This is a genomic window from Pseudomonadota bacterium (assembly GCA_039196715.1).
Classification (GTDB): domain Bacteria; phylum Pseudomonadota; class Gammaproteobacteria; order CALCKW01; family CALCKW01; genus CALCKW01.
Genome location: JBCCUP010000012.1, coordinates 1 through 57,671 on the forward strand (window position 1 = coordinate 1; position 57,671 = coordinate 57,671).

At 65.8% G+C, this 57,671-nt stretch carries 44 protein-coding genes (1 of these 44 running past the window's edge); 34 read left to right on the forward strand and 10 right to left on the reverse strand.

Translation table 11 applies throughout. The features are described from left to right. The first annotated feature begins 112 nt into the window (after positions 1-112). From AAGA11_06435 to AAGA11_06445, 3 genes are read left to right on the forward strand one after another with little or no spacing between them, the layout of a single operon-like run. Positions 113-2,947, forward strand: coding sequence for a molybdopterin-dependent oxidoreductase (locus tag AAGA11_06435; protein MEM9602480.1), 2,835 nt, complete (start codon positions 113-115; stop codon positions 2,945-2,947). After that, positions 2,944-3,699, forward strand: coding sequence for a 4Fe-4S dicluster domain-containing protein (locus AAGA11_06440; GenBank protein ID MEM9602481.1), 756 nt, complete (start codon positions 2,944-2,946; stop codon positions 3,697-3,699). The genes AAGA11_06435 and AAGA11_06440 overlap by 4 nt, the downstream gene beginning before the upstream one ends. Before the next feature lie 4 nt (positions 3,700-3,703). Beyond that, positions 3,704-4,615 carry a DmsC/YnfH family molybdoenzyme membrane anchor subunit gene (locus tag AAGA11_06445; protein ID MEM9602482.1) on the forward strand — a complete coding sequence of 304 codons (912 nt, stop codon included), beginning with the start codon at positions 3,704-3,706 and terminating at the stop codon, positions 4,613-4,615. 137 nt (positions 4,616-4,752) lie between these two features. On the opposite strand, the gene AAGA11_06450 is transcribed toward AAGA11_06445, so the two are convergent. Together AAGA11_06450 and AAGA11_06455 are read right to left on the reverse strand one after the other, a co-directional pair. Then, positions 4,753-4,902 (reverse strand): hypothetical protein, encoded by a 150-nt coding sequence (locus AAGA11_06450; GenBank protein MEM9602483.1) that lies wholly within the window; start codon positions 4,900-4,902, stop codon positions 4,753-4,755. A 58-nt stretch (positions 4,903-4,960) separates the two neighbouring features. Next, positions 4,961-6,022 carry an ester cyclase gene (locus tag AAGA11_06455; GenBank protein MEM9602484.1) on the reverse strand — a complete coding sequence of 354 codons (1,062 nt, stop codon included), beginning with the start codon at positions 6,020-6,022 and terminating at the stop codon, positions 4,961-4,963. A 247-nt stretch (positions 6,023-6,269) separates the two neighbouring features. Here AAGA11_06455 and AAGA11_06460 point away from each other — a divergent pair, with 247 nt between their 5' ends. Both AAGA11_06460 and AAGA11_06465 read left to right on the forward strand, forming a co-directional pair. After that, on the forward strand, positions 6,270-7,550 hold the full coding sequence (locus AAGA11_06460) for an amidohydrolase family protein (protein ID MEM9602485.1): 1,281 nt from the start codon (positions 6,270-6,272) through the stop codon (positions 7,548-7,550). Between the two features lie 134 nt (positions 7,551-7,684). After that, the gene (locus tag AAGA11_06465; GenBank protein ID MEM9602486.1) at positions 7,685-8,506 is read left to right on the forward strand and encodes a cyclase family protein; all 822 of its coding nucleotides are present in this window, start codon (positions 7,685-7,687) and stop codon (positions 8,504-8,506) included. Between the two features lie 315 nt (positions 8,507-8,821). Here the strand turns inward: AAGA11_06465 and hisI are convergent, their stop codons facing one another. Beyond that, a complete protein-coding gene (gene hisI, locus AAGA11_06470) occupies positions 8,822-9,295 on the reverse strand; it encodes a phosphoribosyl-AMP cyclohydrolase (protein MEM9602487.1) in 474 nt (157 codons plus the stop codon). Between the two features lie 148 nt (positions 9,296-9,443). Here hisI and cysS point away from each other — a divergent pair, with 148 nt between their 5' ends. Then, positions 9,444-10,784 (forward strand): cysteine--tRNA ligase, encoded by a 1,341-nt coding sequence (gene cysS / locus AAGA11_06475; GenBank protein MEM9602488.1) that lies wholly within the window; start codon positions 9,444-9,446, stop codon positions 10,782-10,784. A gap of 118 nt (positions 10,785-10,902) precedes the next feature. On the opposite strand, the gene AAGA11_06480 is transcribed toward cysS, so the two are convergent. After that, positions 10,903-12,525, reverse strand: a complete 1,623-nt coding sequence (locus AAGA11_06480) for an amidohydrolase (protein ID MEM9602489.1) — start codon at positions 12,523-12,525, stop codon at positions 10,903-10,905. Between the two features lie 496 nt (positions 12,526-13,021). Between AAGA11_06480 and dusA the strand changes: the two genes are divergently transcribed. Beyond that, positions 13,022-14,002, forward strand: coding sequence for a tRNA dihydrouridine(20/20a) synthase DusA (gene dusA, locus AAGA11_06485; protein ID MEM9602490.1), 981 nt, complete (start codon positions 13,022-13,024; stop codon positions 14,000-14,002). A gap of 136 nt (positions 14,003-14,138) precedes the next feature. Continuing rightward, on the forward strand, positions 14,139-14,735 hold the full coding sequence (locus tag AAGA11_06490; GenBank protein ID MEM9602491.1) for a YjbE family putative metal transport protein: 597 nt from the start codon (positions 14,139-14,141) through the stop codon (positions 14,733-14,735). Between the two features lie 49 nt (positions 14,736-14,784). On the opposite strand, the gene AAGA11_06495 is transcribed toward AAGA11_06490, so the two are convergent. The 3 genes from AAGA11_06495 to AAGA11_06505 are packed head-to-tail and all read right to left on the reverse strand — an operon-like array spanning position 14,785 to position 17,554. Further along, positions 14,785-16,146: an aminotransferase class III-fold pyridoxal phosphate-dependent enzyme gene (locus tag AAGA11_06495; GenBank protein MEM9602492.1), complete on the reverse strand. Its 1,362-nt coding sequence runs from the start codon at positions 16,144-16,146 to the stop codon at positions 14,785-14,787. An 8-nt stretch (positions 16,147-16,154) separates the two neighbouring features. Next, positions 16,155-16,811: an HAD-IA family hydrolase gene (locus AAGA11_06500; GenBank protein MEM9602493.1), complete on the reverse strand. Its 657-nt coding sequence runs from the start codon at positions 16,809-16,811 to the stop codon at positions 16,155-16,157. After that, complete coding sequence (locus AAGA11_06505; protein MEM9602494.1) at positions 16,808-17,554, reverse strand: IclR family transcriptional regulator; 747 nt, start codon at positions 17,552-17,554, stop codon at positions 16,808-16,810. Before AAGA11_06505 ends, AAGA11_06500 begins: the two co-directional genes overlap by 4 nt. A 114-nt stretch (positions 17,555-17,668) precedes the next feature. Here AAGA11_06505 and AAGA11_06510 point away from each other — a divergent pair, with 114 nt between their 5' ends. Both AAGA11_06510 and AAGA11_06515 read left to right on the forward strand, forming a co-directional pair. After that, positions 17,669-18,628 (forward strand): tripartite tricarboxylate transporter substrate-binding protein, encoded by a 960-nt coding sequence (locus AAGA11_06510; protein ID MEM9602495.1) that lies wholly within the window; start codon positions 17,669-17,671, stop codon positions 18,626-18,628. 266 nt (positions 18,629-18,894) lie between these two features. Continuing rightward, on the forward strand, positions 18,895-19,875 hold the full coding sequence (locus tag AAGA11_06515) for a Gfo/Idh/MocA family oxidoreductase (protein MEM9602496.1): 981 nt from the start codon (positions 18,895-18,897) through the stop codon (positions 19,873-19,875). An 8-nt stretch (positions 19,876-19,883) separates the two neighbouring features. On the opposite strand, the gene AAGA11_06520 is transcribed toward AAGA11_06515, so the two are convergent. Further along, a complete protein-coding gene (locus tag AAGA11_06520; protein ID MEM9602497.1) occupies positions 19,884-20,912 on the reverse strand; it encodes an OmpA family protein in 1,029 nt (342 codons plus the stop codon). 25 nt (positions 20,913-20,937) lie between these two features. On the opposite strand from AAGA11_06520, the gene AAGA11_06525 reads away from it, so the two are divergent. Both AAGA11_06525 and AAGA11_06530 read left to right on the forward strand, forming a co-directional pair. Then, a complete protein-coding gene (locus AAGA11_06525; GenBank protein MEM9602498.1) occupies positions 20,938-21,315 on the forward strand; it encodes a PilZ domain-containing protein in 378 nt (125 codons plus the stop codon). A gap of 72 nt (positions 21,316-21,387) precedes the next feature. Beyond that, positions 21,388-23,178: an ABC transporter ATP-binding protein/permease gene (locus tag AAGA11_06530; GenBank protein MEM9602499.1), complete on the forward strand. Its 1,791-nt coding sequence runs from the start codon at positions 21,388-21,390 to the stop codon at positions 23,176-23,178. A 27-nt stretch (positions 23,179-23,205) separates the two neighbouring features. Here AAGA11_06530 and folE read toward each other — a convergent pair whose 3' ends face one another. After that, entirely contained in the window at positions 23,206-23,748 is a 543-nt protein-coding gene (folE, locus tag AAGA11_06535) for a GTP cyclohydrolase I FolE (protein MEM9602500.1), read from the reverse strand. A gap of 227 nt (positions 23,749-23,975) precedes the next feature. Here folE and AAGA11_06540 point away from each other — a divergent pair, with 227 nt between their 5' ends. The 8 genes from AAGA11_06540 to AAGA11_06575 all read left to right on the forward strand — a co-directional run bounded on the left by AAGA11_06540 (position 23,976) and on the right by AAGA11_06575 (position 41,298). Further along, positions 23,976-26,447 (forward strand): RICIN domain-containing protein, encoded by a 2,472-nt coding sequence (locus tag AAGA11_06540; protein MEM9602501.1) that lies wholly within the window; start codon positions 23,976-23,978, stop codon positions 26,445-26,447. A gap of 53 nt (positions 26,448-26,500) precedes the next feature. Beyond that, the gene (locus tag AAGA11_06545; protein ID MEM9602502.1) at positions 26,501-28,366 is read left to right on the forward strand and encodes an HlyD family efflux transporter periplasmic adaptor subunit; all 1,866 of its coding nucleotides are present in this window, start codon (positions 26,501-26,503) and stop codon (positions 28,364-28,366) included. Continuing rightward, positions 28,366-30,489, forward strand: a complete 2,124-nt coding sequence (locus tag AAGA11_06550) for a hypothetical protein (GenBank protein MEM9602503.1) — start codon at positions 28,366-28,368, stop codon at positions 30,487-30,489. Before AAGA11_06545 ends, AAGA11_06550 begins: the two co-directional genes overlap by 1 nt. A 3-nt stretch (positions 30,490-30,492) precedes the next feature. Then, on the forward strand, positions 30,493-31,326 hold the full coding sequence (locus tag AAGA11_06555; GenBank protein MEM9602504.1) for an efflux RND transporter periplasmic adaptor subunit: 834 nt from the start codon (positions 30,493-30,495) through the stop codon (positions 31,324-31,326). 13 nt (positions 31,327-31,339) lie between these two features. Then, positions 31,340-35,299 (forward strand): Ig-like domain-containing protein, encoded by a 3,960-nt coding sequence (locus AAGA11_06560; GenBank protein ID MEM9602505.1) that lies wholly within the window; start codon positions 31,340-31,342, stop codon positions 35,297-35,299. A gap of 3 nt (positions 35,300-35,302) precedes the next feature. Then, entirely contained in the window at positions 35,303-37,780 is a 2,478-nt protein-coding gene (locus AAGA11_06565; GenBank protein ID MEM9602506.1) for an ATP-binding protein, read from the forward strand. Continuing rightward, positions 37,777-39,597, forward strand: a complete 1,821-nt coding sequence (locus tag AAGA11_06570) for an EAL domain-containing protein (GenBank protein ID MEM9602507.1) — start codon at positions 37,777-37,779, stop codon at positions 39,595-39,597. The genes AAGA11_06565 and AAGA11_06570 overlap by 4 nt, the downstream gene beginning before the upstream one ends. Positions 39,598-39,924: 327 nt before the next feature. Continuing rightward, on the forward strand, positions 39,925-41,298 hold the full coding sequence (locus tag AAGA11_06575) for a hypothetical protein (protein ID MEM9602508.1): 1,374 nt from the start codon (positions 39,925-39,927) through the stop codon (positions 41,296-41,298). Between the two features lie 25 nt (positions 41,299-41,323). On the opposite strand, the gene pyk is transcribed toward AAGA11_06575, so the two are convergent. Beyond that, positions 41,324-42,739 carry a pyruvate kinase gene (gene pyk / locus AAGA11_06580; protein ID MEM9602509.1) on the reverse strand — a complete coding sequence of 472 codons (1,416 nt, stop codon included), beginning with the start codon at positions 42,737-42,739 and terminating at the stop codon, positions 41,324-41,326. A gap of 454 nt (positions 42,740-43,193) precedes the next feature. Here pyk and AAGA11_06585 point away from each other — a divergent pair, with 454 nt between their 5' ends. The 14 genes from AAGA11_06585 to AAGA11_06650 all read left to right on the forward strand — a co-directional run. Next, a complete protein-coding gene (locus AAGA11_06585; GenBank protein ID MEM9602510.1) occupies positions 43,194-43,922 on the forward strand; it encodes a response regulator in 729 nt (242 codons plus the stop codon). A 14-nt stretch (positions 43,923-43,936) separates the two neighbouring features. Next, on the forward strand, positions 43,937-44,968 hold the full coding sequence (locus AAGA11_06590; protein MEM9602511.1) for an AraC family transcriptional regulator ligand-binding domain-containing protein: 1,032 nt from the start codon (positions 43,937-43,939) through the stop codon (positions 44,966-44,968). Between the two features lie 224 nt (positions 44,969-45,192). Next, complete coding sequence (locus AAGA11_06595; protein ID MEM9602512.1) at positions 45,193-45,960, forward strand: hypothetical protein; 768 nt, start codon at positions 45,193-45,195, stop codon at positions 45,958-45,960. Between the two features lie 149 nt (positions 45,961-46,109). After that, the gene (locus AAGA11_06600) at positions 46,110-47,912 is read left to right on the forward strand and encodes an acyl-CoA dehydrogenase C-terminal domain-containing protein (protein MEM9602513.1); all 1,803 of its coding nucleotides are present in this window, start codon (positions 46,110-46,112) and stop codon (positions 47,910-47,912) included. 151 nt (positions 47,913-48,063) lie between these two features. Beyond that, positions 48,064-48,837 (forward strand): NAD(+) synthase, encoded by a 774-nt coding sequence (nadE, locus tag AAGA11_06605; protein ID MEM9602514.1) that lies wholly within the window; start codon positions 48,064-48,066, stop codon positions 48,835-48,837. Between the two features lie 155 nt (positions 48,838-48,992). Further along, positions 48,993-49,349 (forward strand): hypothetical protein, encoded by a 357-nt coding sequence (locus tag AAGA11_06610; GenBank protein ID MEM9602515.1) that lies wholly within the window; start codon positions 48,993-48,995, stop codon positions 49,347-49,349. Positions 49,350-49,425: 76 nt separating this feature from the next. Beyond that, a complete protein-coding gene (locus AAGA11_06615) occupies positions 49,426-49,896 on the forward strand; it encodes a copper chaperone PCu(A)C (protein MEM9602516.1) in 471 nt (156 codons plus the stop codon). 51 nt (positions 49,897-49,947) lie between these two features. Next, positions 49,948-50,640 carry an SCO family protein gene (locus AAGA11_06620; protein MEM9602517.1) on the forward strand — a complete coding sequence of 231 codons (693 nt, stop codon included), beginning with the start codon at positions 49,948-49,950 and terminating at the stop codon, positions 50,638-50,640. Between the two features lie 133 nt (positions 50,641-50,773). Further along, positions 50,774-51,346, forward strand: coding sequence for an ATP-dependent Clp protease proteolytic subunit (locus AAGA11_06625; GenBank protein ID MEM9602518.1), 573 nt, complete (start codon positions 50,774-50,776; stop codon positions 51,344-51,346). An 86-nt stretch (positions 51,347-51,432) separates the two neighbouring features. Then, on the forward strand, positions 51,433-52,035 hold the full coding sequence (locus AAGA11_06630) for a TetR/AcrR family transcriptional regulator (GenBank protein MEM9602519.1): 603 nt from the start codon (positions 51,433-51,435) through the stop codon (positions 52,033-52,035). 92 nt (positions 52,036-52,127) lie between these two features. Continuing rightward, positions 52,128-53,291 carry an isovaleryl-CoA dehydrogenase gene (locus AAGA11_06635; protein MEM9602520.1) on the forward strand — a complete coding sequence of 388 codons (1,164 nt, stop codon included), beginning with the start codon at positions 52,128-52,130 and terminating at the stop codon, positions 53,289-53,291. A 1-nt stretch (position 53,292) separates the two neighbouring features. After that, entirely contained in the window at positions 53,293-54,900 is a 1,608-nt protein-coding gene (locus tag AAGA11_06640; protein MEM9602521.1) for a carboxyl transferase domain-containing protein, read from the forward strand. A 2-nt stretch (positions 54,901-54,902) separates the two neighbouring features. Beyond that, on the forward strand, positions 54,903-56,855 hold the full coding sequence (locus AAGA11_06645; protein ID MEM9602522.1) for a biotin carboxylase N-terminal domain-containing protein: 1,953 nt from the start codon (positions 54,903-54,905) through the stop codon (positions 56,853-56,855). Positions 56,856-56,967: 112 nt separating this feature from the next. Continuing rightward, positions 56,968-57,671, forward strand: the 5' portion of a protein-coding gene (locus AAGA11_06650) for an SDR family NAD(P)-dependent oxidoreductase (GenBank protein ID MEM9602523.1). The gene runs 58 nt beyond the window's last position; 704 of the gene's 762 nt are visible here — the first part of the coding sequence; it begins with the start codon at positions 56,968-56,970; its stop codon lies off the right edge, out of view.

Genomic DNA, 57,671 nt, shown 5'->3' on the forward strand with positions numbered 1-57,671 from the left:
CAGCAACCCGTGTACGCTTCTGGCCGGACGCGGACCGGCGCAGGCCGGACCGCTTGACCCCGTGCTGCACGCTGCGGTGCGGGGTGCCTTCTCCCCCCGACTGGAGCGCGCAATGGCGGCGTCACCCGAGCACCCCATAGAACTGTCTCCGCATGTGTCCGACGAGGTGCGCAAGACCACGTGTTACATGTGCGCCTGTCGATGCGGCGTGGAAGTCCACCTGCGCGACGGCAAGGTCCGCTACCTCCAGGGCAACCGCGATCACCCGGTGAACCAGGGCGTGCTCTGCGCCAAGGGCTCAGCCGGCATCATGCAGCACTACTCACCTGCGCGGCTGAAGAAGCCGCTCAAGCGGGTGGGCGAGCGCGGCAGTGGCCAGTTCGTCGAAATCGAGTGGGAAGAAGCGCTGCAGACAGCTGTGGACTGGCTCGCGCCAGTGCGCCGCGACGACCCGTCTAAACTCGCCTTCTTCACCGGACGCGACCAGTCGCAGTCGTTGACGTCCTGGTGGGCGCAGCAGTTCGGCACGCCAAATTACGCCGCGCACGGCGGTTTCTGCTCGGTCAACATGGCTGCCGCCGGCATCTACACCATGGGCGGCGCGTTCTGGGAATTCGGCTCGCCGGACTGGGAGCTGACCGAATACTTCATGATCTTCGGCGTCGCCGAGGACCACGACTCGAACCCGATCAAGATCGGCCTCGGCAAGCTCAAGGCGCGCGGCGCCAAGATCGTCGCCGTCAACCCCGTGCGCACCGGCTACAACGCCGTGGCTGACGAGTGGGTCGGCATCACGCCCGGCACAGACGGGCTGTTCGTACTCGCACTGGTGCAGGAGCTGATCCGCGCCGGCAAGGTCGACCTGAACTACCTAATCCGCTACACCAACGCGCCGCACCTCGTGGTGCACAACCAGGGCGGTGCCGACCACGGCCTGTTCGCGCGCGACGCCGATGGCCAGTGCCTGGTCGCCGACCGCCGCACGGGCGCGGTGCACGCCGCCAACGACACCGACGCCAAGCCTGCGTTGACCGGCGAGTTCGACCTGCCCGACGGTGGCAAAGCCGTGCCGGTCTTCGCTCTGATGGCAGAGCAGTACGCGGACGCGCGCTACACGCCCGAAGCGGTCTCTGCGCAGTGTGGCGTGCCGGCGGAGACGATTCGCCGAATCGCGCGCGAGCTCGCCGAAGCGGCCTTCGAGCGTGAGGTGGTGATCGAACAACCCTGGACCGATCACCTCGGCCGGCAGCACGAGCGTATGATCGGGCGTCCGGTGAGCTGCCACGCCATGCGCGGCATCTCGGCGCACGCCAACGGCTTCCAGACCTGCCGCTCGATTCACCTGTTGCAGATCCTGCTGGGCTCGGTCGAAGTGCCCGGCGGGTTCCGCTTCAAACCACCGTACCCCAAGCCCGTCGAGGCGCACCCGACGCCGCACACGGATCACGCGCCGGGCACACCGCTCGGTGGTCCGCACCTCGGTTTCGTGCGCGGTCCGGAGAACCTGCAGATCAACGATGACGGCTCGCCGCGGCGAATCGACAAAGCGTTCAGTTGGGACGCACCGATGTCCGCGCACGGCCTGATGCACATGGTCATCAGCAACGCGGCTGCAGGTGACCCCTACCCGGTGGATGTGCTGTTCATGTACATGGCCAACATGGCCTGGAACTCGTCCATGAACACCACGGACGTCATCGACATGCTCACGCGCAAGCGCGCGGACGGCGAGTACCAGATTCCCAAGATCATCTACTCGGACAGTTACTCCTCCGAAATGGTGTCCTTTGCGGACCTGGTGCTGCCGGACACCACCTACCTCGAACGCCACGATTGCATCTCGCTGCTCGACCGGCCGATCAGCGAACCCGACTGCGCGGCCGACGCGATCCGCTGGCCCGTGGTTGAACCGGACCGCGACGTACGGGGTTTCCAATCGGTGATCATCGACCTCGGCGCGCGGCTGGGCCTGCCGGGCTTTGTCGACGGCGACGGCAAGGCCGTGTGGCAGGACTACGCCGACTACATGATCAACCACCAGCGTCGGCCGGGTGTCGGACCGCTGGCCGGCTGGCGTGGAGAAGACGAGTCGGGCGAGGGGCGCGGCGAGCCGAACCCCGAGCAGCTTGAGCGTTACATCGAAAACGGCGGTTTCTTCACCGCGCACATCCCGGATGCGGCTCGGTACTTCAAGCCCTGGAACCAGGCCTACCAGGACTGGGCCGTGAAGATCGGGCTGTTCGACAGCCCCCAGCCCTACACTTTTCAAATCTACGTCGAGCCGCTTCGGAAATTCCAGCTTGCCGCCGAGGGCCACGGCGAGCGGCAACCACCGGATCACCTGCGTGACCGGATCGCGTCGTGTTTCACACCGCTGCCGAGCTGGTATCCGCCGTTCGAAGGCGAACGCGTCGACGAGACCGCTTTCCCGTTACATGCGATCACGCAACGGCCCGCGGCGATGTACCACAGCTGGGGCTCACAGAACGCCTGGTTGCGGCAGATCCACGGTGACAACGCGCTCTACGTGCCAGCGGAAGTCTGTGACGAGGTCGGTCTGGAGAGTGGCGATTGGGCTTGGGTCAGCTCTCACCACGGGCGCATCAAGGCACCCGTGGTGCGCATGGAGGCGGTCAACGGCAAGACCCTCTGGACCTGGAACGCCATCGGCAAGCGCCGTGGGGCCTGGGCGCTCGCCGAGGGTGCGCCCGAGACCGAACGGGGTTTTTTGCTCAACCACCTCATCGATGAACTCCTGCCCGACCAGGGCGGCCACCGGGTGGCGAACTCCGACCCCATCACCGGGCAGGCGGCGTGGTTCGACTTGCGCGTGAACATCGAGAAAGCCGAGCCGGGCAATGAGGTCTCCGAGCCGCGCGCCGCCGCCCAGGTGTCGCCGGTCGGCATCGGGCAGGAGACGGTGCGCTACGGGGAGGAATGGACATGACGATGTTGCCCGAGACCCCGAGCGTCAAGCTCGGCCTGGTCATCGACCTCGACACCTGTGTCGGTTGTCACGCCTGCGCGGTGAACTGCAAGTCGTGGAACACCGGCGGCTACGGTGCACCGCTGTCGGATCTCGACGCCTACGGCTCGAATCCTGACGGCAGCTGGTTGAACCGCATCCACACCTTCGAAGTCACGCCGGACGAGGGCAAAGCCCAGCTGGTGCATTTCCCGAAGAGCTGTCTGCACTGCGACGACGCACCCTGCGTGACGGTGTGCCCGACCGGTGCGAGCTACAAACGCGCCGAAGACGGCATCGTGTTGGTCAATGAGGACCACTGCATGGGCTGTGGTCTCTGCGCCTGGGCCTGCCCCTACGGCGCACGCGAGCTCGACGGCGACGCCGGCGTGATGAAAAAGTGCACGCTCTGCGTGGACCGCATCTACAACGAGAACCTGCCCGAAGAGGACCGCGAACCGGCCTGTGTGCGCGCCTGTCCTGCGCGCGCGAGGCACTTCGGCGACCTTGCCGACCCGAACTCGGCCGTCTCCAAACTGGTGGCCGAGCGCGGTGGGATGGACCTGATGCCGGGGCAAGGCACCAAACCGGTCAACAAGTACCTGCCGCCGCGACCGCGACGGGAATCGAACACCGGAGCAACTGCAGCCGGCGCTGTCACCGCTGAGCGGCCACCCAACCCCGAGGGCGGTATCCTGGGGTGGCTCGATCGCGCGTTGGAATCCCTGGGGTAGCGCTATGCATCCAGCACCGTCTCTGATCGCTTTCACGACGCTGTCCGGCGTCGGCTTCGGCTTGCTCGCCCTTGTCGGCCTGGGTGCAGGTCCGAATGCCGTCGGCTTTGGTTGGGCCGCGTGCACCGTGGCGGGTGCGCTGTGCGTCACCGGTCTGCTGTGCTCGACGTTGCATCTCGGTCGTCCGGACCGTGCATGGCGGGCCTTGAGCCAGTGGCGCAGTTCGTGGCTCTCGCGTGAGGGTGTGCTGGCGATCGCGACCTTGGCGGTCTTTGCCCTCTATGCGCTGACGTGGCTGTTCGGGACGGGGCGCAGTGCAGTACTCGGTGTACTCATGTCTTCGCTGTCCGTGGCGACGGTCTACGCGACCGGCATGATCTACGGGCAACTCAAGACTGTCCCCACCTGGAGTTGCCCTTGGACACCCTGGAAGTTCCTCGCCCTCGGTTTGTCCAGCGGCAGCCTTGTGCTGCTGGCGCTGATCGGTTTCGCGGGTGAACGCGGCATCCTGTCGACCTTCCTCGCCACCGCCGCACTCGCGTTGGCGGCCGTGGTCGTGTTCAACTGGAAATCGTCTGCGGCCAAGGCGGATCTCGCGAGCGTGGGTGCCACGCCCGAGGAGGCGACCGGGTTGGGCCATATCGGCCGTGTTCGCCTGCTGGAATCGCCACACTCTTCGCCGAACTACCTGATGAAGGAGATGGTGTACAAGGTCGCCCGGCACCGCGCCAAGTCGCTTGCTCGGGTGGCGCTGATCGCCGGCCTGGTGGTGCCTGCCGTGCTCCTGGTGTTGGCCTTTCCGATCGGCGGCGGTTTCGTGGTGTTCGTCGCGGCGCTCTGCCATGTGGTGGGTATCCTGGCGCTGCGCTGGGCGTTCTTCGCCGAAGCCAAGCACGCGGTGTCGAGCTACTACTGACACCGCGCGGCGGCTGCGCCGCGCCCGGTCGCCTCAGGGCAGAAGCACGGTTGCCCCGAAGGGTGTGCCCGATGCGATCGCCTCGTGCGCGGCGACGGCGTCCAGCAACCGGTGCACGCGGTTCATGGCGGCGCCGATCAAGCCGTCGCCTGTCGCACGGCGTAGCCACCGACTGACGGGATGTTCGAGGCGACCCGGTCGCCCGTGTCAAAGCCGGTGAAACCGTCGTAGACGGTTTCGACAACACCGACCCCGTGATTCCCGATGACCACCGGCACGACGGGCACGGGCCAGTCCTGCTACCGCGTGCCCGACGCAGGACCGAGTGCGTGAGGCACCTGCGCTCTACGCATCGGACAGACCCTCAGCGGCGAGGCGCACCGGCCCGCACTGGCGCGCCTGGTTGAATTCACGCAGTCGGGCGAACACGTCGACACCCAGTTGCCGCCAGGCGTCGAGGATGTCGACCATGACCCAATTCTCCCGGATCAGGCCGTTCTCGACGCGCCAGAAGTCGAGCGAACACAGTGTGATGCGTTTACCCGCGGGCGCGATACCCATCCAGCCGTCGTGGGTGACGGTCTGAATCATGTCCGGCCAGCCGGTGACCGCTGCGTAGTTCCCGTCACCGAAGAAGTGGAAGGTGATGTCGTCGTTGGCGTGGCCTCGGTCGGGCATGGCATTGAGGAACGGGATCTGGTGCCAGTTGCGAAAACCGGCGATGCCGCGGGCGGTGCCGATGCCGGCAGGCCCGTACCAGTTCATGCGCGGGTGCCAGAAGCGCGGCATCTCCATGACCTCGGGCCCACCCTCGCTCGGGTGGCGTGTCATGTGCGCGAGCATGGTCACGATGTGGTCGCACGCTGTCGTGGCGGCGTCTCGGTTCCAGGGGCCCGGCACCAGGCCGTCCTGCGTTGCCGGGCCGGGCACGCAGAATTCCCGTCCGAGGCTCGGCGCCATCGGCCAGGCCTTGGCTTGCATCATCACCTCGGGGATATCCCACAGCGTCTGGCACTCGACCACCCGGTCGTTCTCGAAGCGGTAGAACTCGTGGAAGCGCATGTGGGTCAGGTGGCCCGTCGGCGGGATGCCGAGCCACGGAAGCACAAAGGTGCCGACGTAGTGACCGCCACACCCCACCCAGTGGCCACCGTGCTCGGTCTCGCCGGCCATGACAATCCAGTCGCGTCGCTCGAGGTCGGGCATGGCCTCGTGCAGCGGCCGGTAACACGTATCAAACAGGGCCTGCGGCCCGGTGAGGTCCCCGAAGGGGTGCGGCATGTGCACAGTGGCATCGTCCGTGAGCAGCTGCCGCAACGCCGCTTGCACGCCGTCGACGTCGCCGTCGTACAAGGTCTGACGCAAAGGCGCGAGTCGCGCCTTGTGTGTGGTATGTATGTCAGTCATGAGCGCTTCAGGTCGCCCTGTCGCGGGGCGGGTCGGTGGATTGGCGGCGCTATGATCGCACGCATGCCTGTGCGTCAGTACGATACGCGGAAGTCAACCGGCGTGGCCGGCTACCGCGGCCCACGTGTGATCCACTTCGATTCGGCGTGGTAGCAGCGCTCGCCTCTGAACGACACACCAGGCCACGGGTTGGTACACGCGTCACGCCACAAGCGCCCCCGGATGGGCCGAACACACAGGACAGAACATGTACGATCTGATTGTGAGAAACGCCACGCTCACCACAGGCGAGACCGGGGTCGACATCGCCTGTCGAGACGGCAGGATCATCGCTGTCGAAGCCGGGATACCTGCAACTGGGACAGAGGTGATCGATGCCAAGGGATACCTTGTGTCGCCGCCTTTTGTCGATCCGCACTTTCACATGGATGCAACCTTGTCACTCGGGACGCCCAGGGTGAACGTCTCGGGTACCTTGCTGGAGGGGATCGCGCTCTGGGGTGAACTCAAGCAGCTGCAATCCGTGGACGACATCATCGAGCGTGCGATGCGGTACTGCGAGTTGGCTGTCGCCAAGGGCATTGGGTGCATACGCAGTCACGTTGATACGTGCGACGACGCACTCAAGGGGGTGCAAGCGTTGCTCGAGGTGCGCGATCGATTGCGCGATTGCATCGACCTGCAGTTGGTCGCCTTTCCGCAGGACGGTTTGTTGCGGGATCCCACTGCGATGCGCAACACCGTTCGGGCGTTGGACATGGGGGTCGACGTGGTCGGCGGTATCCCGCACTTCGAACGTACGCAGGCAGACGGCGCCGAGAGCGTGCGACTGGCCTGTGAGCTTGCGGCTGAGCGCGGCCTGATGGTCGACCTCCACTGTGACGAGAGTGACGACCCACACAGCCGTCACGTCGAGACCCTCGCGTACCAGAGCCAGCGTCTGGGGCTGCAGGGTCGCGTGGCTGGCTCGCACCTCACCTCGATGCACTCGATGGACAACTACTATGTGTCGAAGCTGATTCCGTTGATCGCAGAGGCAGGTGTGAGTGTCATCCCCAATCCGGCGATCAATATCATGTTGCAAGGGCGGCATGACAGCTACCCCAAGCGGCGTGGATTGACGCGTGTACGCGAACTGCGAGACGCAGGTATTACAGTCGGTTTCGGCTCGGATTGCGTCATGGATCCCTGGTACTCGCTCGGCCGGGCAGACATGCTGGATATTGCGTTCATGGGACTGCACGTCGCTCAGCTGTCCAGTCTGGCTGACATGGCATGGTGCTTTGATGCCGTTACAACCGAATCTGCACGGATCATGGGCCTTCAGGGCTACGGACTCGAGAAGGGCTGTTACGCCGATTTTGTTCTCCTGCAGGCGCGAGACAAGATTCAAGCGGTCCGGCTTCGTGCGCACCGTCTTGCGGTGGTTCGACGCGGTAAGGTGATCTCGACATCGCCTGAGATCACGCATGCGCTTGGCGTGTTGTCGACCAACCTGCTGAATGAAGCGGGCTCCATCGGCCAGTGAGTGTCGGGTGCGACGATCAACGGCATGTTGTCCGCTGGCAGCGGGCTGGGATAGCATAAAAGTCGTGTGAACCTACCTCGACCAACCGTGTTCCCGCAGCTGTGGGTCCGCGCTGACCTCCGGAGAAAGTCGCCATGTGTCACCCCATCATCATGGAATACGTCAAAGGCAAAGCGCTCAGTCGGCGTGAGCTGTTCCGCGGCACAGCCGCTGCCGGCGCCGCCATCGTGGCCTCGTCGGCCATGGCGCCACGACCGGTTCTCGCCCAGGCGGCCAGTCGGGTGGTCGACATGACGCACACTCTCACCCACGACTTCCCGACCTACTTTGGCGAACAACAGTTTTTCGACGAAGACGTCTTCACGTACGCCGAGAACAGCTTCAACTTGAAGATGTTGCAGGTGAACGAACACACAGGCACCCACATTGACGCCCCGTTGCATTTCACGGACGGTGGCACATCGATCGACGAAGTCCCGGTGGAATCGCTTGTGTGTCCACTGGCCATCATCGATATCCGCGAAAAGGCGGCAGCGAATGCAGACGCCCAGGTAACGCCTGACGATCTGAAAGCGTGGATTGCCCAGCATGGTCCTATCCCGCCGGGCGCGTGCGTGGCGCAAAATGCCGGTTGGCAGTCGCGACTGGGTACACCCGGGTTCAGAAACGCCGATGACGAGGGCAAGATGCACTTCCCAGCGTTTCACGTCGAGGCGGTCAAGATGCTGCTCGAAGAGGCCGAGGTGGCAGGCATCGCAGTGGACACCTTGTCAATTGACTACGGGCTCTCGGCGGATTTCATTACCCACTACACGTGGTTGCCTGCAAACCGCTGGGCTGTCGAGAACATGGCCAACCTCGACCAATTGCCCGCGACCGGCGCCACCTTGATTGTGGGTGCGCCCAAGCACGCAGGCGGTACGGGTGGCCCTTGCCGGTTGATTGCCCTGGTTTGAGCCCAACGCGAGCCGATTCGGCTTCAGCTACGGGCTCAGATTGCCGCGTCGGTGTGCTGTGCTCCGCAGAGGGGTTGGTATCGCGGCGGGCACGGCTCCGGCGTGAGGGTGATTGAGGACAGTGAAACACCGGGGCGGCGTGCCGGTGACACGTCTGCCACGAGGAGCTCGGTGGTTGGTGCCGCGCTTGCGAGTACCGCCTGCCCGACGTGGTCTTGCGCACGGCGGACGTGAGACACTGCTGCAGGGCTGACGTGAGGCCACTGGCTTGCGTACACAAGACGTGGCCACGGTGGCGCGACGTCGCCCGTCTTGTCAGAGTCGGGTGGGATTCGGTGCGTCGCCGTAAACGGACTCGGGATCGAACGTCTTCGCCTGTTCAATGAACGTCAGCGGCTGACCCGCGTCGGGCCCAAAAGGCACGGAGCGGTAGAAACACGAACGGTTCCCGACGTGGCAGGACGCACCGGAGCCCGCCACGTCGACGCGCAGCAAAAGCGCATCCTGGTCGTCATCCACCCGTGCTTCTACGACCGTCTGTACGAGGCCGGATGTCGCGCCTTTTCGCCACAGCGTTTGTCTCGAGCGGCTGTAGTAGTGCGCCTCCCCAGAGCGCAGTGTCAGCGCCAAGGCGTCGGCGTTCATCCAGCCCAGCATCAGCACCTCGCCTGTCTGTGCATCGGTGGTGACGCAAGGCATCAACCCGTCGTTGCCAAACTTCGGCGCCAGCGCGTTGCCCTCTTCGACTTGATGCACGGAGAGCCTGTCCTGCAAAAGATCGTGTGCCATCTGCACCTCCGACAAAATGTTATATTATAACATTACAAATGTCGGTGGGAACGTGACTTGAGTCCGCCGGTGTTGCTCTGTCTGGCACCGACCGCACGCCAGTGCGGCACTCGCGCCGAAGTACCCAACTGATCTGCCGCTTTTACCCATGTTGCGATTGTTTAATTCGATGGGGCGTACCCTGGAGACGTTTCAGCCACGCGTCGCCGAGCACGTGCGTATGTACGTCTGCGGGCCGACGGTCTATTCCTTTGCACATATAGGCAATGCGCGGCCTGCGGTCGTTTTCGATGTGCTCGCCCGGGTCCTGCGCGAGCGCTATCCGAAGCTGACCTACGCACGCAACATCACAGACGTGGACGACAAGATCATCGCCGCAGCAGCGGCCGAGCGTGTGAGTTGTCGGTCGGTCTCTGCACGGTTTACCGAGGCTTACCACGCGGATCTCGCGGAGCTTGGCGTCAGGCCACCGGACATCGAACCGTTCGCCACTGCCCACATCGATCACATGATCGAGATGATCGATGAGCTGATAGCGGACGGGCACGCCTACACGGTCGATGGCCATGTCCTGTTCCACATTCCGTCTTTCCCAGCGTATGGGCAGCTTTCAGGTGTCGACCCGACTCAGATGCTAGCGGGTGCGCGTGTTGAAGTCGCGCCCTGGAAACGGGATCCCCGCGATTTCGTGCTGTGGAAACCTTCCCGGGCTGATCAACCCGGTTGGGCGAGCCCGTGGGGATTTGGCCGGCCTGGATGGCACATCGAGTGCTCGGCGATGATCCGTGCACACCTGGGAGAACAGATCGACATTCACGGGGGCGGTATTGATTTACGCTTCCCACACCATGAGAACGAGTTTGCACAAGGCACCCGCGCGCGGTTTTGGGTGCACAACGGTCATGTCACGGTTTCGGGTGCGAAAATGTCGAAGTCGCTTGGCAATATCGTGCTGCTGAGAGACCTGCTGCGAGACACGCCGGGGGAAGCCGTTCGCTACGCGTTGCTTCTGGCGCATTACCGCCAACCGCTCGACTGGACTGCGCAAACGGCATCTGCAGCACGCTCTTCCCTCGATCGACTGTACGGCGCCTTGCGCGGCCAGCCCCGAGTCGACGCGCGTCCCGAAGACATGGCGTCTGTTCTGGAAGGCTTGCACGACGATCTCAACACCCCCGCGGCTCTCTCGGCCTTGCACGCACTGGCGAATCGAGTCTTCACGACCGACGACCCTGCGCTGCGTTCCAGGCTGGCTGCAGCGTTGCGTGGCGGCGGCGCGTTGCTGGGACTGTTGCAACAGCACCCTGATGAGTGGGCTCAGGCCGGTGTCGCTGACAGCGATCGCATCGACGCCCTGGTGTCTGAACGGACACGGGCACGGGCTGAGCAGAACTGGGCACGCGCAGATGCCCTTCGTGCCCAGCTGTCCGGTCTCGGCGTGGAAGTCGAGGACCACCAAGGCGCCACTCGGTGGCACAAACGCCTGTGAGGGACAATCGGCACACCGGTTCCTCAGCGCACACATGCCATGCGGTTTCGCTGTTAAACGACCGCTGAAGGTCTTGCAAGTGCGTCCGGGGTATCGAGACGCGGGCCAGTTGTATTCCTCAGTGTGTGACCTGTCCGCCGAGCACGGTTGCAACAGGGCGGATGTCCTTGAGCGCTGTGGGATCAACGTGAAACGGATCGCTGTCGACAATGCAGAAATCGGCGCGCTTGCCGCATTGGATCGAACCGACTTCGTGATCCAGCTTCAACACATAGGCCGCGCCAAGCGTGATGCAGTGCAGCGCTTGCGCGACCGATATCTGTTGGCTTTCTCCCAACACGCGACCTTGTTCGCTCACGCGGTTGACGGCACACCACGCCGTCATCAGGGGCGCCATTGGCGTGACGGGCGCATCTGAGTGAATCGCAAAATCACCTTCCCAGACCGACCAGGCATCAGCACAGGCGTTCATTCGCGATGTTCGATCGGGGCCGAGTGTTCGAGTCCAATGTACATCGCCGAAATAGTAAAGGTGATTGGCGAACAGGTTGACCGTCAGACCCAGCGACCGCATGCGCTTGAACTGGCCGATTCCGGCGAGTTGCGCGTGTTCCAGTGTGTGGCGAAGGTCAGCGTCTGGTGCGCTCCGAATGGCGTCGGCGAAGGCGTCTATAGCGAGTTCGGATGCAGCGTCACCGTTGGTGTGAACGTGCGTTTTCACGCCCGCCCGGTGCAGTGCGCGCACGGTTGCGCGGAAGTGGGCTTCTTCCATGTTGCACATGGCATGGTCGGCCATTGCATAGTAGCCGGGCGGTTTCAGCATGGCGGTTCCGCCTTGAATTGAGCCGTCGGTGAACAGTTTGGCACGGCCCATCAGCAGTTTGCTGGTTGATTGCACGCGCAGTGCGAGAGCCCGTTGGGCCTCGAACTCAGGCTCGCCGGCCATTGCGTTCATGATCGGGACATAGCGTGCAGGGAAGTCTGGGTCTGCCGTGACCCGGTGTAACATCGCAACTTCGTCGTCGAAAAGATTGGAAAACAGGTCGGCCACTGTTGTCACGCCGCACCGCCGTGCGACCTGACCGTACGCTCTGACACCGTCCGCATCCGGTGACAGTTCGTTCTCCATTCCAACAACGCCCTTTACAAGTGCCATGGCTGCAAATTCGTGGAGCTCACCTGTGACGTCTCCGCTTGCATCGCGCACCACACCCTCGATATTGGTCTCGCGTCCGAGACCCGCCTTGTTCATCGCCACCGAGTTGGCGGTGAGGAGATGGCCGTTTGAGTGCACCACGGCTATGGGGCGCGTTGTTGATGCGTGGTCAAGGAGACTGCGGTCGAGGCGGGGTCCGTTGACGAAGCTCGGATCGAAACCCCACGCGACTATGGGCTGGCCCTCGGGCGTCTCATTGACGCGTTCACGGAGGCGAGTGATCAGCGCATCGTTGTCTTTGACTCCGGGCCAATCGCGCCCGTTCGGGTCAGTTCGCGTATAGTGTCCACAATAGGTGTTTCGCCACACACTGCCGGCTGATACGTGTGCGTGGGCTTCGACCAGACCGGGCAAGATCACCTGATCCTGGAAACCGTCGTCGTGGACCACCTCACCCCAACCTTCGGCACAGGCCGGACCACCCACGGCAACGACGCGCCCGTCACGAACGGCGACATGCGTTGCACTCGGGCAGTTCCGGTCCATTGTGATGATGCGTTTTGCTTGATAAACCGTGGTTTTCATGGCCTGCGTTTCTGGCGAACGGCGGACGGGCAACCATACACCACTGACGTGCAGCGATGCCGGTCCGCGGCACCTGTCGCTGAGCAGCACCAATACCCACGCGTTGCTTTGCGCCACCACGTCCTGTGTACGCGTGTACGTGTGTGCACGGGGCCTTTGTTTTGGCGAGCGAGAGTCGGCTTGTATACGAGTGCGGCAACCTAACAGTCTGAAGTCGACAGGCAATAGCTCGGTTTGTGTTGGCTTCTTGCCTATCGGCAATCGCCTGCGCGACACATTCGCGTCGCAAGCGGGCGAGGGCTCTCACGGTCGGTCCGTGGCGTAGAAGCGGGGTCGGGGCCGACCAGGACTCGGATTCGTTACGCGCTACCCGCGCCTGAGGGGGTTCGGCGTTACACTGTGGTCTGTGTTGTCAGACGAACGTGAGGCGGTCTGATCCGCATCAGGTGCGGTGTGTTCCGATCGCCTGGCAGTGCGTGTGGATCAAGAAAAGCGCATGCAGCAAACAGCAGAGAAATCGCACTACCGTCAATTCAGTGTCGCCCCCATGATGGCGTGGACGGATCGACACTATCGCATGCTGGCGCGCTCTATCAGTCGGCACGCGGTGTTGTACACCGAGATGGTCACCACCGGCGCACTGCGCCACAGCGACCCGGCGCGCCACCTCGACTACAACGCGCAAGAGCACCCGGTGGTGTTGCAGGTTGGTGGCTCGGAGCCCGACGACATGGCGTACGCCGCCGAACTGGCTGAACGGTGGGGCTATGCGGCCGTCAACATCAACTGTGGCTGCCCGTCCCCGCGTGTGCAGCGGGGCGCGTTTGGTGCCTGCCTCATGCAGACGCCGGAAACGGTAGCGGCTTGTGCGAAGGCGATGCAGGCCGCATCGTCGCTTCCCGTGACGGTCAAGTGCCGAATCGGTGTCGACCGCGACGACGCGTACGAGCCGTTGCTCCATTTCGTCTCCACACTGGCTGATGTGGGTGTCAGTCATTTCGACGTGCATGCGCGCAAAGCCTGGCTCGACGGCTTGAGTCCTGCGCAGAATCGCGAGATTCCACCCCTGCGCTACGGGTACGTCAAACGCCTCAAGTCTGAGTTGCCTGCACTCACGATCATCTTGAACGGAGGCTTGAGCGACTGGGAGACGGTCGAGCGCGAGTGGGTGTCGCTCGATGGCGTCATGGTAGGTCGGGAGGCGTACCGGAATCCCTGGTTCCTCGCGGATGTCGATCGTCAGGTAGCCGGCGAGGCTGGACCGGTGAGTCGGATGGCTGTGGCAGCAGCGTACCGGGACTACGTATTGGATCAGATCGATGCCGGTGTGCCGTTGATGGCGTGTTGCAAGCACGTGCTTGGCCTCTTCAATGGGCTGCCAGGTGCGCGTCAGTTTCGCCGCCAGCTGAGCGAGCACGGCCCACGCGCGCCGACCGACATTGGTGTGTTGGACCGCGCGCTCGAATGCGTCGCCTAAACACGGTCTGACAGTCAGGCCCGGGACGCTGGTGCCATCGACACCACGTCGACAGGCACCACGGGCGCTCTGATGTGCCGTGTATACTGGGGGTTTGCCATGCATGGCACACTGTGCCAGCTCACCGGGACAGGCTGTGGAACTCTTCCTCGACATCGTACAGATCATCTTCGCTGACATCGTGTTGTCAGGTGACAATGCGCTGGTCATCGGCATGGCGGCGGCTGGCCTGCCGCCGGAACAGCGCCGCAAGGCGATTTTCCTCGGCATGGCGATGGCGGCGGGCTTGCGAATTGTCTTCGCGATCATGGCAACCTGGCTGTTGCAGATACCGGGCATCCTGTTCTTCGGTGGCTTGCTGCTCGCGTTGGTCTGCTGGCGTTTCTACAAGGAGCTTCGGGCACACAACGCCGGGCCCGAGGGTCTCGAGACCGGCGAAAACGCACCGCGCACGCTGTTTCAGGCGCTCGTCACGATCACGTTGGCCGACGTGTCGATGTCCATTGACAACGTGGTTGCAGTCGCCGCAATTGCGCGGGAGGACACCGCGCTGCTGGTCTTTGGCCTGGCGCTCGCGATCCTCTTCATGGCGCTCTTCGCAACCTACATCATGAAGATCATGACGCGCTACCCGTGGTTGTCCTGGGCGGGCCTGATCTTCCTGATCTACCTCACACTGATGATGCTCTACGACGGCTGGCCGGAAGTCGCGCGCATGATCGGGGTCGGTTGAGGCCGCAACCGAGCCCGCTACCCACCAACGGCGCGCCGCGCCGGGCCCGTCAGTGCGACGAGCCGGCGGCGAGTCCGCTGTCGATCGCATTGAGCACCGCGTCGGTTTCGGCCTCGCTGATGATCAGTGGCGGTGAGAGGATCAGGTTGTTGCCCGACACCCGGACCATCGTGCCGGCCTCGTACACCGCCTCGTGCACCGCGGCCACGCGTGCCTTGTCGAGCGGGGCCTTGGTGTCACGGTTGCTGACCAGCTCCAGGCAATTCATCAGGCCGTGCCCGCCGCGACAATCGCCGACGATCTCGTGCCGCGCGGCAATCGCCTGCAAGCCCGCGTGCAGTTGGGCGCCGCGCTCGGCCGCATTGGCGGCGACGTTCAGGCGTTGGGTCTCGGCGAGGCAGGCGATCGCAGCGGCCGCGCCGGTCGGGTGACCGGAGTAGGTGTAGCCGCTGAACACCGCACCGAGCGTGCTGCGATCCGATTCGAAGGCCTCGGCGACGTGCTCGCTGATCATCGCCGCGCCGAACGGGAAGTAGCCGTTGGTGATCGCCTTGGCCGTGGCCATCAGATCGGGCTGCACGCCGAAGTGGCGCGACCCGCTCCAGGATCCGGTGCGGCCGTAGGCGGTGATGACCTCGTCGGCAATCATCAGAATGCCGTATTTGTCGCACAGCGCGCGCGCGCCGGGCATGAAGGACTCGTGCGGGGGAATCACGCCACCGGCACCGAGTACCGGTTCCATGATGAACGCGGCGATCGTGTCAGCGCCCTGAAACTGGATATCGTCTTCCATCGCATTCAGGCAGAGCGCTGCGAGGCGGGCCGGGTCGGTCTCGTTGAACGGGTTGCGGTAGGTGTAGGGTGAGGGCACGTGGAAAACGCCCGGCATCATCGGCTCGTAGTTGCGCCGGAAGTTGCTGTTGCCGTTGACCGCGGCGCAGCCGGTGTGGGTGCCGTGGTAGCCCTTCTTCAGCGCCAGGAATTTCGTCCGATCGGCTTGGCCGTTGAGTTTGTGGTACTGCCGTGCGAGCCGCAGGCAGATCTCGACACTGTCCGAGCCGCCGCTGGTGAAAAAAGCGCGGGTCAGGCCGTCCGGTGCGAAGAAGTCTCGCAACTTCACCGACAATTCGATGGCGGTGTCGGTGCTGGTGCCGCGGAACATGGCGTAGTAAGGCAGCGTGTCGAGCTGGGCGCTGATCGCATCCTTGACCGGTTGGCAGGAGTAGCCGAGGTTGACGTTCCACAACCCGCCGACGGCGTCGATGCGCTCGGCGCCATCGACATCGGTGATGTACACGCCCCGTCCGCTGCAGATGATCTTCGGCGGGTTGGCGAGGCTGTCTGCTGGGTGGGCCATCGGGTGCCAGAGGTGTTGGGCGTTGTGCTCTTTGAGAAAGTTTGCGCCTTGCATGAGTGAAGTCAGCCTTGCAATGAGTTGAGAAGGGTGAGAGCGGCGTTGAAGCTGTCTGCCGGTTGGTGCACGTCGAAGTGCACGCACGGCATACCGCAGGCCTCAGCGCCGGCAATGTTGCGCGCCTGGTCGTCGACAAACACGCACCGGCCGAGCTCCAGTCCGAGCTGGTCGGCACACGCGGAGTAGGCCGCGGGGTCGGGCTTGAGTATTCCGGTGTAGCTCGCATCAACGATGGCGTCAAAGTCCTGCAACAACGGCAGTCGCGCCGCGAATCCGCTGCCGTAGAAAAGGTCGAGTTCATTCGAGAGCACGGCAAGTTTGTAGCCGGCTGCGGCGGCGCGTGCAATGGCCTCTCGCGCCTCCGGGCGGATGGCACTGTCGGGGTCGTCACCGCGCAATCGCTGCACCATGTTCGCCATGCTCCACCCGGTCTCACCGACGAGCGCCGCGACATCCTGGGCGCGCCGGTGCCAGTAGTCGCGCTCGCTGATCTCGTCGGCTTGCATGCGTTGCCACAACGGATCGCTGTCGGGCGCAAAAGGCCCGCGCCAACGCAGTGTGCCCGCGGCGACACCGAGGGCGCGCTCGTTGTCGCGGTGCGTCTCGAACAGGGTGCGTGAGATCACGCCGCCGAAGTCGAGTACAAGGGCCCGGGTGCTCATGCGACGGATGAACACGCGCGCTGCGGGGGTGCGCCGAGTTGCGCGCTGATGCCGGCAGCAGCGTCTCTGATGCGGGCGCCGAGCAGCGCGGTGCGTTCCGCGGACAGGGTGTCGCTGGACACCGCGCAGGCGATGGTCCCGACCGCGTGGTCGCGGTTGTCGAAGAACACCGCAGCGATGCCTGCGACTCCGTCCTCGAATCGATCCCGCGAGACCGTGTAGCCGTCCGGATGAGGCGCGAGCTGCACGGATTCGGCGTCGTCGTGTGGTGGCGTGGCGGTGCTCAGCAGGCGCTCGCGTTCGTTGTCGGGCAGCACCGCGAGCAGGGCCAGGCCGGATGCGGTGCTGTGCCACGGTAGGCTCAGGCCCGGTTCAACGACCACGCGCACCGCCCGCGAGGACTCGACGCTCAGCACCGTACCGAGCCGGTCGCCGGAACGCGCGGCGACGTGCACGGTCTCGTCGAGGGCCGCGCTGAGTTGGTGCGCGACCGGCTGCACCACGCTGCGCAGCGGGTAGAGCCCCTCGCGCAGGTTGGCGAGTCGCAGGATCTCGGCGCCAAGGCGGTACCCGCGGGTGCGGTGATCCTGTTCCAGCAGACCGCTGGCCACCAGCGAACGTGCCAGCCGCAAGGTCGTCGCCTTGTCGAAGCCCGAGGCGCGGGAGAGGGCGCTGAGGCCGAATTCGGGCTGGGTGTGGTTGAACAACGCGAGCAGGCTCAAGGCTTTGTCGAGAGTGGCCACCGGTGGCTTCCGTGAAACGGGACAGGCCTGGAAGCTTGACGCTCACAGCACAATACTGCAACAATTTTCAAACCGTCGGATCAAATAATGAACCAACCACAGAGGATGTTCACGATGCGCTTCCCAACCCAGGCTGTCACCGCGTGCGCGCTGGCTGCGACCCTGTCTGTCGGTGTCTCGGTTTCGACCGTTGCACAGGCGGCGTACCCCGAAAAACCGGTGAGTTTCATTGTGCCGTGGCCGCCGGGCGACCTCGAAGACGTGCTCACGCGCATGATCGCCGAAGACTTCCAGGCCGAGTACGGTGTGCCCGCCGCTGTGGTCAACAAGCCCGGTGGCGGCGGCGGTCCGTTTCCGGGAGCCATTGAAACTGCGGCGGCACCGGCCGACGGCTACACCATCGGCTCGTTCATCATCGCGATTCCCGTGATCGGCGACACGATCGGCATTCCCGAGCTCGACCCAATGCCGTTCGAGCCGCTCGGCAACTTCCTGACCTACCCATTCGTGATCGCCGCGTCCGGCAACGCGCCCTACGACGACATGGCCGGGTTGGCCGAGTACGCCAAGTCCAACGATGTCGCGCTCGGCCACTTCGGTGCGCCGCTGGTGCCGACCAAAGTGACCCTGGCCGCAGCCGACGCGATGGGCTTCGAGTTCGCCGCCGATGCGGCCTTTGATGCGTTGGACTGCAACACCCTGAAGTCCGGTGACGCCGACGTGATCAACACCACCGTCCAGCTGATCCTGCCGTGCCTCGACGAGGTCAAGGTGCTGGCTTCGATCGGTGCCGAGCGCCTCAGCGTCACACCTGACACGCCGACGGTGCAGGAGATGATCCCGGAGCTGGACATCAGCCTCTGGAACGGCCTGTTCGTGCACAAGGACACTCCGCAGGACGTCCGCGACAAGATCATCGCCGTGGCAAAGAAGACCGTGCTGTCAGACCGCGCTCAGGAACTCGCTGCGCAGACCGGTGCCCTCGTGTACTGGCAGGACGCGGACGCGGTGACCGAGCAGATCGCGAAAGACAAGCTGAGTTTCGAGGCGATCAACACCGCGCTCGCCGAGTAAGCGGACGTCCCGCCAGCGCCCGCCGTCGCTGCGCGTGACGGCGGGCGTTTTCGTGTTTGACAGACGGGCTGGCCGTTGGCCCGTTGCGCTTCAACCGACCGCTTGCCTTCCGCCGACGTACCGTCCGCCCGCGTACCGTCCGCCCGCGTACCGTCAGAAACAACGCGGTGCGGGGACACGCGACTGCCCCCGATGGGCGTTGGAATTTATACTGTGCTGGCCGCGCCCGCGCAGGGCGCAACCGTCAACCGTACAGGGGTCACGGCATGTTTCGATGGGGAGTGCTCTCCACAGCCAAGATTGCCCGGGAACACGTGATTCCGGCCATCCAACAATCGCACCGGGGCGTCGTCGCCGGCATTGCCAGCCGCGACGTGGCACGCGCCCGCGCGGTCGCAGAGTGCTGCCAGATTCCCCGCGTGTACGACAACTACGACGCGATGCTGCGGGCCGATGACATCGACGGGGTGTACATCGCCGTGACCACGGCGCAGCACGTCGAGTGGACGCTCGCGGCGATTGCCGCGGGCAAGCCGGTGCTGTGCGAAAAGCCGCTCGCGCTCGACACCGACACCGTGGCCCGTGTCGCCGACGCCGCGGACGCGGCGGGGGTGTTGGTGGCCGAGGCCTTCATGGTGCACTACCACCCGCAGTGGGCGCGTGTGCGCGACTGGATTGCCGAGGGTGCAATCGGCGAACTGAAGCATGTGCAGGGGGCGTTCAGCTACCGCAACGTCGACCCCGACAACATGCGCAACCGGCCGGAGCTCGGCGGTGGGGCGGTGCCGGACATCGGTGTCTACCCGGTCGTCACCACACGCTTCGTCAGCGGCTGCGAGCCGCTGTCCGCGTCAGCGCGGATCGACCGCGACCCGGAGTTCGGCACCGACCGCTATGCGGCGTTCACGCTGGCCTTTCCCGGCTTCGACGCGCAGTTCTACGTGTCGAGTCAGATGCACCTCTACCAGTCCATGCACTTCGCCGGCACCACCGGCTGGATTGCCGTCGACGCGCCGTTCAACGCGGGCAACTACGGTCACGCCGTGGTGCGGCTGAACACCCCGGCGGGCGAGCAGGTGGTGCGGTTTGCGGACAACCAGTACGCGTTGCAGGCCGACGCCTTTGCCGAGGCCGCAACGGGCGGTGCCAACCGCTGCTTCACGCTCGAGAACTCGGTGCACAATCAACGTGCGATCGACGCCATCTACCGTGCAGCGGCGTCAGCGCAGGTGGAAACGGTCGCCTGACGGCGGCCTCACTGCCACTCGGCGCGGCCCTCGGGAATGATTTCCACCCGCCGGTTGCGCCGGTGCTCGCCCGCGGCCAGCACCAGTGGCAGCGCTTCGCCGTGCGGATGTACCACCACGCGCAGCCCCTTCACGGCCCCACGCAGGTAGCGCGCGACGGCTTCGGCCCGCCGCTTCGAGAGCATCAGGTTGTCGTGCGGCGTACCCACGCCGTCGGCGTGGCCGTGGAGATTCACGCGGACCGGGCGCGGCCCGGCCTGCCACAGGGCCACGTGACGAGCCAGCAGCTCGGTGGCTTCGCGGCTCAGCGACGCGTCGCCCGGGGCAAAGAACACCCGATCGGCGTCGGTGGTATTGAAGATCGCTTCCTGTATGAGTTTGACCGCTGGCGCCGGTTGCACATCCTGTTTCAGCGCCGCGGTCGGCGGTGCGATCGGGATAGCCAGTGCGGCCGCCGCTGCTGCCTTGGCCGCGGCTTCGGCGGCGAGGTTGGCACGCCGCTCGCGCTCGGCGGCGCTCGCGCGCGTCTGGCAGTCGTGGAAGCCGTGCGCGCGCAGGCCGAATTCGGTCACGTTGGCCGTCAATCCCAGGGTGCCCTCGACCACGCCGAGCTCGGCGCTGAGGTGGTAGCCGTCCTGCATCGCCTGGTAGGCCCGCTCGGCGTCCTTGCCCGTGATCGTGACCGAATGGGTCTCGCTCGGCCCGGGAAAATCCGTGATCGGGAAGCCGGTGAGGTCCGGCCGCCAGACCGGCGCAGTGGCCTGGACCGTGATCGCGCTGTCGGCGAGTGGCAGCTCGCTCTGCAGCTGCAGCAGCAGCGGCGAATCGCCGCGCTGGTCGAACACCACCTTGCCGAAACGCGGTACCTGGTGCACGAGGCGGCAGCGGCGGTCTTCCTCGCGGAACTCCCAGGTGCTGTGGTATGTGTCGGCGCCGCGGTGCGCGCTGTGCACTGACGCCATCACCGCTGGGGTGGCGGCCAGTGCGACCAGGCCGAGCAGGGTCGAAAAGGGGAGTCGACAGGCAAGAGCGGTCATCGTCTGGCTACCGGGGCGCACACACGTGGCTGAGGGTCATCAGGAAATCGGCCAATCCGCCGAGAACTTCAACACACCCCGGCGCGAACCCACCGCGATGCACGATCCCCTGGCCAGTCTCAGTGAGCGGCGCGAACGCTACCGCATCGCCCTGTCCGGTTCGGTGTGGGGCGTGGACGCGCGGGGCGACGCGCTCGAGGTGGTGTTGACCGACCTCAGCGCCACCGGCCTGTCCTGCGTCTCGCAGACCGCACCACTGCCGGGCACGCAGTTGACCGTGCACGTGCAACTGCACCCGGCAGACTCGGTGCCGATCGTTGGCGAGGCGGTCGTTGTGAACACGGCGCTTCGGGCGGACGGCCGCTACCACATCTGTTGTCGATCCACACTGCCGTTGCAGTGAGCGCGGCAGCCGCGTGCCTTGTCATTCGGCAAACCGGCTCCACCTTGTCGGTTTGGCTGTGGAGACCGGGCGTTGCGCGGACGCGACCGACCGACGGAAGACCCGTCGATTGACATCAGCAGGGCCGTGCGCCACGCGTACGGCCTGCTCGGTTACCTCTGGGGTCTGAGAAGCCGAATCGGCTTCGCGCTGTCGTGTCTGCTGCTCGCCAAGCTGGCCACGGTCTCGGTGCCCTGGACGCTCAAAGGCATTGTCGACGGACTCGAAGCGCAGGGCCCGCTGCTGGTGCCGCTGGCCCTGGTGGCGGCCTACGGCGCGCTGCGCCTGGCCAGCTCCGGTTTCAATGAGCTGCGCGACGTGCTGTTCGCGCGCGTGCGCTACACCGCGATGCACCGCCTGTCGGTCGCTCTGCTCGCGCACCTGCACCGCCAGGGTCACCGCTTTCACCTCGAGCGCAACACCGGCGCCATTTCGCGCGACCTCGAGCGCGGCACGGCCTCGCTCAGCGAACTGCTCAACTACCTGGTGCTCAGCATCGTGCCGACGCTCGCCGAGCTGTTGCTCGTGCTCGCAATCATGGCCTTTCAGTTTTCACCGAGCTACGCCGGGATAACCGTGGCTGCGGTCGGCCTCTACGCGTTCTTCACCCTGCGCTTCATGGACTGGCGCGCGCGCTACCGCCTGGAGCAGAACCGGCTCGATTCCGAGGCGAACGGGCGTGCCATCGACAGCCTGTTGAACCACGAGACGGTCAAGAGCTTTGGCAACGAGGCGCGTGAGCGCGACGCCTACGATACGCTGCTGGCCGACTGGTCGAGCGCCGCACAGAAATCGCAGCTGTCGATGTCGGTGCTCAATGTCGGCCAGGCCGCTATCGTCGGACTCGGCGTCACGGCAATCCTGCTGCTGGCTGTGCGCGATGTCGCGACCGGCACCTACAGCCTCGGTGATCTCGTGATGCTCAACGCGCTGCTGTTGCAGCTGTTCATCCCGCTCAACGTGTTGGGCGTCGTCTACCGCTCGATGCGCTATGCGCTGATCAACATGGAGCGCCTCGTGAACCTGCTCGACCACACGCCCGACGTGGTCGATGCGCCGGGCGCGACGCCGCTGGCAGCGGGGCCGGGCCGGGTCGAATTCGACCGCGTTCAGTTCCGCTACGACGACCGCCCCATTCTCGACGAGGTGAGTTTCGCTGTGGAGCCCGGCCAGAAAGTGGCGATCGTCGGCCCCTCGGGCGCGGGCAAGTCGACCCTGGCGCGGTTGCTGTTCCGGTTCTTCGACCCGACTGGCGGGCGGATCACCATCGACGGCCAACCGCTCGCCGAGGCGACACTCGAGAGCGTCCGGGCAAGGCTCGCGCTCGTGCCGCAGGACACGGTGCTGTTCAACGACACGCTTGGCCGCAACCTCGAATACGCCAAGCCCGGGGCGTCCGACGCGGTGCTGCTCGAGGCCCTCGACGCAGCGGACCTCGGCGACTTCGTCCGCGCCCTGCCCAACGGGTTGGACACGCTGGTGGGCGAGCGCGGGTTGAAGCTCTCGGGCGGGGAGAAGCAGCGGGTGGCGATTGCGCGGGCGCTGTTGCGGGCCGCGCCGATCGTCGTCTTCGACGAGGCCACCAGCAGCCTCGACAGCCAGTCGGAGCAGCAGATCCTGACGGCGTTACGCCGTCTGCAGGCGCGCAGCACCAGCCTCGTGATCGCGCACCGGTTGTCGACAGTCGTGGACGCCGATCAGATCGTGGTGCTCGACGGCGGACGCGTGGTTGAGCAGGGCACCCACAGCGCGCTGGTGGCGCAACGGGGGTTGTACGCGCGGCTCTGGACCAGCCAGCAGCAGAGGGCCGTCGCGGCCGACTGAGTACGCGGCCGTTCACCACGCACGGCGTCAGGCGCGGATGAGTTGCAGGAATTCCTGGCGGGTGTTCACGTCGCGGCGAAAACGGCCGAGCATGCACGAGGTGGTCATGGTCGAGTTCTGTTTCTGCACGCCGCGCATCATCATGCACATGTGCTGGGCCTCGATCACCACCGCGGCGCCCTGGCCATCGGTAACATCGAGCACGGCCGTCGCAATCTGCCGGGTCAGGTTCTCCTGAATCTGCAGGCGGCGGGCAAACATGTCGACGATGCGGGCGACTTTCGACAGGCCGATGACCTTGCCGGACGGTAAATACGCGACGTGCGCCTTGCCGATGAACGGCAAGAGGTGGTGCTCGCACAGCGAGTAGAGCTCGATGTTGCGCACGATGACCATCTCCTCGGAATCCGATTCGAACACCGCGTTGTTGAGGATGTCCTCGAGCGACTGCCCGTAGCCTTGAGTCAGAAACTGCAGCGCCTTCGCGGCCCGTTTCGGCGTGTCGAGCAGACCCTCGCGCGTCGGGTCCTCGCCGATGTCTCTGAGAATGGATTCGAAGTGCGCTTGCATGCTGTGCCCCTGACGATCGCGCGCCATTCTAGCCCAAAGGCCGGCGTGGGCGCCGGTGTGTCGTACCGTGAGCCGTCGTCAGAGACACTGCCGCCGTTGGCCGAGGCACGCTATCTGCAGTGGCGATGCAAAGGCCTTTGCGCCGCGTCGCGAGGTCGTGTGCCCGCGTGTGCGTGCCGGCGAGGTGTTGGCCGGTCGCGCCGACCCCGACGACAGTGAGCAGATCGATGGCGTTTTTTCACAGAGACAACCCCTGGCTTCCGCCGCTGGGCGCACTCGCAGCCGGGTGCCTCAGCGTGGTAATCGGTGTCACGCTCGTGCGTGGGCCGGCCGCGCCCGAAGCCGAGTCCGCGCCGCGCACGGGCGCGCTGCTCACCGGGGTGGCCGAGTTTCAGACCCGCATCCGCTCGGTGCACAGCGGGCTGTGCGCCACACTCAGTATCATCAACCAGAACAACGGAAATCCGGTTGCGCAGCAGAGCTGTGCAACCAACTCGCTGCACCGCTGGACCGTGGAGCAGTTGCCCAATGGCGATGACCGTTACCGCATTCGGCGGCATTTCGATGGCAAGTGCCTGGAGGCTAATTCGGACAACACGGTTAGCCCGCGCGTCCACGTCTGGACATGCCACCAGGGCGACACGGCGCGACCAACGATCTCGGCCGACGCGCAACTGTGGAGGCTTGAAGCGCAAACTGGGTCCGACTACCGGATACGCTCGGTGTTGACCGGTGAAGCGCTGGTGGTACAAGGCGGCAGCTACAGCAACGGCGCGCTGCTTACGCTGCGAACAGCGAGCGGTTCCAGCGACGAGAGCTGGGCCTTTGATGCCCGCGTGAACACCGCGCCGGACCTCGCGGTGCGCGGCCAGTGGGGACCGCTGTTCGGCTGGCCTTTCGTACCGGTTCACGTCGCCATGCTGCCCGACAACAAGCTACTGAGCTGGTCCTCGAACGAGCGCGACGAATTCAAGAACGTGGCGGTGCAGGGCACGCACAGCGCGGTCTACGACATCGAGACCGGCACGTTCAGCGAGACCTACGAGCAACCTCACGACATGTTCTGCGCGGGCACCTCGCTGTTGTCCGATGGCCGTGTGTTGGCCTCGGGCGGCAACGCAACAACCTACGCCGGCAGCGTGTTCGACCCGGATTCCAGCACCTGGGAGTCGGGCGGCACGATGCGCCACGCACGTTGGTACGGCACACAGCTTACGCTGTCCGACGGCGACGCCTTCGCGACCTTTGCGCGTCGCGGCCAGGAGATACCAGAGCGCTACTCGCCGGCGAACTCGGTCTGGACCGAAGTTCCCGGAGCGAGCATGGTGCCGCTACGCAACGAACAGGACGCGACCAACAGTCTCATCACTTCCGGTGTCGCCGACATGCAGTGGTACGCCTTTATGCACGTCGCGCCGGACGGCCGCGTCATCCAGACCGGGCCGACGCAGACCCTGCACTGGTTCGACGCCAACGGGGTCGGCAGCGTCGAAGACACCGGCGTGCAGATGGCGCGCAACCGCCAGTTCGGCGCGGCGGTGATGTACCGGCCGGGCAAGATCCTGATCAGCGGTGGCTCAGACCCGATCCGCACCGATGTGACCAGTGAGTTCGGCAATCCACTTGGCGGCACCGAAACCGCCGTGACTGTTGATGTCTCGGGTGCGAGCCCGGTGGTGACCTCGGTCGAATCCATGCAATACGCGCGCGTCCAGCACAACGCGGTGGTGTTGCCCAACGGCGAAGTGCTGGTGGTGGGCGGCGACGCCTGGGGCAAGTTGTTCAGCGACCGCTTTGCCGTGCACGAGAGTGAAATCTGGAACCCTGACACCGAACGCTGGCGCACCGCCGACAGTGTCAGCACCCCGCGCACCTACCACTCCTGGGCCATCCTGATGCAGGACGGCCGCGTCATGAGTGGTGGCGGTGGCCTCTGCGGCACCTGCGGCGTGAACCACCGCACGGCGCAGATCTTCACGCCGCCGTACCTGTACGCGGCCGACGGCAGTGCCGCGGTTCGGCCGGCACTCGGCACCGTGTCGGCCACGCTGCATGCGGGCGAATCGCTCTACGCCAGCGTTAGCGCGACGGCGAGCAAGCCGAAATTCGCTCTGGTCCGGCTCTCCAGCGTCACCCACGCAATCAACACAGACCAGCGTTGGATTCCGCTGACGCCGACCACGCTTGACCCCGGGCTGTTCCAGGTTGACCTGCCGGCCAACCCGAATGTGTTGATCCCGGGCAACTATTGGCTGTTCGCCTACGACGACGCGGGCACCCCGTCGATGGGCCACCTGGTGCAGATCGAAGCGGGCCAGCGTGGCAGCGACAGCCCGCCGGTGGTGCCCAGTGCGCTGTCGGTCGACATCGAGCCGGGCAGCGCCATCGACCTGACCCTGGCGTTGTTTGAGCCCGATGGCCAGAGCGTGCTGTTTTCCGCGGACGCCTTGCCGCTCGGGCTCACACTGGACCGGGCGACCGGGCGCATCTCCGGCGTGCCGAGCGACGCGATTCCGAGCACCCGTTTCTCGGTGTCGGACGGCCAGAACACGGCCGAGGGCGTGATCACCTGGCGCGTCCCCACGGCGGGCAAGGCCTCGTCGGGTGGCGGCGCACTCGGCCTGGCGTGGCTGGTGGCCAGTGGGCTGTGGTTTGGCGCCCGGCGACGCCGTGCAAACCCGTGGCCTGCTAGTTGCTGATACCTGATCGTGCCCGTGCAAACAGCGCGGGCCCTTCTCCCGGGATCCGTGCTGTGGCGCTCGACACCACCGACAACTCCAACACCGTGGCCGTGGCACTCGACGCCAGGCCGGCCGACGCCGAGCGGCAGGGTTCGCCGCGTCGGCAACCGGCTGCCGAGGCAATGGCGGCGTTGGCCGACTGGTCTGCCTGGCTGGCTGGCCTGCTCGGGCCGCGCGTGTCGATCTCGGTGTTTGCGTTCGCAGCCGACAGCCCGGTGCGGCTTGACGGCGCCGAGGCGCAGCCGGCGGTTAGCGACGCGGTGTCGCGTGCGGTCACCCGGGCACACGCCGAGGGCGTGTCGGTGGAACACCGCCTGACGGGGGATTCGGCCACCGTGCTTGCAGTGCCCGCGCGAGACCGCAGGGGCACACCGCTGGTGATCGGGTGCGTGCTGCCCGGTGCGACGCCCGCCGCCACCGACACCACGCAGCGCGTGATCACGCACGCGATCCACTGGCTCGACACCCGCGACTCGGCCGTCGAGCGCGCGGACGGCGCTGGCCTGTTGGGTCGCCTCGATCGCGCACCGAACGTCACGCACGCCGCCCAGATCCTGGTCGACACGCTGGCGAGCGCCGCGTCCGAGCAGGGTGCACCACCCCGCGTGGCCTATTTTTCCCGGGCCGGTGCGCACGGCCTGCGCCTGCGGGCGATCAGCGCGCAGGCCAGCCCGGTCGACACCTCGGCGTGGTGTCACAGTTGCCGCCGCGTCGCGCGCGAGTACCTCTACCAGAGCGCGAAGACCGTCGGCATGCTCGACGCGCCGGCACCCGCTGCCTCGGACGGCCTGGTCCGCACACAGCACCGCCGACACGCTGCCGAATTCGGGTGTCACCGCGTCATGACGGTTGGCATGCCATCACGCGCGGCCGAGGGCTGCGCCGTGCTGATCGCCGAGTTTCCGGAGGACGGCGGGTGCGCGGACATCACCTTCCGCAGCTGGTCGGACACCGTGCGCCGCTGCGGTGCCACGCTGGCCTGGCACGAGCGGGCCGCGCGCGGTGTCAGCGCGCGTGCGCTGCGCCTGTTGTCCCCGGCCTTTGTCTGGCATCGGGTGCGCAGCAACGCGCTGCGCAATGCCCTGGTGCTGGCGGCCCTGGTCGGGTTGATGGCTGCGGCCACGGTGAGCGTACCGGGCACGGTCCGTGCGCACGCCGAGGTGATCGGTGCGGCGCCCCGCGTGGTCGGCGCGCCGCGCGACGGCTACCTTGAATCGGTCCACGTGCGCCCCGGCGACCGGGTGTCGGCGGGGCAGGTGCTGGCGGTGTTGAACACCGACGACCTGCAGGCCGAGCGTGCCAAATGGCAAGCCGAGTCCGAGCGCATCAACGCGCTGTACCACGCGGCGCTGGCCAGCAGGGACCGGCGCGAGATCAGCGTGCAACGCGCCCGTCAGGACGAGGTGCGGGCCGAGCGCGACGCGGTGGATACGCAGATCGCGCGCAGCACCTTGCGGGCGCAACGCGACGGCGTGGTGGCCCGGGGCGACCTCACCGAGCGCCTCGGTGGCGCGGTGGCCGTCGGTGAAACCCTGTTCGAAACCGTGCTGGCCGGTCCCAAGCGGATCCGGCTCTACGTGCGTGACACCGATATCGCGCGGCTCGACGGCGCGGTAACCGGTCGCATGGTCCTCGCGGCTCAGCCCGGCGAGGAACACCGTGTGGTCACGCAACTGATCAAGCCGGTGGCGACCACGCACGCCAACGACACGGTCTTCATCGTCGAGGCCGATTCGGATTCCCTGCCCGCCGATGTGTTGCCGGGCATGACCGGCTACGCCGCACTCGACGCGGCCGAGATGTCGCTGTTGGCCGCGTGGACACTGGATGCGCGGCGTGCGCTCCACTTGCTGTTCTGGCGGCTGGGGGTGCTCTGATGTCGGCTGCGGAGCGCGCACACACAACGCCGTGGCAGGTCCTGAGCACCTGGCGTGCAGACGCGCTGGACGCCGACGGCGGCCACGGTGTGCTGCTGCATGACCCGGTCGCGGACCGACGGGTCCGCCTCTCGGCCGAAGCTGCGCACGTGGTGTCGGTGTTCCGCACGGCGCGCACCGCGGACGCCGGTCACACCGAGATCTCGCGACGCGGTGTCGAGCTGGCACCTGCCGCCTACCGTGCGCTGCTCGATCAGCTGGCGCGCTCCGGCGTGTTGACGCCGGTGGCGGCCGACAGCGCCGACACCGCCAACCAGTCCGAATCACGCGCGCGCACACGCCGTGTCAAGCGTGTATTGAACCCCTTCGTGCTGCGCTGGGATCTCGGCGACCCGACACCCGGCTTGCGCGCGCTCGCTCCGGTGTTCTCCGTGGTTGACAGTGCCGCGGGCCGTCTCGGACTGCTGTTGGCGGTGCTGAGCCTGCCGTGGCTGCTGTGGCGAAACAGCGAGACCATGGCGCAGTACCTCGCTCAGTCGCTCACGCCCTGGCAGTTCATGGCGGCGGTGTGCGTCGTTTGGCCGGTGATGAAAAGCCTTCACGAGGCCGCGCACGCCGGCGTGCTGATCAGCCGGGGTGGGCGCGTGAACCGCTGCGGCGTCCACTTTCTCTTCTTCATGCCGGTGCCCTTTGTCGATGCGAGCGATGCCTGGCGACTGCCGCGCCGCCGCGACCGCATCGCGGTGTCCGCTGCAGGCGTCATCGCCGAACTCGCGGTCGCGGCCGTCTGCCTGTGGCTGTGGCAATCGGTCGCCGACGGTGTCTTCCGCACGGGCCTGGCGGCGGCCGTGGTCGTCGCCTGCACGGCGAGCCTGTTCGTCAACGCCAACCCGTTGATGAAATTCGACGGCTACCACATCCTGCAGGACCTGCTCGGCACCACCAATTTGCAGGCCGAGTCCACACAGACCCTGCGTCGCCTTGCCTGGCGTGCGCTCGGCGCGCAAGGCCCTGCTGCGTCGCTGGACAGACGCTGGCGGCTGTACGCCGTCTATGGCGTCGCTGCGCTGGCGTTCAAGGTGGCGGTGCTCCTGGGCATCGCGCTCTGGTTTGCCGTTGACTTCCCCTTGGTCGGGCTTGCGCTGGCTTCGCTGTTGCTCTGCTCAGCCGGTGTCTTGCCGCTGCTCGGGTTTGCGCGCATGACGGTCCGCGACCGGGCGACCTTGTTTCCGTCCGCCCCCCGCCAACTGCGTGCAGTCGTGACGGTGCTCGCAGGGGCTATCCTCGTGTTCGTCGTGCCGTTCCCCCACTACGCCAGCGCCGAGGGGGTGAGTACGGTGCCGCGCGAGGCCCAGCTCGTCAGCACCACCCACGGCGAACTGACCCGGCTGGTCGAAGACGGCACACGCGTCGAAGCGGGGCAGCCTGTTGCCCGACAGACGGCCTTTGATACGCAGCGCGAACACGACCGCCAGGCGCTCGCGCTGGCACGGCGCACACAAGAGAAACACGGCTTGCAGTTTCACCCCGACGCGTCTCGGAGGGCGACCAGTGCACAGTTGCAGCCGGGCATCGCAGCCGCGCAAGACAAGCTCGCGCGCTTGTCGGCGCGGTTGTCTGAGCAGGTGATCCGCGCCGGTTCGCCCGGGCTTGTGTCTTTCGCGCCCGAAGGCAGCGCCCCTGGCCAGTTTGTCGGCCGGGGCCAGGTCATCGGCACGGTGGTCGCCGACGACGCCTTGATGGCGCGTGTCATGTTGCGTCAGGAGACCGCCGAGTCGGTGCTCGACGGCCTGCGCGCGGTGTCGGTCTGGGTGCCGGGTCGCACGCCACGCGTGTTTCAAGCCTCGGTTGGCTCCGTCTCGCCGGTCGCCGTGTCCGACGGATTCGCCCACGCCTTCACCCGCAACGGCGGCGGTGAGATCGCCACCGACGCCGAGAACCGCAGCGTCGAGACAGGCGCAGCCTACGTCGACATGCGTTTGCAACTGCACGACCACGCCGCCGTGGGCGCGTTGCGCGGTCAACGCGTGGTCGTGCGCTACACCCTGGCCCCGAGCACCGTGGCCAGCCGAATCGTGAGCGCGTTGCGCCACACCTTCTTTTCAACTCAGTTGAATGGGTAGTCCATGAAAATCCCCCACACACTTCGACCCCTCACCGTGCCTGTATTGGGCGGCCTGTCACTGCTGCTGTCGACGTCGGTCACGGCCAACGAGGCGGTCGACACACCGCTGGATTGCCTGGTGGAACCGAGCATGATCGTCGACCTGAGCGCACCCGAACCGGGTCAGCTCGACGCGGTATTCGTGCGCCGTAACGACGTGGTCAAGCAGGGCGATTTCATCGCCAAGCTCGAGAGCAGCCTCGAAATCGCGGCCGTCAAGCTCGCTGAGCACAGTGTCAACTCGCAGGCCCAGCTTGAACTGCGGCAGCAGAGTGTCGAGTACGGTCAGCGCACGCTGGAGCGCAATCGCACGCTGATGAAGACCTCCTCGGTGTCGCGCCAGCAGTTCGACAAAGTGGAAACCGAGTACGAGATTTCGCGTCTGCAGCTCAAGGACCAGCGGGAGCGCGCGGGGCGCTACCAGCTCGAGCTCGACCGGGCGCGTGCAGCGCTGGCGCGGCGATCGATTCAAACGCCGATCAGCGGGGTGATCTCCGAGCGCTACAAGAACGAAGGCGAGTACCTCGAGGGTCAACCGATCGTGCAGATCGCACGGCTCGACCCGCTGCACGTGAGTGTCATTGCCCCCTTGAGCTACCTGCCGCGGGTGCGCGAGGGCGCGGAGGTGCCGGTGCGCATCCTGGCCGGTGACGCCGACCTCGACGAGACCGCGCGCGTGACCTCGATCGACCGGGTTGCGGACGCCGCGAGCAACACCTTCGGTGTCCAGCTGACCCTCGCGAACGCCGACCTGCGCATCCCGGGCGGGGTGCGCTGCCAAGTGTCCTTCGACTGACTGGAGGACGCCCGTGGCTGTGTCGCGCGTTGATGTCGAAGTGCTCGAAACCCGTCTGCTGTACTCGGCAGACCTGCTGCCGTTCGGCGACGACGTGGCCGACGACAACGACGTCGCGCGCGTGTTTCCCGCCGCAGTGGGTGATGGTTCCACTGTCGAACAAAGCTACACGGTCGCCGCCAACGGTGTGATCGTCGTATCCGAATTTCAGGCCGAGTCGGGGCTGGATCGCTGGGTGTTGCTCGACGCGCCGACGCAGGGCACCGTCGAGCTCAATGGTAGCGCGGTCAATATCGGGGACACCGTCACCGGTACCCAGGTGCAAAACGGCGAAGTGAGCTATGTCTCGACTGTCGGTGGAGGCACAGCCACCAGCGATTCTGTCCGTTTTCAGCAAGCCGACGGTACAGGTACGTACGACAACTACGTACGGTGGAACCTCCGTATCAACCATGCGCCGAACGTGCAGGACGATGTCGTGCTGCTGACCAGTGGCCCCGCGTCGACGGCAACGTCCACGCTGCTGTCCAACGACAGTGATCAGAATGGCGACACCCTGGCCATCACGGGGTTCTCGTCGCCGTCATCCGGTGACCTAGAGCTGTCGTCGGCCAACACGCTGTCGTACAACTACACAGCATCATCAGACCCGTTTTCGACCAATCTCCAGGACACTGCGACTGTCGATGTCCGCGAGATTGACGCGAGCTACGTGTTCGCGTTGCCGCTGATCACCAGTGAGCAGGAATTGGTCAACAACATCACCCCGTCTGACGGGTCGATGACGTTGAGTAACAACGGCGAAGGTGCCTCGTTTACCTCGTCAAACAACGGCCCGGACTACGGGGCGTTTGACTTTCCTGACGCATTTCGTGTCGATGTCGAGTTCTTGCCGACAGACATCGATGACGGCGACAACGACCTGATTTGGAGCGTCGGCGCAGCTGCTGACCCGGGCTCTATCACGATGTACATCGACCAGCTCGACGACAACAAGAACTACCTGATCGCCCACATGGGCAACAGCGGCGATCTGCCCGATACCAAGGCCGAGCTGACAGGCGGACCGCATTTGTTTTTCGAGTTGAAAAGCTCGTTCGCTGAGAACGTCTGGCACTCCGCGAGCCTGGTTGTCGACACCGCCGGAATGGCGCACCTCTATGTTGACGGCAACCTGGAGCGTTCGCTGGATGTGAGTGGTACGGATTTCCAGGGCGGGGACTTTCGGGTTGGCAATGACATCTACAACCCGAATATCTTCACCTACTTTACGCGCCCGTTTGACGGTCAGATCCGCAACTTGTACGTGCGCGACCTGGCTGGCCATGGAACGACCGATCCGGTCGTCAACACGCTCACCTCGACGATATTCTTCAGACACTATGAAGACAGTGCGTCGGGAGCATCGGGCGACAGCTACGTGGTTGACCCCGACCTGATCAGCGTCGACTCGAGCGTGCTCGGGACGGCACCGCTCTCCGACAACGACACCTTCACCACCAGCCCCACGGTGACGCACACCTGGTCACTGGTGACCGATGGCGCTGTCGGTACGGCCACCGTCAACGGCGATGGGTCGTTCTCGTATATCCAGAATACCGCAACCAACACCAACGACAGTTTTACCTACCAGCTCAGTTCGGCGTACCGCGCGACGGCCGGTGGCGCGGTACTCTGGACCGACACCTCGACCGCCACGGTGGCGCTCGACGCCAGTGGTGTGGTGATTGGCTCGCGCCCGGTGGCGGTCGACGACGCGATCACGGTGGACGAAGGCGATTCGGCCCTACTGACGGCGACGCTGAACAACAGTCTGTTGTCGAATGACACCGACGGCGACGGCACCTTGTCCGTGGTGTCGAACACCAACCCCAGTTTCGGCACGCTCACGCTCAATGCCAACGGCACGTTCTCGTACACACACGACGGCTCGGAGAACTTCTCGGACTCGTTCACCTACGTCCTGCAGGACGCAGACGGTGACCAGGCGCTCGCGCCCGGCACCGTCAACATCACCATCAACCCGCTCAACGAGAACGCGCCGAACGCCGTGACCGAAACCCTGAGCGTGGCCTACGCCGGCACGCAAACCGTGTTGGACGGCGGCGCGACGAGCGTGCTTGCCAATGACTCGGACGTCGATACCGGCGACACCCTGCGCGCAGAGCTTGTCCTCCAGGCGACCAAGGGCACCGTGGTGTTGAACGGCAACGGCACCTTCGTTTACACGCACGACGGCGCACTCGGCGGGGGCACGGACCAGTTTACCTACCGCGTGCTCGATGCGGCCGACAACGCGACCTGGATGACGGTCACGATCAACATCACGGCAAATGGGGAGCCGGTCGGGCAGGCGGACGAGATCTCGGTCGACGAGGGCGGCACGCAGACTGAGCTTGATATGGTATTCGCCGGGACGCCTCCGCCGGGCGCTGGCACAAGCGTGCTGGAGAACGACTCGGACCCGGACGGCGACACCATCACCGCGGTGTTGCACACGGCGCCGGCACACGGCACGCTGACGCTGAACGCCAACGGCACCTTCAGCTACACGCACGACGGCAGTGAAAATTTCAGCGACGCGTTCCGCTACTCGGCCACGGACCAACACGGGTTGGCAGAGTCCTCTGAAACCGTGGTGTCGATCACCATCAACCCGGTCAACGACAACGACCCGATCGCCAACGACGACCTGATCCGGGTCGACCACGGCGCTTCCCGTGCGGTGCTGGTCGGTGGCGTGACCTCGGTGCTTGCGAACGACAGCGATCTCGACACCGGTGACACGCTGATTGCCGAATTGGTGCAGGGGCCAGGCAAGGGCACGCTGACGCTCAACGCCGACGGGACCTTCCAGTACCAGCACGATGGGGTCAGCGAAGGCAACGATTTTTTCCGCTACCAGGCGCGTGACGCGGCTGGCAACACCACCATCGCCCGGGTCGGTATTCAGGTCGCACCGCCGGACAACCCACCGCAGTTTCTCGGCGGTGACCAGCAGGTCCTGGTCAACGCAGGTGTGCCGGATCAGGCCGACCTTGGCGCGCAATTCAGCGACGAAGGGCCAATGACCTTCGAGATCGACAAGGGCGCTGAGCCGTTTTTCAGCATTGACCCCAACACCGGCGAGCTGACGATCAACGCCACGGCGTCGGACGTGGGCAACCACCGTTTTTCGGTCAAGGTCACCGATACCGCTGATCAGTCGATCACCAAGGTGTACCGCATCGTGGTGCTAGAGAGTGACACGGGTGGCACCGAGCCGGGAGCGCCCGGGTCTTCGCCAGACACTCCACCCGACACCGGTGGCGGCGATACGACCGACCCGGACGGTGAAACGTCCAACGCCCCTGGTGGCGAGGGGGAGGGTGAGGACGCGGCGGACACCGGTGAGGGCGGTGACACCGCATTGCCGGAGGATGCCGCCGGTGAGGGCGCGTTGAACACCTTGGCCGAGGGCTTCGCGGCGCTCTGGGGTGGCGGCGCCGAGGTCGGCGCCGTCGCAACCGGAGCCACCGCGGACGCGGTCAGTGCGGTCGACGTCAATGTGTTGACTTTTGAAGCGGGCGCCGGAACCGACAGGGCAATCGGCTTCGCCGGGTCGCCCGTCAGTGTCAGTTCGATCGCGGGCCTCGCGGGCCTGTCGCTCAACAACATCCTCGATAACACGGACAACCCCAGTACGGGCGCGCTGGTGGACTGGCGTCGCATCGGCCCAAGCTCGGTAAACGGTGTGGAGTCACAACTCGAAGTCACGCCGGCCGTGACCACGGCGACCGCCGCCACCGGGTTCTCGCTTGGCTACCTGCTCTGGCTGGCGCGCAGCGGCTTCCTGCTCAGCACAGTGCTCTCGGCGCTGCCGGCGTGGCGCAACATTGACCCCCTGCCGGTGTTGAACAGCGTGGCCGGGTCCCAGGACGGACGCGATGAAGACGACGACAAGTCGTTGAACGAATTGACCGAAGGAAAGTAACCCATGCGATTTCTCCGACTCAGCACGCGCTTCTACATCGCCCTGGCCCTGTCGTCGATCGTGACCTGCATGCTGGTTGTCGGGCTCGCCTTCAAGGTGTTGCCGGATCGCGAGGCGGTGCAAAGCCGGTCGATGAACACGCTCGCCGACTCGGTGGCGACCTCGGTGTCGTTGTTGGTGTCCTCGTCGCGCTACGGCGATATCCGCAACGTGGTTTCAGCCATGCTCGAGAGTGAAGAGGCCCCGCCGCGCGGTGTGTTGGTGCGCCAGGGCGACCGCACGGTGCTTTACGAACCGCCCGGCTTTGCGCCGACGCAGACCGCGTATCTGAGCCGACCGGTGTACTCCGGTCCGACCCTCTGGGGCAGTGTTGAGATCGAATACCAGCCACACGCGCTCGATGTCGGGGGCTACTTCACCGTGAGCTACACCTACTTCCAGGTCGCAGCGATCTCGCTGTCGTGCTTCATGGTGTTCTACTTCTTCCTCGGTCGCGTGCTGAAGCAGCTCGACCCGAGTCAGGCGATCCCGGACCGCGTGCAGGACGCGCTCGACAAGCTCGTCGAGTGCCTGATGCTGATCGACAAGGGGGGACAGATCCGCCTCGTCAACCGCAGCATGGAGCAGGTGGCGCAATCCGAGTCGCAGAAGCTGCTCGGGCGCTCCTACACCGCAATACCGTGGCTGTCCGGTGACGGTGAGCCGGTGGCAGCGAAAGACCTGCCGTGGCACCCCGAACGCGGCTTGCAATCCGGTGAGCGCCTCTGCATTGCAGCGGCCGACGGCAGCCTCAATTCCTACATCGTCAACTGCGCGGCCATCGTCTCGGACACCGGCAGCACCGACGGCACGCTCGTCAGCCTCAACGACGTCACCGAGATCGAGCGCATCCAGGGTGAGCTGATCGAGCAGACCGAGAGAGCCGAGATCGCGAACCAGGCGAAGTCGGATTTCCTCTCCAACATGAGCCACGAAATCCGCACGCCGCTCACGGCGGTGCTGGGTTTCGCCGATGTCATGAAGTCTTCGGCGTTCTCGAACGACGCGCGGTACCAGCAGTACCTCGACACCATCAGCCGCAGCGGCAACCACTTGCTGACGCTGATCAACGACATCCTCGACCTGTCCAAGGTCGAGGCCGGCAAGCTCGAAGTCGAGCTGCTGCCGATCGACCCCTGCCTGCTGCTGATCGATGTCGAAGACCTGCTGCGCGACCGTGCTGACAGCAAATCGGTCGGCCTGACCGCATCGATCGAAGGGGCGATTCCGGCCGAGGTGTCGTCCGATCCGGTGCGCTTCAAGCAGATCATCACCAACCTGGTGGGCAACGCCATCAAGTTCACCGAGGAGGGTGGCGTGCGCCTGGTGGCCCGCTACGACGAGGCGCTGCAGACGCTCTCGGTGAGTGTCCACGACACCGGCATCGGCATGACACCCGAGCAGGCGGGCAACGTCTTTCAGGAGTTTACCCAGGCCGACACCTCGACCACGCGCCGCTTCGGCGGCACGGGGCTCGGCCTCTCGATCTCGCGCAAACTCGCCAACGCACTCGGCGGCGACATCGAGGTCTCGAGCGTCATGGGCGAGGGCTCGACCTTTACCGTCTCCGTGCGGGCCGAGGCGCTGTCCGACGAGCGCATCACCGACCTCGACACCGTGCGGCACGCGCGCCAGCTCGCCGCGGCCCAGGCGTCGATGGTGCCGGTGTTCGCCGGCCAGCCGGTGCTCGTGGCCGACGACGCCGAGGAAAACCGCGTGCTCCTGACCGTGCTGCTCGAGGAGCGGGGCTTGACGGTTCACACCGTCGAGAATGGCCAATTGGCGGTCGAGGCGATAGCGGAGGGTGACTACCAGATTGTTCTCAGTGACCTGAACATGCCGGTGCTCGACGGCTACGGCCTCGTGGACACGGTGCGCCGCGACGGCTGTGAGTTGCCGATCGTCGCGCTGACCGCCGACGCGATGAAGGGCATGCGCGAGAAGGTCGTGGCAGCCGGTTTTACCGACTACCTGACCAAACCGGTCGAACTGCCAGCCCTCAACACCGTGTTGCAGCGCTACCTCGGTGAGGCGGAGTTCGTCCAGGCCGCCGAGCCCGAGGCACCGGCGGCGACAGGCGAGGGCGACGGCCTTGGTCTTTTGGAGGAGGCCGCTGAGGCCCCGACCGTCGATGTCTGTGCCTTGAGCACCAAAAATGAACGCATTCGCAGCATTGCGGAAAAATTCGTTGCAGAACATCAAGCAACAGTCGATAGCTTGACAACACTGCTGGATGCAGCCGACCGCGACGCGGCGCGCCAACTGGCGCACCGCATCAAGGGCACATCCGGCTCGATGGGCTTTATGAAGATTTCGGAGATCGCCGCCGAGATGGAGCAGCGTTTGCTCGCTGACGACCTCGCGGGTGCGATCGACGTGTTGCCGACGCTTCAGGGCATTCGACCCGTTATGACAACCGAGGCGCAAGACAGAGCAGCATGAACCCCGAGCGGCCCGGCGCACGCTTGCCGACCACGAGCAAGCCGTCGATCGACCAACGCGAAGCGATCAACGACGACCTGATCGAAAGCTTCGTCGCGAACGCGAAAATCGTCATCGTCGACGACGACCCGTTGTTGATTGAGATCCTCGTTGCCTACCTCGAGGACGCGGGTTACCAGAACATCGTCGCCGTGAACGATTCCCGCGAGGCACACGACACCATCGCGGGCCACAAGCCCGACTGCGTGCTGCTCGACCTCAACATGCCGCACGTGACCGGCTTCGACGTGCTCAAGGGGGTGCGAAACACGCCGGAGCTGCGGCACACGCCTGTGGTGGTACTGACGTCGTCGACCGACGCCCCCAACCGCCTGCGGGCGCTCGAGTACGGCGCGACCGATTTTCTTGCCAAGCCGGTCGACGAGAGCGAATTCGTGCTGCGGCTGCGAAACATCCTGATCGCGCGTGCCTTTCAGCACCAGTTGGCCTACATCGACGGGGTGACGGGGCTACCCAACAAACGCTTGTTCCAGGAGAAGGTCGACCGCGCGCTGGCCAAGCACCTCGAACAGAAAAAACGCTGTGCGATGCTGCACATCGACCTGACCCGCTTCCGCCGCGTCAACGACGCCCACGGACCGGCCTGCGGTGACAAGTTGCTGGCCGATTTTGCCTCACGGCTCTACATGCTCTCGCGCGACCACGACGTGGTCGGCCACGAGGTGCCCGACGCCTACCGCACCAACATCTGCCGATTCGGCAGCGACACTTTCTGCCTGCTGGTCACGGACATCACGTCGCCCGATGACATCGCTGCCGTGGCCCGTCGCCTGATCGACGCCAACAACGCCCAGCCCTTCCAGGTGGCAGGCGACAACCACTACCAGCGTTGTACCGTCGGCATTGCGGTGTTTCCGGAGGACGGCCTCAACGGCCAGGACCTGCTGGGCAAAGCCGAGATCGCGACCTACCACGCGAAATCGACGCCGGGTGACCATGCAATCGGTTTCTATTCGCACGAGATGAACGCGTCCACGCGTGAAAAGCTCCAGATCGAAGACGGTCTGAGCCACGCGATCGAGCGCAACGAGCTCTACCTCGCCTACCAGCCCAAGGTGTGCGCCAAGACGCAGAAGACCGTCGGCGCAGAAGCCCTGATGCGCTGGAACCACCCGAAGATGGGTTCGATTCCGCCGGGCAAGTTCATCGAAGTGGCCGAGGAAACCGGGTCGATCATCGAGATCGGCGCCTGGGCGATCGAGCGCGTCTGTGAATTTCTCGCGCAGATCGAGAGCCGTGTACCGGGGCTGCAGATCGCGGTCAACATGTCGATCAAGCAGCTCCACAGCAAAAATTTCGTCGAGTCCCTGCACGACATCGTGGAACGCCACGGCACCGACCCAAGCCGCATCAAGCTCGAGATCACCGAGAGCCTGATGATGGACAGCCTCGAGGACAGCCAGCGGTTGCTGAACCGGCTCAAGGAGCTCGGCTTCGCGTTGTCGATAGACGACTTTGGCACAGGTTACTCCTCGCTCCAGTACCTGCGCGCGCTGCCGTTCGACGAGATCAAGATCGACAGGGCCTTCATCACCGAACTGACCGACGAGGACAGCGTGTCGCCGGTCATGAACGCGATCGCGTCCCTGTCGCGTGATTTCGATCTGACGCTGGTGGCCGAGGGCGTCGAGACCAAGACCCAACTCGACCACGTCAACCGCATCGGCTGCGATATCGTGCAGGGGTATTTCTTCAGCCGCCCGTTGACCGGCGCGGACTTCGTCGAGTACTGCGAAAACCCGATGCCACCGCGTTGAGTGGCGTCGTTCGGGGCGCCGAGACCGACGCGGTGTCGTCGGTATGTGCGGTGCTTCAGGTGTGACCGGCCCGATAGCCCGCTTCGATCTGCGAGCTCGCTGTTTCACATCCAGAGCACGGCTGTGTCGATTGTTTCGCATTCGATCCCATTGATTTCGTGCGGTTTTTCGCACTTTTCCCGCCGTTGAGAAAACCCGTGCGTGTGCATCCCGTCCCGATTTAGTCTGGGCAAGACTGCGGCTGCTCGACCGAATTGCGCACCGGTTCGCACTTTCCTTCGGGTCGATCGAGCAGACTTGTGACCTCTTCGACAAGACGGGAAGACCATGACAACCCTGCGCCCGCTACCCCTTTTTGCCGCGCTGGTCGCGTCAATTGCTGCCGTGCCACCCGCCAGTGCAGCCACCTCCCTCAGCGCCCGCTACGTGATGCAAACCGAGAACGGCTGGCGCTTGCCTACGCTGGGTGAAGACATCACCTACGCCGTCTTCTACCCCAGTTGGTACGCCTCCCTCGGCGGCGGCGAAGCGCGCGCCGACGCGGTGGACCGCTGTGATCTGGTCGAGTTGTCCGTCGGCAACCACTTCAGCCCGCAGTGGCTGTGGGCGCTCGGTGCCGCTCAGTGCGAACAGCAGGAAGACGGCGGAGCGGGGGGCGATTTCAGCACCTACAACCTCCGTCTCGAGCGGCTGATGGCCGACGTCGAGGCTCCGTTCAACGCCTACGTCGGCCTCGGTGTGAAGGGCGCATCCTTCGATGACGAACCGCCGACCTCGCGCAGCGAGGACGTCGAGGCACGGGCGAATGTCGGCATCCAATTGCGCGGCAAGGGGCGCTGGGCGCTGCGCCTGGACCACGCGCAGAGCGCGCAGGGCTACAAGCAGTCCACGCTGTCCCTGTTGGCCTATTTCGGCGGTCGCCCGGACGCCGAGGCGCTGGCGCCCGACACACTCAGTGGCGACGCGGACACCGCGGACTCGGCGCAGTACCTGCCGGCCGCGCCCGCGGTGGCTGAAGGCGAATCCGCGACATTGAGCCCGGCGCCGGTCGAGGCGATTGCGGTCAGCACGCCCGAGACGCCGGCGGTGGTGGCGCTGGATGCGCCGTCGACCCGGACACCGGCCGAGGCGTCGACAGAGACGGCTTCAAGCGCGCCACTCGAATCCGTGTTGGTTGAAACCGAGTCGACCCCGGAGGCGTCGACGGCGGCGGAGGACGCGGCCGAGCCTGTGCTCGTCCAGGCTGACAGCGACGCCGAAACCGAAGCCGAAGCCGAAGCCGAAGCGGCGGTACCCGAAACCGAGGCTGCAAACGACACCGTCGCGGTGGCTGCGGTCGATGCGACACCCGAGCCGACCCCCGCGCCAGCTGCAACTGCCGCCCCGGCGCAAGCCGAAGAAACCGGCATCTGTCCGCCTCTGAGTCGACCGCTGAAGTCGCTCGCGTTCAACAGCGCAGGCGAACTGAGCGCGGGCAGCGCCGAGCAACTGCGCGCGCTGGCAGGCACGCTCGCGCGTCGCGACAACGCGATCGCTCGCATTGCACTGCCGAGCGGACGCGGCGCTGAGGCCGCGGCGGCCAACGCCGTCGCCGTCATGCGAACGGCCCAGCCGGTCACGGACGGTCGGGTGGTGGGCGAGGTGATCGACAACCTGCCGGTGTCGGTCTTCGAGCTCTACCTCGTCAAGGCCGGTTGCTGAGCCACTGCGCGGACCCGTGTCCCCCTCAGGGGACGCGGGCGATCCGCAGCAGGTTCGTGCGACCCGGTTCACCAAAGGGCATCCCGGCGGTGATCACGATGGCGTCGCCCACCTCGGCATAGCCTTCGTCGCGCGCCGCTGAACAGGCGACTGACACCATCGAGTCGACGCTGTCGATGGTCTCGCACAAGGCAGGCCTCACGCCCCACACCACGGTCATCATGCGCGCCGTAACCGGGTAGCACGTGAGCCCGAGGATGGGCGAGTGCGGCCGCTCCCGTGCGCAACGGAGGGCGGTTGCACCGGAGTCGGAGTAGCAGACGGTGGTGGCCACGGGCATCACCTCGGCGACGCGACTCAACGCGGCGGCGATCGCGTCGGCGGCGCGCCGCTGACGTATCGGTTGCGCCCGGTCGACAAGCTCCTGGTAGTGGGGGTCCTGCTCGACCTCGCTGATGATCCGGGCCATGACCTCGACGGCCTCGACCGGGTACTTGCCAGCGGCGGTTTCGGCCGAGAGCATCACGGCGTCCACACCGTCGTAGATTGCGTTGCCGATGTCGTTCGTCTCTGCCCGGGTCGGCGTGGCCGACTCGATCATCGACTCGAGCATCTGCGTTGCGATGACCACCGGTTTGCCGGTCAGGCGGCTGTAGCGCACGATGCGCTTCTGCACCGGGGGTACCTTCTCAGGCGGCAGCTCGACGCCCAGGTCGCCGCGCGCCACCATCACCGCATCCGAAAGATCGACGATCTGCTCGAGGCTCTCGATGGCCTGGGGCTTCTCGAGTTTGGCCATGATCTTGGCGCGGTCGCCGACCAGCGCGCGGGCCTCCTCGAGGTCACTGGGCCGCTGAACGAAGGAAAACGCCACCCAGTCGACGCCGAGGGACAAGCCGAACTCGAGGTCGCGTCGGTCTTTGTCGGTGACAGGCGAGATGTTCAGCGTGGCGTCCGGCACGTTGACGCCCTTGCGTTCGGACAGCTTGCCGCCGACCACAACGCGGGTCTCGGCGTGGTCGGGACCGCAGGACACGACCTGCAGCTTGACCTTGCCGTCGTCCAGCAGCAGCCGGTCGCCCGGGTTCAGCGCCGCGAAGATCTCGGGGTGGGGCAGGTTGACGCGCGTGGCGTCGCCCGGTGCGGTGTCGAGGTCGAGCGCGAAAGGCGCGCCCTCGGCGAGTTCGACCGGGCCATCGCGGAACACGCCGACGCGCAGCTTGGGGCCCTGGAGGTCCATCAGCACGCCCAGCGGGTGTCCGACCTCGGTTTCGATCGAGCGGATCGCTTCAACGCGTTCGCGGTGGTCGTCGTGTGAACCGTGGCTGAAATTCACTCGGAACACGTTCACACCCGCCTGCGCCAGGGCCAGGATGTCGGCACGGGTGGAGGTTGCCGGGCCCAGGGTTGCAATGATTTTCGCGTTTCGAGATGACACAATCGGGTCCTGGAGTGCGCGCCGAGGCGGCGGTATCGCCGTCTCGGTCTGTTCAAACCCCGAAGTCTAGCGCATCCACCCGCCCGACTGTGCTGCACGTCATGGCAGTGTCAGCTGCCGAGGCCGTCGTATACTGCAAGCCCGGGGTGTAGTTCGAACGGCATGTCGACTACACCATCCCACTTTTGGGGCATTGCCCCGCCACCCGACTTTTTGTACCGTGCCGGCAGCGCTTGAGTCGTGGCGCGGTGCGGCAGCTCGCCACCGTGCCGCGGCAACGCGGTTCGGCACGCGCCGTCACCGTGTGGCCGGCGCGCTCAGCGACCGCACCGCGCTGCGTGTCTCAAATGTGCAGCATGGTGCACAAAATGTGGCCGAACGTCCTGGCATCGGCGTGCGGTTGAGAGAGAATTTGGTATAAAATGACCAAAAATCGGGCACACGGGTTTTCACTCAGATGAAGTCTTTGTCTGTGCTTCTGGTCGACGACGACACGGATTTCGCAGAGGGACTTGGGGATTTAATCCGCTTCTACGGCCACAGCGTTGCGCACGCGCCGAACGCCGACGCCGCCATGGAGATGGCGTCGAGCACACAATACGACCTGATCTTTCTGGACCTGCGGATGCCGGGCCTGTCCGGGCTCGACGTCTACCCGCGATTGCGTGAGATCTCGCCGCAGGCCTGCATCGTGTTTGCCACCGCCTTCATGGGTGACATCGACCGGCGCTCGAACCGTCAGGTCATGCACGCCGACCTGCTCGAGAAGCCCAGCGGCATCAGTCGCCTCGACAAGGTCTTGCGTCGAGTCGCGGGCGAGTTCGAAGTGTTGTTGGTCGGGCCTGAAGCCGATGTCCGCGACCTGCACCAGGCGCTGCGCCACCGCGGCTACCAGGTGCTGCGGGCGGAAGACCTCGACGCCGCCGCCGAAATCGTGACCTCGTCCGTCGGAGAGAAAGTCTCAGCGGTCGTTGGCCCGTTCCGCCTCGGTGGGCAGGCGCTCGACGAGCTCGACGCCCGCCTCGACGAGTTCGGCATGGCACTGCCGCTGATTTCCGTCGGCGACCCGGCAGGTACCGACCGGCCGGCCGCCAAGGCCCCGCGGGTGCAGCGGCTGTCGTCGGCGGCGACCCTCGCCGACGTGCTCGAATCCGTCGACCGCGGCGCCGAGCTTTTCGTGGTCTGAGCCCAGCCCGTCGCGTGAACCCCGGCAGCTTCCCCCGCCACTACGCCGAACTGCTCGTTGACGCGTGCGTCAGTCGGGGCCACGGCGTGTCGAAGGTGTTGTCGGGCGCGGACATCGACCCGGCCGAGTGGGCCGCCGGCACCGACCTCACGCCGCTGCAGTTCGGCCGCATCTACCAGCGCGCGTTGTGGCTGGTGGGTGATGAATCCTTCGGGTTGCTCGGCCAAGGCGTGCCGAACGGCAGCTTCCGGATGCTGTGTCTCTGCGTGCTCTACTGCGAATCCTTCGGCAAGGCGATCCAACGCGCCGCCGACTTCATGGAGGTCGCTGTCGGTTACCAGTACAAGCCGATCGTGCGCCCTGTGGGCGAGCGCGTCCGCATCGAGATGCGGCCGTTCGAGACCGCGGATCGCGCGCCGGACGACGGCAGCGGTGTTCTGCAAGCGCCCCACACCTTGCTGATCTGGATCAACCTGATCAGCTGGTTGCTCGGACAGACCCTGCCGGTCGAACGCGTGCGGCTGCGATCCGCGGAGCGCCGGCGTGACTTGCATCAGGCGTTCTTCGACTGCGATGTGGTCTACGGTGCCGCATGCGATGCGGTCGAGTGCCCGGGAGCCGTTCTGCAGTGGCCCATCGTGCGCGACGAGGTTGATCTGAACCGGTTCCTCGGCGACGCCATGCCGACCCTGCTGAGCCCACGACGGGCCGCCACCACCTGGCACAGCCGCGTGGTGGCCCTGCTGTCGCAAAGCGGGGGCAACAAACTCCCCACGGGTGCCGACGTGGCGCACCGCCTTCACATCTCACCCGCGACCTTGCGGCGCAGGCTGTCCGACGAGGGCACCAGCTTGCAACAGATCAAGGATCAGCACCGTTGCGGCGCAGCCATGCGCTACCTTGCCAGCACCGGGTTGCCACTCAAGGAAATCGCCTTGCGCTGTGGCTTCGACAACCCGGCGGATTTCAATCGGGCGTTTCGCCGGTGGAGTGGCCAGGCGCCAGGGCGATACCGCAAGAGCGTGAAGGTGGCCGTCAGCGAATGAGCGAAAATGACAACACAACGCGCCGTCTTGCCATTGTCGATTGAGGGCTGATGGCCGACGCTTGACGGGCATGTGGTTACGACTGATCTCCCTATGCCCAGGCTATCTCCAAGCCCGACCCTCACGATCTGTTCCGGTGTTGCTGCGCGCGACACCGCCGACGCTGACGATACCGCTCTGGCACCACACCCGGCAGGATTTCCGCACGCTCAGGTCAGGAAGCGATGAGGTCTCTGCGCCTGGTGGTGGTCGGCGGTGACCACGGCGCTCGAAGCCTTTTCGCGACACTGCAGTTCGCCGGGCACACTGTCACGTCGGTGACAGACGTGCGGTCCGCGATCGAGGCGGTGACGGCGGAGCCACCTGACGCGCTGGTTCTGTCGGACAGTGACGTGCTCACAATTGACAATGCCTTGCGCGCGCAGTGGCGCACCATCGTGTCCGGCACGCGCGTGGTTTCACTCGACGCACTGCGGCGCGATGCAGGGTGTGCCGACAAGGCGGCGGGGAGTCAACGTGAGCCGCTGCTCGACAGCGGGCCGTTCTTGCGTTGTGTGGACAAGGCACTTGTCCGGGTTGCCAACCGTGCGAGCCTGTTGCTGATTGCGTCGGACCCGTCGATCGAGCGCCTGGCCGACGCCTTGCGAATGCGCGGCTTGGGCACCCACGCCACGCGGTCGACGGCGGAGGCCAGCGCGGTGCTGCAGTCGAGCTGGACTCAACGCGTGCTCGCCGTGATCGGCAACATCGGGACACAGGGCAATGCACTGTCTGCGCTGGACGCGCAGTTGCTCGCTCGGGGTTTGCGGTACCCGATGGTGTGGCTGGTCGACACGGCAAGCGAGGCGACGCCCGCGCTCGGCCACGATCGGGTGCAGCGCGTCAGCCGATCGGCCCCGTGGTCGGCGTTGTGGCAGGCTGTGGAACGCAGCGAGCGCTGGTTCGAACGCGGGTCCGAAGGGTCGCATGCGCTGCCGCGTCCGAGCCGGTAAAAGTAGTATCCGATGGCGAAATGGGTGGGGAGGCTCGCCATGCGAGCGGCTGTGAGCGAAAAAGCCAAAACGGTGCGCCGAAACGCCATTGCAGAGTTGGGCGTCTTTGCCGATCCTTAGGCTATCGAAATCCCTGTGCAGAGGCTGCCATGCCCGGCTACCGCGTTCCGCTCGATGACATCCGATTTGTCCTCAACGACGTTCTTGACCTGCAGAGCCACTACGCCACGTTTCCCGCGGGCGAGGCGGCTGACGCCGACACCGTGGACGCCATTCTGGACGAAGGCGCCAAGTTCGCTGAGCGGGAGCTGTCCCCCCTCAACCAGACCGGCGATGCCCAGGGCTGCGAATGGCGCCAAGGTGGCGATGTCATCACGCCCGAGGGGTTCAAGGAGGCCTACCAGCTCTACATCGAGAGCGGCTGGCCGTCGCTGGCGCACCCGGAGGACTGGGGCGGCCAGGGCCTGCCGTCGTCGCTGGGCATGACGCTGTCCGAGATGATCGGAACGGCCAACTGGGCGTGGAGCATGTACCCCGGGCTCTCGCACGGCGCGACCTACACGATCGAGACCCACGGCAGCGACGAGCAGAAAAAAGCCTACCTCGAGAAACTCGTGTCGGGGGAATGGACCGGCACGATGTGTCTGACCGAACCGCATTGCGGCACCGACCTCGGACTGCTGCGCACCCGCGCCGAGCCGCAGGACGACGGCAGTTACCGTCTGTTCGGCAACAAGATCTTCATATCGGCCGGCGAACACGACATGGCGGACAACATCGTCCACATCGTGCTGGCCCGGCTGCCCGACGCCCCGGAAGGGGTCAAGGGCATCTCGCTGTTCATCGTGCCGAAATTCAATTTGGCCGCGGACGGGGTGGTTGGCGAGCGCAACGGCGTCACGTGCGGCTCGATCGAACACAAGATGGGCATTCACGGCAACGCGACTGCAGCCCTCAATTTCGACGGCGCGATCGGCTACCTGATCGGGCCGCCGAACGAAGGTCTGAAGTGCATGTTCACCTTCATGAACTTCGCACGCATCGGCACGGCCTTGCAGGGCGTCGCACACGCCGAGTGGGCGTTTCAGAATTCACTCGAGTACGCGCGCGAGCGTCTGCAGATGCGGTCGCTCTCGGGCACGAAGGCGCCGGAGAAGGCCGCCGACCCGATCATTGTTCACCCCGATGTGCGGCGCATGCTGCTCACACAGAAGGCGATCGCCGAAGGCGGCCGCGCGTTCATCTACTACCTCGCGGTTCAGGCGGACCTCGTCGAGCACGGCAAGAGCGCCGAAGAACGCGAGCACGCTGACCAGGTGCTCGGATTCCTGACACCGATTGCCAAGGCCTTTCTGACCGAAACCGGCTACGAGGCCGCCAACCACGGCCTGCAGGTGTTTGGTGGACACGGCTACGTGCGCGAGTGGGGCATGGAGCAGAACGTGCGCGACGCACGCATCTCGATGTTGTACGAGGGCACGACCGGCATCCAGGCACTCGACTTGTTGGGTCGCAAGATCCTGATGGACAAGGGTGAGGCGTTCAAAGCCTTTCGCACCACCGTGTCGGCGTTTTGCAAGGCGCACAAACACGTCAAACCCGCAGCGCCGCACTTGCGCAAACTGCGCTGGATGCTGTGGGAGTGGAGCTACCTGACCTTGCGCGTGGGTTACAGCGCTCGTCAGGACAAGGACGCCGTTGGTGCGGCCTCGGTCGAGTACCTCATGTACAGCGGCTACATCACGCTCGCGTTCTTTTGGGCGATGTCTGCGGTCAAGGCAGCCGAGAAGCTCGAAGCCGGCGAGGGCGATGTGGATTTCATGCAAGCCAAGCTTGACACTGCGGCCTTCTACTTCGACCGGTTGCTGCCGCGCACGCGCGGGCTTAAAGCCGCGGTGTTGAACGGACCCGACACGCTGATGGCACCCGCCGCCGAGCACTTCGGTCGCTGAACCTGAGGTGGTTCGCGCCTTCGGGCTGTCTGCACAATACCGCCGTGCAGGCCGCCTGACGTCACTATGCTGCCGCTTGACGGGCGGTGTTCTGGACGCGCTGACGCAATGCTAAACTGCGCGTGATCCACATCGATACCCGGAGTGTCCCATGGCAGCAAAAGGCATTGCCGATCACATCGTGACCTGGTTGTGCGACTACGTTGAAGCGAGCGGACTGGACGGCTTCGTTGTCGGCGTGTCCGGCGGCATCGATTCCGCTGTGACGTCCACGCTCTGCGCCCACACCGGCAAGCCGGTCCTTGCCGTGACCATGCCGATCCACCAAGACCCGGACCAGGTCACGCTGGCGGACGAACACCTCGCCTGGCTAGACGCCCGCTTCGACAACGTCGAGACACGCACCATCCCGCTGACACCCGTTTTCGAAGCCCTCGAAGCGCACCTGCCGTCCGACGCGCAGGACACACTGACGATGGCCAACACCCGATCGCGGTTGCGCATGCTCACACTCTACGCGTGCGCGGGCGGCCACCGTCGCCTGGTTGCCGGCACCGGTAACAAGGTTGAGGACTTCGGGGTCGGCTTCTACACCAAATACGGCGACGGCGGCGTCGACCTCTCGCCCATTGCGGACCTGATGAAGAGCGAGGTCTACGCGGTTGCAGCCGAACTCGGTGTGATTGACGGCATTCAGCAGGCCGCACCGACCGATGGCCTGTGGGACGATGGCCGCACCGACGAGGGCCAGATCGGGGCGAGCTACGACGAGCTCGAGTGGGCAATGGCGTTCGACGGTGACGAGGCCGCGCTGAGCGCGCGCCAACGGGAGGTGCTTGCGATCTACCGCCGCTTCCACGCCGCCAACAAACACAAGATGCTGCCGATCCCGGTGTGCGAGATCCCCGGTGCACTCAGGGGGTGAGTGGACAGTGATCCGCGCGACCGGGCACCGCAGAACTCGACACCGTCACACTGTGAGCGTGGCGCACGCTCCGGCGACAATGACAGTGGGCCGTCGCCTGCGTGAGCGTCTGTGACGGTTGCCCGCTCACATCACCCAGAGTTGCCTGCCTCGACATGAGCCGTTCAGCCTTGCACCGCACCACCGTGTTGCTCCTCCTGGTGCTCGGTTTCCAAACCGGGCACGCGGTGGGTGTGATGGTGTCTGGCGAGTCCGGCCAGGGTGCTCTCACCGCGGTCTGCAAGAACGGGGTGTTGGGGTGGCTCTCGGTCGACGAGGGCGACAGCCGACTCGACCGGCATGCCGCCTGCCCGGTCTGCCTCGGGCTGCCTGATACGGTTCCGGCCGCCCAGGGCACCGCGTGCGTGCGTGCCGCCCTGGCGAGCTGTGGCGCCGTGCCCACGGCCGACCGGGAACCGGCCGCCGCCGAACGCGAACTCGGACCTCCGCCGCGCGCACCACCTGCCTGTTGAGTCACACCGTTTGAGACCGCCCGGCACCTGACAGCGCGGTGCGGCTTTCGCTTTGACACAGAACAGGACACCGATGATGAAACCACCCCGGTTCAGTGCGCTTGCGGGCGCGCTCTTCACCGCCGCCGTGTGTGCGGCAGACGCCTTGATGGTGCACGAGGGCTGGGTGCGCGAAATGCCACCCGGAACGCAGGTCGCGGCCGCCTATTTCAGCGTGCACAACCCGGGCGATCGGGACCGTCACCTGGTCGGCGCGGACACCGCTGCGGCGCAGCGAGTCGAATTGCACACGGTCGAGCACGCTGACGGCACGATGCGCATGCGACAGGTCAACGGCATCGCAGTGCCGGCCGGCGGCACGGCCATCCTCGAACCCGGCGGCCTCCACGTCATGTTGCTGGGTGTGGACACCCGCCTTGTGGCGGGCGACAGCGTGACGCTCAACCTCCGCTTTGCCAACGGCACATCGCGCGCGGTGGTGTTGCCGGTGCAGCGCGGCACGGCCAAAGGCCACGGCGGCCACTCGATGAACCACGACAACCACTGACGGACTAAGAAACCGACGCAGATCCGTTCTGCGGCGAGCGGGAGAGAAACCATGCAGATCAAAAGCCTCGCGGTGCCGATTGCCGCTGTCTTCGCGGTGATTGCCGGCTGGTGGGTCGGGCAGCAATTGCCGAGTGGCGGCACACCGATCAGTGAACAACTGGCGCGCGTGGTCGACCAGACGCCGGACGGGGCGCCGTCCCTGGCCGGGGGCCACGTGATGCACCCGGCGCGGGCTGTCGACCCCTTCACCCTGGTCAACGACACCACCGAAGCGGTCGATCAGAGCAGTCTGAAAGGGCAGTGGACGTTCATGTTCATGGGCTACACCTTTTGCCCTGACATCTGCCCGATCACGCTGACCGAACTCGACCAAGTACACCGGGCAATCGGGCCGGATGATGCCGGTACGGTGCCGACGCGCAGCCTGTTCGTCTCGGTTGATCCGCGGCGCGACACGCCAGCACGCTTGCGCGAGTACACCGGCTACTTCAGCGAGTCGATCGACGGTGTGACCGGCGACAACGCCCAGCTCGCCCAGTTTGCGCGGGCCATGCGACTTGTCTACCTGCCTGCGCCGGAGGCGCCCGAGGGCGAGAACTACCTCGTTGACCATTCGGCCCAGGTCATCCTCACCAACCCGCGTGGCGAGCTGCAGGCGATTTTCACGCCGCCACACAACGGCAGTGTGATCGCCGAGGACTTCAAAGCCATCCGTCAATGGTGGGCCGAACAGGCCGGCTGAGCGCGCGGCGGTGCCGTTCGCCCGGTCCGACGTTGTCGGGCCGGGCACCGTCCGTGCACGCTTTTTCACACGGTTCCCGGCAGCGGGCCAACTACACTCGTTGCCACTACGCGATTCATCCACTGGAGTGCCCATGTCTGACGACAAAGACAACAAGAAAGCCAACCCGGCGATCGGCGAGAAACTCTTCGCTGCGCGCAAGGTGTTGATCTGCGAGGAGATCAACCAGACCATGGCGCGGCGCGTGATCGCCGAACTGCTGGCACTGGCGGAGACATCGGACGACCCGATTCAGCTGTTCGTCAACAGCCAGGGTGGCCACGTCGAAGCCGGGGACAGCATCCACGACGTGATCGGCTTCATCGCACCCACGGTCCAGGTCATCGGCACGGGGTGGGTTGCCAGTGCGGGCACGCACATCTACCTCGCGGCAGACAAGGCCAACCGCTTCTGCCTGCCCAACACGCGCTTTCTGATCCACCAACCCTCGGGCGGTGCCGGCGGCAGCGCGACAGACATCGCGATCCAGGCCGCGCAGATCATCAAGATGCGCGAGCGTCTCGCCCAGGTCATTGCGAACAGCACCGGCACCGACATCGAGCGCGTGCGCAAGGACATCGAGCGCGACAAGTGGATGGACACGGCCGAGGCGATCGACTACGGCATCGTCAGCAAGGTCATCACCTCGAGCGCCGAACTGGCCTGACCGCACAGGCCCGCGGTGCCTGGCGGCGCTGCGGGCGCCGCCGCCCACAAGGCCGGGCGGCGGCAGCACCGTCGAGGAGCAGGCGATTGGCCCGAACCGCAGGATCCCGAGGCGACGTCACCGAGTCCGCGATACTGACTGCGGCGCGCCAGCTCATCACCGAGATCGGTTTCGAGGCGTTGAGCATTCGGCAGCTCGCCGGCGCGGTGGGCGTCACCTCCGGCGCGCTGTACCGCTATTTTCCGAGCAAATCGGCCATCCTCTTCCGGCTGATGGACCGTCACTTGCGCTCGCTGCTCGCCGCGTGGGCCGAGGCCGATCCCGGTGCAGACGCGGGCAGTCGGACCCGCCTGGCCGCGTTCATCCGGTTCCACCTCAGCTACCACATCCCGCGCCGTGAGGACGTGTTTCTGTCCTACCGAGAATTGCGGCACCTCGCGCCGGCGGATTACGTTGCCATCTGTGGCTTGCGCGACCAGTACGAGGCGGTGCTCGCCAACCTGATCGACGCGGCGATTGCGGACGGCACCGTCGCCAAGCGCGACCCGAAACTCGCGACCCGCGCCATCATCAGCATGCTGACCGGTGTGACCGAGTGGTTCCGCAACGATGGGCCACTCGACGTCGACGCGTTGCAAGCGCACTACCTTGCGCTGGTGCTCCACGGGCTCTGCGGGCCGGGGGAGTGACGGCACAAGATCGATCGCAGCCACCGATCCGTGGATTAATTGATCAATTGATCATATAATTTCAGACCACAGGCACTGACCCGGAGACCGCCGTGTTCACAGCATCCATGCATTTCGCCCTCGGCGAGGAAATCGACGCGTTGCGGGACACGGTGCACCGCTGGGCGCAGGAGCGTGTCGCGCCGCGCGCGGCGGAGATCGACCAGAGCAACTGCTTCCCGCCCGAACTCTGGCGCGAGATGGGCGATCTCGGGCTCCTGGGCATCACCGTCAGCGAGGCCCACGGCGGGGCGGGCATGGGCTACCTCGCGCACAGCATCGCCGTTGAAGAGGTGGCGCGCGCCAGCGCCTCGGTGTCGCTGAGCTACGGCGCGCACTCGAACCTCTGCGTGAATCAGATTCACCTCAACGGCACGGACGAACAGAAGGCGAGGTACCTGCCGGGCCTGGTGTCTGGCGAACACGTGGGCGCGCTGGCGATGTCCGAGCCGAGTGCGGGTTCGGACGTGGTGTCGATGAAGCTCGCCGCCGAGAAGATGAACGGCTACTACCGACTGAACGGTAACAAGTACTGGATCACCAACGGCCCCGACGCCGACACGCTGGTGGTTTACGCCAAGACCGACACCACGGCCGGGGCACGCGGCATGACCGCGTTCATCGTCGAGAAGAGCATGAGCGGGTTCTCGACATCGCCGCACTTCGACAAACTCGGCATGCGCGGTTCGAACACCGCCGAGCTGATCTTCGACGACGTCGACGTGCCGTTCGAAAACGTGCTGGGCGGGGAGGGCAAAGGCGTCAACGTGCTGATGTCCGGGCTCGACTACGAGCGCGTGGTGCTCTCCGGCATCGGCGTCGGCATCATGCACGCCTGCCTTGACCACGTGGTGCCGTACCTGCACGAGCGCGAGCAGTTCGGCCAACCGATCGGCAACTTTCAGCTCATGCAGGGCAAGTTGACCGACATGTACACCGCAATGAACACCGCACGCGCCTACCTCTACGCGGTGGCGGCGGCCTGTGACCGGGGTGAAGTCACCCGCCAGGACGCGGCAGCCTGCGTGCTCTACGCCAGCGAACAGGCGATGCAGCAGGCGGTTCAGGCGGTCCAGGCCATGGGCGGCGCCGGCTTCCTCAACGATTCGCCGGTCAGCCGGCTGATGCGCGACGCGAAGCTCATGGAGATCGGTGCCGGCACCAGTGAGATCCGGCGCATGCTCTGCGGGCGCGAGCTGATGAAGGTCACCGCCTGACATGGCGGTTTTGGCATCGGCGCTGTCCACGGTGTCGAGCGAGTACCAGACCAACCGCGCACGCATGCTCTTGCAGCTCGCCGAGGTGCGCGAAGCCGCAGAGCAAGCGGCCGAGGGCGGCGGCGAGCGGGCGCGCGAGCGCCACCTCGCCCGCGGCAAGCTGCTGCCGCGCGACCGCGTGGCCGGGCTGCTCGACCCGGGCTCACCCTTTCTCGAAATCGGTGCGACCGCAGCACACGGTCTTTACGGTGGGGCGTCACCCTGCGCCGGCCTGATTGCCGGCGTCGGGCGTGTGCACGGGCGAGAGGTGATGGTCGTGTGCAACGACGCGACGGTCAAAGGCGGGACCTACTACCCGATGACCGTGAAGAAACACCTGCGCGCCCAGGAGATTGCCGAGGACAATGGTTTGCCCTGCGCGTACCTCGTCGACAGCGGCGGTGCCAACCTGCCGAACCAGGACGAGGTGTTCCCGGACCGCGAACACTTCGGCCGCATCTTCTACAACCAGGCGCGCATGTCGGCGGCGGGCATCCCGCAACTCGCGGTTGTCATGGGTTCGTGCACCGCAGGCGGTGCCTACGTGCCGGCGATGTCGGACGTGTCGATCATCGTGCGAGAACAGGGGACGATTTTCCTCGCCGGACCGCCTCTCGTGAAGGCCGCGACGGGTGAAGTCATCGATGCCGAGTCGCTCGGCGGCGGCGACGTGCACACACGGCTATCGGGCGTCGCCGACCTGCTCGCCGACGACGACGCGCACGCGCTCGCGCTTGCGCGCCGCGCGCTGTCCAACCTCAACCGTGGCAGACCGGACACGGTCGAACGCCAGGCGCCGGTGCCGCCCCGGTTTGACGTCGACGAGCTGCTCGGGGTGATCCCGGTCGACGCGCGCACCCCCTTCGATGTGCGGGAAGTCGTTGCACGTATCGTCGACGACTCGCAACTCGACGAATTCAAGCCCCGTTTCGGGCCGACGCTGGTGTGCGGTTTCGCCCACATCAATGGCGTGCCCGTCGGGCTGATCGCCAACAACGGGGTGTTGCACAGCGAGTCCGCGGCCAAGGGCGCGCACTTCGTCGAGCTGTGCTCGCAGCGCAAAACCCCGCTGGTGTTCCTCCAGAACATCACCGGCTTCATGGTCGGTAGCCAGGCCGAGCACGGTGGCATCGCCCGTCACGGCGCCAAGCTCGTCACCGCGGTCGCCACCACGGCGGTGCCGAAGATCACGGTGCTGCTCGGCGCGAGTTACGGCGCGGGCAACTATGGCATGGCCGGGCGGGCCTACAGCCCGCGCTTTCTCTGGACCTGGCCCAACGCACGCATCGCCGTGATGGGCGGTGAGCAGGCGGCCGGCGTGCTCGCCACGGTGCAGCGCGAGGGCACCGAGCGCCGCGGTGGCAGCTGGACCGAGGCCGACGACGCGCGCGTCAAGGACCCGATCATTGCGCAGTTTGCCGAGCAGTCACACCCCTTGTACGCCTCGGCTCGCCTCTGGGACGACGGCGTGATCGACCCGCGGCAGACCCGAGCGGTTTTGAGCCTGAGCCTGGAAGCCTGCTTGAACACTGCCATCGCCGACACGCGCTTCGGCGTGTTCAGGATGTGACCATGTTCAGCAAGATCCTCATCGCCAACCGCGGGGAGATCGCCTGCCGCATCCAACGCACGGCACGCGCGCTCGGTGTGCGCACGGTGGCCGTGTATTCCGACGTCGATGCGGGCGCGCTGCACGTCGAGGCAGCCGACGAAGCCGTCTGCATCGGCCCCGCCGCGGCCAGCGAGAGTTACCTGCGCGGCGACCGGATCATCGAGGCCGCGGTGTCGACCGGCGCCGAGGCAATCCACCCGGGCTACGGGTTCCTCTCCGAAAACGCGGCCTTTGCCGAAGCCGTTTCGGCGGCGGGCCTCGTGTTCATCGGCCCGCCGGCCAGCGCGATCACGGCGATGGGGCTCAAGGATGCGGCCAAAGCCCGCATGGAAGCCGCGGGTGTGCCAGTCGTGCCGGGCTACCACGGCGCATCGCAGGACCCGGAGACGCTGGCGTATGAAGCCGAACGGATCGGGTACCCGGTGCTGATCAAGGCCCGCGCCGGCGGGGGTGGCAAGGGTATGCGGCTGGTCAGCGAGCCGGGTGCTTTCGCGGCGTCCCTGGCGGCCGCCCAACGCGAGGCCCAGGCAAGCTTCGGCGACGCCGCTTGCCTGATTGAAAAGTTCATCACATCACCGCGCCACATCGAAATTCAGGTGTTTGCCGACGTGCACGGCAACGCGGTGTACCTGCACGAACGCGACTGCTCGTTGCAACGCCGGCACCAGAAGGTCATCGAAGAGGCGCCGGCACCGGGCATGAGCGACACGGTGCGGGCGGCGATGGGTGAGGCGGCGGTGACCGCCGCGCGCGAGATCGGCTACGTCGGTGCCGGCACGATCGAATTCATCGCCGACGGCTCTGACGGTCTTCGCACAGACGGCTTCTGGTTCATGGAGATGAACACACGATTGCAAGTCGAGCACCCGGTGACCGAAGCGATCACCGGCCAGGACCTGGTCGATTGGCAACTGCGCGTGGCGGCGGGCGAACCCCTGCCGCTGTCACAGCATGAGATCCCGCTCACCGGCTGGGCGGTCGAAGCGCGGCTCTACGCCGAAGACCCGCAGAACGACTTTCTGCCCGCGAGCGGGCCGATCCACCACCTGTCACTGCCGGACACCGTGCGCGTCGACACCGGGGTGCGTGCGGGTGACTCGGTCAGCACCCATTACGACCCGATGATTGCCAAGGTGATTGCACACGCCGCGGACCGGATGTCGGCGTTCCGCGACCTCGCGTGTGCACTCGACGCCAGCGAGCTCGCCGGCACCACCTGCAACATCGATTTCCTCGCGGCACTCTGCCGCAACCCGTCGGTCCGCGACGCGCAACTCGACACCGGCCTCATCGCGCGTGACATCGACGCCTTGACGGCGCCCAACCCGGCGCGAGACGAGGCCCGCGCGGTCGCCGCCGTGGTGGCGCTGGGTCTCGGCACGCCGCAACCGCACGAGGGCTTCCGATTGTGGGTGGATCCGCGGCAGCACTGTGTGCTGGACGACAACGGCGACACCCGCGTGCTCGAGGTGCGGGTCGAGCGTGCCGGTGCGTACGCGGTCCGCTCGGGCGACGCAGCACCGGTATCGGTCGAGCGGCTCGACGGTGCCTGGCGCGTGGGCCCGTCGCGGCGCCGCGCCCACTGCCACGCTGCGGGTGAGGTGATCACGGTCTTTCTCGACGGGCACCACCGTTTCAGCGTGCCCGACCCCGAGCGGGCTGCGGCTGACGCGGCGCTCGGCGGCGATCAGATCACGGCGCCGATGCCGGGCCTCGTGCGGGCGCTGGACGTCGCCGTGGGCGACAGGGTCTCGGCGGGCGACACGCTCGCGGTGATGGAAGCGATGAAGATGGAGCACGCGCTGCCCGCACCGCGCGACGGTGTCGTCGACGCCGTCCACGCCACCGTGGGAGATCAGCTCGACCAGGGTGCCGTGTTGATCAGCCTGGCGGCGGACGCCGAGCCCGACTGATGTCACGGCCGAACCCCAGCCGCGTGTAGCCACACGCGCCACCGTCGCGTTCAGCGCGGTCGTGGCGACGCCGCGTGTACACTGCCGGCAACGCCCAGAGGAGTGAGTGGCCATGGCCAAGCCGGCGGAGCTGCACTCCGCGATCGTCACCGGTGCCGCCTGCGGCATTGGCTACGCGGTCGCGCAACGTCTGGTCGATGACGGCGCCGCCGTGGTCCTCAACGACAGCGACCCGGACGCGCTCGAAGCCGCGGTGGCTGCGCTGCGTGACCGCGGTGGCCGCTGCGTGGCGTGCCCGGGCGACGCCGGCGACCTTGCCGTGATCGACACGCTGGTGGCGTCGGCGCTCGCACTCGCCGGGCGACTCGATTGGGCGATTGCCAACGCAGGCATCACCGCCTTCGGGCCCTTTCTGTCCTTTGACGTCGACGACTTCGACCGGGTGGTTGACCTGAACCTGCGCGGCAGTTTCTTTCTGGCCCAGCGTGCGGCGCGGCAGATGATTGCGCAGGGCGACGGCGGGCGTGTCGTGCTGATGTCTTCGGTGACCGGTGTACAGCACCACCCGGACCTCGTCGCCTACGGCATGAGCAAGGCTGGACTGCGCATGTTGGCCAAGTCGATCGGCGTTGAACTGGCCCCGCACGGCATCACCGTCAACGCGGTCGCACCGGGTGCGACCCTGACCGAGCGCACCGAACAGGACCCCGATTACCACGCCACCTGGTCGCAACTGAACCCGACAGGCCGCGTCGGCACGGTCGACGACATCGCCGACGCAGTGGCCTATCTGTTGTCCGATGGTGCGCGCCATGT

Coding starts and splice junctions, on each gene's coding strand:
- AAGA11_06585 (MEM9602510.1), top strand. CDS start 43,194: ATGAAGTCTTTGTCTGTGCTTCTGGTCGACGACGACACGGATTTCGCA.
- AAGA11_06520 (MEM9602497.1), bottom strand. CDS start 20,912: ATGACCGCTCTTGCCTGTCGACTCCCCTTTTCGACCCTGCTCGGCCTG.
- AAGA11_06465 (MEM9602486.1), top strand. CDS start 7,685: ATGTGTCACCCCATCATCATGGAATACGTCAAAGGCAAAGCGCTCAGT.
- AAGA11_06495 (MEM9602492.1), bottom strand. CDS start 16,146: ATGCAAGGCGCAAACTTTCTCAAAGAGCACAACGCCCAACACCTCTGG.
- AAGA11_06595 (MEM9602512.1), top strand. CDS start 45,193: ATGAGGTCTCTGCGCCTGGTGGTGGTCGGCGGTGACCACGGCGCTCGA.
- folE (MEM9602500.1), bottom strand. CDS start 23,748: ATGCAAGCGCACTTCGAATCCATTCTCAGAGACATCGGCGAGGACCCG.
- AAGA11_06550 (MEM9602503.1), top strand. CDS start 28,366: ATGTCGGCTGCGGAGCGCGCACACACAACGCCGTGGCAGGTCCTGAGC.
- nadE (MEM9602514.1), top strand. CDS start 48,064: ATGGCAGCAAAAGGCATTGCCGATCACATCGTGACCTGGTTGTGCGAC.
- AAGA11_06640 (MEM9602521.1), top strand. CDS start 53,293: ATGGCGGTTTTGGCATCGGCGCTGTCCACGGTGTCGAGCGAGTACCAG.
- AAGA11_06645 (MEM9602522.1), top strand. CDS start 54,903: ATGTTCAGCAAGATCCTCATCGCCAACCGCGGGGAGATCGCCTGCCGC.
- AAGA11_06555 (MEM9602504.1), top strand. CDS start 30,493: ATGAAAATCCCCCACACACTTCGACCCCTCACCGTGCCTGTATTGGGC.
- AAGA11_06480 (MEM9602489.1), bottom strand. CDS start 12,525: ATGAAAACCACGGTTTATCAAGCAAAACGCATCATCACAATGGACCGG.
- AAGA11_06440 (MEM9602481.1), top strand. CDS start 2,944: ATGACGATGTTGCCCGAGACCCCGAGCGTCAAGCTCGGCCTGGTCATC.
- dusA (MEM9602490.1), top strand. CDS start 13,022: ATGCAGCAAACAGCAGAGAAATCGCACTACCGTCAATTCAGTGTCGCC.
- AAGA11_06600 (MEM9602513.1), top strand. CDS start 46,110: ATGCCCGGCTACCGCGTTCCGCTCGATGACATCCGATTTGTCCTCAAC.
- AAGA11_06435 (MEM9602480.1), top strand. CDS start 113: ATGGCGGCGTCACCCGAGCACCCCATAGAACTGTCTCCGCATGTGTCC.
- AAGA11_06620 (MEM9602517.1), top strand. CDS start 49,948: ATGCAGATCAAAAGCCTCGCGGTGCCGATTGCCGCTGTCTTCGCGGTG.
- AAGA11_06500 (MEM9602493.1), bottom strand. CDS start 16,811: ATGAGCACCCGGGCCCTTGTACTCGACTTCGGCGGCGTGATCTCACGC.
- AAGA11_06575 (MEM9602508.1), top strand. CDS start 39,925: ATGACAACCCTGCGCCCGCTACCCCTTTTTGCCGCGCTGGTCGCGTCA.
- AAGA11_06515 (MEM9602496.1), top strand. CDS start 18,895: ATGTTTCGATGGGGAGTGCTCTCCACAGCCAAGATTGCCCGGGAACAC.
- cysS (MEM9602488.1), top strand. CDS start 9,444: ATGTTGCGATTGTTTAATTCGATGGGGCGTACCCTGGAGACGTTTCAG.
- AAGA11_06460 (MEM9602485.1), top strand. CDS start 6,270: ATGTACGATCTGATTGTGAGAAACGCCACGCTCACCACAGGCGAGACC.
- hisI (MEM9602487.1), bottom strand. CDS start 9,295: ATGGCACACGATCTTTTGCAGGACAGGCTCTCCGTGCATCAAGTCGAA.
- AAGA11_06615 (MEM9602516.1), top strand. CDS start 49,426: ATGAAACCACCCCGGTTCAGTGCGCTTGCGGGCGCGCTCTTCACCGCC.
- AAGA11_06445 (MEM9602482.1), top strand. CDS start 3,704: ATGCATCCAGCACCGTCTCTGATCGCTTTCACGACGCTGTCCGGCGTC.
- AAGA11_06570 (MEM9602507.1), top strand. CDS start 37,777: ATGAACCCCGAGCGGCCCGGCGCACGCTTGCCGACCACGAGCAAGCCG.
- AAGA11_06540 (MEM9602501.1), top strand. CDS start 23,976: ATGGCGTTTTTTCACAGAGACAACCCCTGGCTTCCGCCGCTGGGCGCA.
- AAGA11_06625 (MEM9602518.1), top strand. CDS start 50,774: ATGTCTGACGACAAAGACAACAAGAAAGCCAACCCGGCGATCGGCGAG.
- AAGA11_06510 (MEM9602495.1), top strand. CDS start 17,669: ATGCGCTTCCCAACCCAGGCTGTCACCGCGTGCGCGCTGGCTGCGACC.
- AAGA11_06565 (MEM9602506.1), top strand. CDS start 35,303: ATGCGATTTCTCCGACTCAGCACGCGCTTCTACATCGCCCTGGCCCTG.
- AAGA11_06455 (MEM9602484.1), bottom strand. CDS start 6,022: ATGACTGACATACATACCACACACAAGGCGCGACTCGCGCCTTTGCGT.
- AAGA11_06610 (MEM9602515.1), top strand. CDS start 48,993: ATGAGCCGTTCAGCCTTGCACCGCACCACCGTGTTGCTCCTCCTGGTG.